Below are 54,342 nucleotides of genomic sequence, written 5' to 3' on the forward strand. Positions count from 1 at the left end.
GACGGCGACCGCCGCCTCCAGCGCCCGCACCATCGGCCCGAGCCGGGCCCGCTCCGGCTGCACGGTCGGCACCCCGTGGGCCTCCAGCGGGGCCGCGGTGACCGGACCGACGCAGACGACGAGGGTCCGGCGCAGGGCGTCGAGCACCTGATCGCGCAGGTCGCGCTCGGCGGCCCGGCGCAGCAGGCCGCCCACCGCGGGCGCGCTGGTGAAGGTCACCGCGTCGAGCCCGCCCGCCAGCAGCCGGTCGGTGAGGTGGTCCACCGGGCCGAGGTCGGCGGGCAGCTCCCAGCGGTACACCGGCACCGTGACGACCTCGGCGCCGGCGGCCGACAGGGCCTCGACGAGGTCGGTCAGCGGGTCGCCGTGCAGCTGCAGGGCGATCCGCAGGCCCGCGACGCCCCGGCCGAGCAGGTGCTCGAGCACCTCGGCCGAGGACTCGGAGTCCGGCGACCAGGCGTCCGCCAGGCCGGCGCCGCGGATCGCGCCGCGCGCCTTCGGCCCGCGCGCCAGGATCTCCCCGCGGCCCAGGGCCGCGACGAGCTCCTCCCGCAGCCCCCACCGCTCCGCCGCGGCCAGCCAGCCGCGGAAGCCGACCCCGGTGGTCGCGACCGTGACGTCCGGCGGCGCCGCGAGCAGCCCGCGGGTCAGCTCGACCACCCGGTCGTCGTCCTCGACCGGGACGATCCGCACGGCCGCACCCTGCAGCACCCGGGCGCCACGGCGCTCCAGGAGCCCCGCGAGCTCCTCGGCCTTGCGCGCGGCCGTCACGCCCACGGTCAGGCCCTGCAGGGGCCCGGCCGCAGCAGGCGTCTCCGTTCCCGTCGCTCCTGGCATCCCCGCATGGTGACCCGGCCGGGGCCCGGGCGCGCCCCCGGGCACCACATCGTCACGCGACGGTCACACCCGCACCCCGCGTGGGACGCGGACGCGCCGGGTAGCACCACGGCATGAGCAGTGACGAGGACCCGCGCCCGGAGCGGGTGCGCACCCTGCACGACACCAAGACCGGGGAGCGGTCGCCCGCCGCCCCGCCCGGCTCCGAGGTCGACGACCAGGCCGGGGGCGTCGAGCCCATGGCCGAGGTACCCGGCGGGCCGCAGGTGGACGTGCCGGCCGCGCAGGGCCACATGCCCGAGGACGCCGACGACGACTGATCCCCCTGTCCGGCGTCGGCGCCGGGACCCGGCCGCGGGTCCCGGCGCCTCGGCGTGACCGGCCCCGCGTGAGAGAGCCCCCGACACCGGGTACGGCCGTGCCATGACCACCCGGCAGACCACGCTCCACGACCCGGCCGGCACCGGGGACGACACCGTCCCGGCCGGCCCCCGGCTCGCCTCCGGCCGCGACACCGTGCGAGCCGCGGGCGCGATCCTGCCGATCATCGCCCAGGGGGTGATCGCGCGCCGGCCCCGCGTCGTCGCGCTGGCGGGCAGGGCCGATCTCGACGGCCGCGGCGTGCGGGTCCTCCAGGACCTCTCGACCCGGTACGGGCACGGCCCGGTGCGGCTGCGGCTGCCCGGGCGGCGCGCCGCGCTGGTGCTCGACGCCGACGACGTCCGGCGGGTGCTCGACGGGACGCCCGACCCGTTCGCCCCGGACACCTGGGAGAAGCGCAGGGCGCTCGGCCAGTTCCAGCCGCACGGCGTGCTCGTCTCGCACGGCGAGGTCCGCGCCGAGCGGCGCCGGTTCAACGAGGCCGTCCTCGACTCCGGCCACCCGCTGCACCGCAACGCCGCCGTGATGGCCCGCGCGGTCGCCCAGGAGGCGGAGCTGCTCGGCGACGAGACGGACCGGACCGGCGAGCTGGACTGGGACGCGTTCGTCCGCGCCTGGTGGCGGGTGGTGCGCCGGGTCGTCCTCGGCGACGGCGCCCGCGACGACCACGACCTCACCGACGAGCTGACCCGGCTGCGCAACGCCGCCAACTGGTCCTTCCTGCTGCCGCGGCGGCGGGCCCGGCGGGAACGGCTCCGCGCCCGGCTGCGGGAGCACCTGGAGCGGGCCGAGCCGGGCAGCCTCGCCGAGATGATCGCCCGCACCCCGGCGGATCCGGCGGTCGATCCCGTCGACCAGGTGCCGCAGTGGCTCTTCGCCTACGACCCCGCGGGCGCGGTCGCGTTGCGCGCCCTGGCCGTGCTCGTCGCCCACCCGGCGGAGCTGGCCCGCGTCCGCGACGAGATCGGCGGGCACGACCTCGCCGTGCCCCAGGACCTGCCCCGGCTCCGCGCCGCCGTACTGGAGTCGGTGCGGCTGTGGCCGACGACGCCGCTGCTGCTGCGCGAGACCACGCAGCCGGTGCGGTGGGGCGGCGACGAGATCGAGGGGCGCACCGCGCTGATCATCCCGACCTGGTTCCTCCACCGCGACGGCCGCGCCCGCGCCGACGCGAACCGCTTCGACCCGCAGCAGTGGCTCGACGGCACCGCCCGGGACGACCCCGCCCTGGTGCCCTTCAGCGCCGGCCCGGGCCTCTGTCCCGGTCGCGAGCTGGTCCTGTTCACCACCTCGCTGTTCCTGGCGCACCTGCTGCACGGCCGCGACCTCGAGCTCGCGGCGCCGGAGATCGACCCGCAGGCGCCGTTGCCGGCCGGCGTGAACCCCTTCGGCGTGCGGCTGCGGGTGGTGCGACCGACCGGGTGACCCCTGGTGTGTACCGCTCCGTGCCGGGGGTAGCCGAGGGTATGAGCAGCTCACTCCACCCTGACCCGCGGACCGGGAGCGCCCGGCCCGACCCGGCCGAGCTGTCCACCGCCGACCTCCTGCGACAGCTGACCGACCAGGTCCGCACGCTCGTGACCGACGAGGTCCAGCTGGCGAAGGCGGAGGTGACGGCGAAGGGCAAGAAGGTCGGCGTCGGGGCCGGGCTGGCCGGGGCGGGCACGATGCTCGCGCTGGCCGGCGGGCTCGCCTTCGTCGCCGCCGCGATCGCCGCACTGGCGCTGGTGCTGCCGGTGTGGGCCTCGGCGCTGATCGTCGGGGCGGTGCTCGTCGCGCTCGGCGGCCTGCTCGCCCTGGTGGCGAAGAAGCAGATCAGCCAGGCCGCGCCGCCGGTGCCGGAGCAGGCGATCGACAGCACGAAGCGGGACGTCGAGACGATCAGGCGAGAGGTCCACCGGTGAGCGAGCCCACCCCCGACGAGCTGCGCGACCGGATCGCCGCCGAGCGCGAGGAGCTCGCCCGGACGGCGTCGGCGCTGGCCGAGCGCGTCGACGTGGGCTCCCGGGCCAAGGCCGCCCGCGAGCAGGCGGTCGAGCGGGTGCGGACGACCGTCGCGCAGGCCCCGGACCGCGGCCGCGCGCTGCTGGGCCGCACGACCGACACCGCGAAGCACGCCGTCGGCACGGTGACCGGGACCCTCGACACGACGCTGCAGGGCAAGAACCGGACTCCGCTGCTCGCGGGCGCCGGGGCCGCCGGTGCCGCCGTCGTGGCGATCCTGCTGGTGGTGCTGCGCAGGCGCCGGGGGTGAGAGACGCAGGAGGCCGAATCCGGGGCGCGACCCCGACGGATCGCGCCCCGTCCCCGTGCGGCCTCAGCGTTCGGCGTCGACCTGCCGGCGCTCGTGCTCCGTGCGGGCGGCGAGCTCGTCGTCGTCGACCGGGCGCGGCGACTTGGCGTGCTCGCGGTGGTCCGGGTGCACCTGCTCCTCGGGGACCATGACGTCGCGCGGCCCGGTCTCGTCCTGTGTGGTGCGGGGAGTACTCATGGGACGGGGATTCCCGTCGGGCCGGATTCCACACCGGACACCTCCGACACGGTGATCGACGCCAGGCCCAGCGCGGCGGCGACCACCTCGTCCGGCGGCACGTCGAGGCACTCCAGCGCGAAGGGGCACCGGAACTGGCGGCACGGGCTGCACGAGACCGGGCGGTCCAGGACGGCGGCGGGCGCCGAGCGCGGCCGGTACTGGTCGACCTCCTCCGTGCCGGCGAACAGCACGGCCACCGGTGTGCCGACGGCGTCGGCGAGATGCATCCCGCCGCTGTTGTTGGTGACCGCCACCGCCGCCCCGGCGAGCAGGCCGGCCAGTCCGGGCACGTCGAGCGCACCCGGCAGCGGGTGCACGCCCGGGAGCCCCTCGGCGACCGCCCGGACCAGCTCCTCCTCCGCCGCCGGCCCGGAGACGACGACCGGGAGCCGCGCCCCCAGCCCCGCCGCGACCTCGCGGAAGCCCCGGTAGCGCCGGGACGGGCAGGAGGCACCGGGCAGCAGCACCGCGTACGGGCCCGCGGGGAGCCCGAGCCCGGCGAGCGCGTCCCGCGCGTGGCACCGGCCCGCCGCGGGCACGGCGGCGTGCAGCGTGCGGGCGGCCGCGGGGACACCGAGCCGGCCCAGCAGGTGCAGGGCCCGGTCGACCTGGTGGAGGCCGTCGTCGGGGGCGGGGACCCAGTGCGTGAGCGCCGTCCCGCCGAACTCCTTCGACAGGCCGGCCCGGATCGGGATCCCCGCCCGCCGGCAGACCTCGGCGGCCGGCCACGGGGACTGCGAGAACGAGGTCAGCAGCACCGCGGCGTCGTGACCCCGCCCGGCGAGCTCGGCGACCAGGTCGGCGTCGGGATCCGGGTCCTGCCCGGTCGCCCCGTCGATCTGCTGCCAGGACACCCGCGCGACCACGACCTCGCTGATCTCGGGCAACAGGGTCGCCGCGGCGGCGCCGCCGGGCGAGGCGAGCAGGTCGATCCGGGCGTGCGGGGCGGCGGCGCGCAGCGCGGCGAGGGCCGGTCCGGTGAGCAGGACGTCGCCCAGGTTGTCCGGGCGCACGACCAGGATCCGGCGCAGGGCCGGCCAGTTCACGGGGGCGCCCGCCAGGGCCGCCGGATGCTCGAACACGATCGTTCTGTTCCCCTCCTGCTCCCCGTCAACCCCGCGCGGTCGACCCCGCACAGTGGACGTCCCCCCGTCCGGGCGCGTTTCCCGGCGTGCTCCTCGGGAACCGTCCACAGGTGATCGTGATGGTGCAGGGCGGGGCCGATCCCGCCCGCGACGGCGTGGCCGACTACACCTCCCACCTGGTCGACGCGCTGCGCCGGACCGGCGAGCAGGTGGAGCCCGTCAGCGTGGCGGGGTCGCCGGCGAGCGTCGTCCGCGCGGCGCGCCGGATCCGCGCGCTCCGTCCCGAGGTGGTGCACGTGCAGTTCGCGCCCTCGGCGTTCGGGTTCTCGCCCTGGCCCGGCGTGCTCCCCGACCTGGTCCGGGCACCCCTGGTCACGACGGTGCACGAGTACGGCTGGTGGGCCGCGCCGTCCTGGGTGCCCGGGAGGGTGTGGCGGGCGGTGGAGCGGCGCGGGGTCGACCGCGAGACCTGGCGGCTCGTCCCCCGCAGCGCCGCCGTCCTCACCACGAACGCGGGCCACGAGCGCACCCTGCGCGAGCGGATGCGGGTCGCCCCGGTCCTCGTGCCGCTGGCGCCCAACGTGCCCGACCTGGGCCCGGCGCCGCGGGACGACACCCGCCGGCGGCTCGGCGTGCCGGCCGACGCCGAGGTCGTCGTTTTCTTCGGGTTCGTGCACCCGGTCAAGGGCGTCCGCTACCTGGCCGAGGCCCTCGCGCAGCTCCGCGCGGAGGGCCGGGACCGGCTGCACCTGCTGGTCGTGGGCGGGTTCACCTCGCTGGCGCTGCCGGAGGACGAGGCCCGCGCCTTCCGGGCGGAGCTGCTCGGGCAGATCGCGGCCGCCGGCGTCGCCGAGCACGTCACGGTGACCGGGCACCTGCCGGAGAAGGAGGTCTCCGCCGCGCTGCACGCCGCCGATCTCGCTGCCTTCCCCCTCACCGCCGGCGCCACCACCAAGAGCGGCGCGCTGCTGTCGGCCTTCGCGCACGGCCTGCCGACGGTCGTCACCCGTGCCGACCCGCCCGACCCGGAGCTGGTCGACGGGGAGACCGTGGTGGTCGCCCCGACGGTCCGCGACGGCGCCTCGCTGGCCGAGGCCCTCCGCCGGCTGCTCGACGACCCGGCCCTGCGGATGCACGTGGCCGCCGGCGGCGCGGAGGTCGGGGCCGCACGGAGCTGGGAGCGGATCGCCTCCCTGCACCGGGAGGTCTACGCGGAGGTGCGCGGACGTGCGTGAGCCCGGCGACATCCTCGTGATCGACCTGCTCGGCGGGCTCGGCGACCTGGTCATGGCCCTGCCCGTGGTGCACGGGCTCGCCGCGCGCTTCCCGGGCGCGGCGCTGCGCGTGCTCACCCACGATCCCGGCGCCACGCTCCTCGACACCGACCCGACGGTCGCCGAGGTGCTGCGCGCGGAGAAGGGCCGGGAGCGCGAGGCCGCGGAAGCGGCAGTGGCCGCGCTGGGCCGCGCCGACCTCGTGGTGAGCACCACCCGGCTGCACGGGATCCCGGACCTCGTCGAGGAGCGGGGCGTCCCGGGCGTGACGAACCTGTGGCGCTCCCCGCCGCCCGACGAGCCCGTCTCCCGCCGCTACGTCCGCATCCTCGCCGAGGAGGGCCTCGTCGCGCCGGAGTACCGGCCGCCGCGGATCCACCTCACCGCCGCCGAGGTGCAGCGCGCCGCGGCCGACCTGCCGGCCGGGACGCCGGTCGTGCTCGTGCCCGGGGCCGGGATGGCGGTGAAGCTGTGGCCGCACTGGGCGCAGCTGGTGGAGCTGCTCGACGGGCTGCCCGTGGTCGCCGTCGGCCCGGGCGCACCGGTGCCGGAGCTGCCGCCCACCGACCTGCGCGGGCTCGCCGCCCGGTTCGCCGCCGTGGCCCGCCGCGGCGGCGTCGTGGTCGGCGGGGACACCGGGCCGGCCCGGGTCGCGGCCGCGGTCGGCGCCCGGACCGTCGGGTTGTTCGGTCCCACCCTCGCCGCCCGCTACGGGCTCGACGAGCCCGCGACCAACCTGCAGGGCCTGCCGGACTGCCCGCACCGGCGCCCGACGGCCATCACCGAGCAGGTGTGCTGGTGGGAGGCGCGGTGCCCGCTGAGCCCGCCGGCCGGGGGCCCCGCCTGCATGGCGGACGTCCCCCCGGCCGCGGTGGCGCCCGCGGTGCGGGCCGCGGTGCGCGAGCCGCTCCCGGTCCTCAGCCCCTGAGCAGGGTGTCGGCGGTCGTCGGACGGTCCGGGATCGTCGTCTCCGACTCCAGGTGCACCGCGCCGGACGGCAGGATCCCGGCGCCGCCGAACTTCGCCATCACCCGCTGCTCGGCCACGACGTCCTCGCCCACGGCCTCCGCCGGCACCTCCCGCCAGAAGTCGAAGCCGCCGACCGCCTCGAGCGCCTCGCGGTCGTAGAGGACGCAGCCGGCCACCCAGGCGACCTTGTAGGCCAACCAGCGCTCGCCGGGCCGCAGGTGGCGGCGGGCGAGGTGGACCGGGTTGGCGGCGTTGTGCAGCCGCCAGCGCTCCCACTCCGGGGTGCCCGGGTGCAGCGTCTCCGGGACCGGCGGGCCGGCCCACCGCTCGAACGGCTCCTGCTCGGCCGGGCGCTCGTCGTCGACGTGGGACAGGCCCTGCATGGCCGCGCCGACCATCCCGCAGCCCAGCACGGTGATCGCCTCGTGCAGCAGCGCGATCGTGCCGGGGGCGAGCCAGACGTCGTCGTCGAGGTAGAGCACGTACCGCGCCGCCGAGCTCGCCAGCAGTGCGGCCCGGTGCTCGATGACGCCGCGGCGCGGCAGGTGCCGCCGCGTGTGGACCCGGTGCCCGCGCAGCTCCAGCACCCGGATCATCGCCTGCGCGGGTTCCGTGTCGTAGGAGGCGGCGTCGTCGGACTGGTCCGAGATCACGAGGTCGAAGGGATGGTCCTGGGCGGCCAGGCCGGCCAGCGTGGTGGCCAGCTCGACCGGGCGGTTGCGGGTGGGCACCAGCACCTCGATCTCCGCGGCGGCCGCGGGCCGCTCCCCGGGTTCGATCCGGCCGGCCCCCGTCGGCGCGCTCACTCCGCCGGGTCCCGCTCGTCGTCGCGCACGGCGCCGTCCATGCTCGTCCACCTCTCGGGTCGGGGGTAGGGGTCGGCGGGCGGCTACCCGGACCGCCCGCCCGCATGCGCCGGTGCCCCCGGTCGGGGTCCGCAGCCGGGATGTGAGCACCGTCGGGGTGTCGGCGGCGCGGAGCCGGGCATCCCTGCGGCATGGCCCCCACCGACGCACCGGACCGCCCGGTCGCCCTGGTCACCGGCGCCAGCCGCGGCCTCGGCTTCCTGATCGCCCGCGAGCTCGCCGACCGCGGCCACGACCTGGTGGTCTGCGCCCGCGACGCCGACGGCCTGCAACCCGCCCGGGCCGACCTCGAGGCCCGCGGCGCGCGGGTGGTCACGGTGGGCGCGGACGTCGGCCGGCCGGAGGCGGCGCACGAGCTCGTCGCGACCGCCGAGCGCGAGTTCGGCCGGCTCGACGTGCTGGTCGCGAACGCCGGGATCATCCAGGTCGGACCCCAGCCGGACCTGCGCGACGAGGACTACGTGCAGGCGATGGACGTCATGTTCTGGGGGTTGGCCCGGCCCGCGCTCGAGGCGTTGCCGCTGCTGGCCCGCACCCGCGGCCGGATCCTCGCGATCACCTCGATCGGCGGGAAGCTGCCCGCCCCGCACCTGCTGCCCTACACCGCGGCCAAGCACGCGGCGGTCGGGTTCGCCGAGGGGCTGCGGGTCGAGGCCGGCCGGCAGGGCGTGTCGGTGACGGTCGCCGTCCCCGGGCTGATGCGGACCGGCTCCTCGCGCAACGCGCTGGTCACCGGCAAGGCGCAGGCCGAGCGGTCCTGGTTCACCCTCGGCGCGTCGCTGCCGCTGGTCTCCACCGACGCCGAGCACGCCGCCCGTCGGCTGGTCCGCGCCACCCTGCGCGGCACACCGGAGATCATCCTGACCCCGCTGGCCCACATCGGGTCGCGGGTGCACGCCCTCGCGCCGTCGACGACGCTGCGGCTGATCACCGCCGTCGAGCGGCTGCTGCCGGGTCCGGCCGGCGCCGCGGGCCCGCCGCGCCCGGCGTACACCGCGCCGCTGCCCCGGTGGCTGCGCCGCCTCACCGGGCTCGACAAGGCCGCGGCCGAGCGGTGGCACGAACACACCGATCCCTCGCCGGACCCGGGCGGCCACCCGGGCGGCGGTGTCGGTCCGGAGCGGACGGGTACTCCCCGACGATGACGCGCGCCACCCGTGCCCTCGTGACCAACGACGACGGCATCGACTCCCCCGGCCTGGCCGTGCTGGCCGAGGCCGCGAGCGCGGCCGGGCTCGACGTCGTGATCGCCGCCCCCGAGCACCAGTTCTCCGGGGCCAGCGCCTCCATCACCGCCGTGCAGGAGGACGGCCGCACGGTGGTCCGCGAGGTGGAAGGCCCCTCCGGCCTGCCCGCGTACGCCGTGCGCGCCGCGCCCGCGCACATCGTGGTGGCCGGCCTGCAGGGCTGGTTCGACCCCGCTCCGGACCTGGTCCTCTCGGGGATCAACCGGGGCGGCAACGTGGGGCGCGCCGTGCTGCACTCCGGCACGGTCGGCGCCGCGCTCACCGCCGGGCTGCACGACCGGCGCGGCCTGGCCGTGTCGCTCGACGTCGCGCTCGGTGCCGAGGAGGAGGAGAACTGGGAGGCCGTGGTGACCTACCTCCCGCGCGTGCTGGAGCTGCTGCTGGACAGCCCGCTCGGGACCACGCTCTCGCTCAACGTGCCCGACCGGCCCGTCGAGCAGCACCGCGAGCTGCGGCTCGCCCCGCTCGACCCGCGCGGTGTGGTGCAGACCCTGGTCGACGACGCCGACGGCCACGGCCTGCTGCTGCGCGAGGTCGAGACCGGTGAGCGGGCGGAGCCGGGCAGCGACCGCGCCCTGCTGGCCGCCGGCCACCCGACCCTGACCGCCCTGCGCGGCCTGACCGAGGACCCCGATCTGCTCGTCCCCGAGCGCCTCGCCCACGCCGCGCGCATGACCGACGAGAGGACCAGCGCATGAACGTCACCGACGCCCGCGAGAAGCTGACCGCCGAGCTGGAGCGGCTCGACCACGAGGCCGAGGAGGAGGCCCGCGACCAGGCGGAGCAGCGCGACTCCGACGAGCTGGCCGGTGGAATGGACTTCGGCGACCGCGGGTCGCGGATCGCCGAGGCGATGGAGAACGACCTGTCCCGGGGCACCCTGCGGATGCAGCGCGCCCAGGTCGTCGCCGCACTGGAGCGGATCGACGCCGGCGAGTACGGCCGCTGTGCGGTGTGCGGCAAGGAGATCGACGACGAGCGGCTGGAGGTGCGGCCCGAGACGGACCGGTGCCGCGACCACGCCGACACCGCGTCCCCGAGCCGGCCGGACGACGTGCGGCGCGTCGACACGTGAGCCCGGGCCCCGAATAGGGGCGCGAGGGGGCGGGTACGGGTCCGGTATGTCGGATTCGCGCCCTCCCGTCGTCGTCTTCGCCCCCTCCCCCATCGTCACGGTGACCATCGAGGACCGTGCCGGCCAGCCCGAGCTGCACGTCCACGCCGGCGGGCAAGGGGTGTGGCAGGCGCGGATGCTGGCCGCCCTGGGCGTACCGGCGCGGCTCTGCGCCGGCCTGGGCGGGGAGACCGGCCGGCTGCTGGAGCGCATGATCGCCGTCGACGGCGTCGAGCTGCGGTTCGTCGAGACCGCCGCGCGCAACGGCGGGTACGTGCACGACCGCCGGCAGCCGGAGGACGAGGGCCGGGTCGAGATCGCCGCCGAGCTCCCGGCGCCGCTGGACCGGCACGAGCTCGACGGGCTCTACGAGCTCACCCTCGCCGAGGGCCTGCGCGCCGGGACGGTGCTGCTGTCCGGGCCGCAGTCCGAGACCGTCGTGCCGGCCCGGCTGTACGGGCGGCTGGCCGGGGACCTGCGCGCCAACGACGTGCGGGTCGTCGCCGACCTGTCCGGCGAGCGGATGGAGGCGGTCGTGGCGGCCGGCGTCGACCTGCTCAAGGTGAGCGACGAGGAGCTCGTGGCGCACGAGCGGGCCGGATCCACCGAGGTCGACGACGTCGTGCCGGCGATGCGGCAGCTGATCAAGGACGGGGCGCGGGCCGTGGTCGTCAGCCGGGCCGGCGACCCGGCCCTCGCCCTCGGCGGCGAGTCCGACGAGATCCTCACGGTCACCCCGCCCCCGGTCCGGGCGAACGACCCGCGCGGGGCGGGCGACTCGCAGACCGCGGGGATGACGGCGCGCCTGGCCGCGGGCGGGTCGTGGGAGGAGGTCCTGCGGACCGGGGCCGCCTGCGGCGCGCTCAACGTCGTGCGGCACGGCCTGGGCACGGGCGGCGAGGAGGCGGTGCAGGTGCTGGCCGAACGGGTGCAGCTCGCCCCGCTGAAGTAGCGCGAGTCGGGACGTCCAGCACCGCGGGTCCCGAGATCGGCCACCACGGGTCGTAGGGCGGTTGGTGCGGTGGGGAGCGGGTAGTCGATCACCGTGTCGGCTCCCGTCCTGCTCGCACTGCGGGCGTTGAACCTCGGCGACCTGCTGACCGTCGTCCCGGCGCTGCGGGCGCTGCGTCGGCACCACCCGGACCACCACCTCGTGCTGGCCACGGCGGGTGTGTTGGAGCCGCTCGCCGCGCTGATCGGCGCCGTCGACGAAGTGCTTCCCACTGCCGCGCCCGACGGGCTGACCTACCCCGCGCCGGTGGACATCGCCGTGAACCTGCACGGCGCCGGCCCGCAGAGCCACCGCGCGCTCGAGGCCCTGACCCCCCGTCGCCGGATCGGGCTCGGCCGCCCCGAGCTGGGCTGGCCGGGGCCGCCGGCCGGGGAGCTCGACCTGCTGCACGAGCGGGTCCGCTGGTGCACCATGCTGGCCTCCCACGGCGTCCCGGCCGATCCGGAGGACCTCCGACTCCCCACGCCCGCGCAGACGCCGCCGGGTCCGCCGGGCCCCGTCGTGGTGCACCCCGGGGCCGCCTTCGGCGCCAAGTGCTGGCCCGCCGGCCGCTTCGCCGCGCTCGCGCGCCGGCTCGCCCCGCTCGGCCCCGTCGTCGTCACGGGTGGGCCGGCCGAGCGCGCCCTCGCCGAGGAGGTGGCCGCGGGAGCCGGTCTCGCGGACGACCGGGTCCTGGCCGGGCGGACCTCGATCGCCGAACTCGCCGCGCTGGTCGCCGGGGCCGCGCTCGTGGTCAGCGGGGACACCGGGATCGCACACCTCGCCGCCGCGTTCGGGCGCCCGTCCGTCGTGCTGTTCGGACCGGTCGGGCCGGAACGCTGGGGTCCGCCCGCGGGCCCGCACCGCGCCCTCACGCACGCGGAGGTGCGCCGCGGCGACCCGTTCGCCGACGACCCCGATCCCGCCCTGCTCGCGATCGGGGTGGACGAGGTCGAGGCGGCGTGCCTGGACGTCACCGACGCCACGGGGTGTGTCGAGCCCACTCCCGCGGGTACGAAGGCCTCATGAACGAGCCGACCCGCGACAGGAACTCCGACGACGTGACCCGGCCCGACATGATCGCCCACGACGAGATCGCCACCGACCCCGCCGCGGACCTCGAGGACGTGCGCGACCGCGGCACCGGCCTGGACGTCGAGGAGATCGACCCGAGCACCGAGGCCGACCCGTACGACGTGCTGGAGCAGCACCGCGAGGTCCCGGTCGACGACGACGAGGCCCCGCGCGGCTGACCTGCCGCCGAGGGCCGCTACGACGCCTGATCGCCGTCCCGGACCGTTCGACGCCCCCTGCGGCCACAGACGGTCCCGGACGGCGATCACCGCGCTGCCGGAACTCCCGACTCAGGAGGCGCGTTCGGCCACCCCGGCCGGCACCTGGGTCCACCGGCCTTCCACGCAGCGGACGGTCGCCGCGCCGCCGGCCCCCACGAACCGCCCGGCCGCCTCGACGGCGCTCTCCACGGCGGTCCGCAGCGCGGCACCGGTGGCGAGGGCCGCGGCGAGCCGGCCCGCGAAGGCGTCGCCGGCCCCGCACGGGTCGCCCCCGGTGACGTCGAGCGCGGGGACCGCGACCCGCTCGGCCGCGGTCACCAGCACCGCGCCCCGGTCACCCCGGGTCACCACCACCGCCCGGCTCTCCCGGCGGCGGCGCAGCTCCGCGGCACAGCCGACGGGGTCGCCGCCCGGCAGCCCGAGCGCCCCCGCGGCCTCCCCCGCGTTCGGGGTCATGATCACCCCCGGCACGGGGTCCGCGCCCTTGGGGTGCGGGTCCCACACCACGGGCGTCCCGGCCGCCACGGCGTCGGCGAGCAGCCGCCGCACCTGCGGGTCGGCGGTGACGCCGCGGCCGTAGTCCGACACCAGCACGGCCCCGGCCCGCGCGACCGCCCGACGGAGCCCGGTCCGCACGGCCGCGCCGAACGCGTCGGCGGGCCGCCCGGTGCCCCGGTCGGTGCGCAGCAGCGGGCCCTCCGCCGAGCGCCACCGGCACTTGACCGGCGTCCCACCGGTCGCGGGCCCGGTGACCAGGGCCAGCGTCGGGTCGAGCATGCCCCGCAGCCGGTCGGCGTCGGCGTCGTCCGCGAGGGCGGTGACGAGGGTCGTCGCGGCCCCGGAGCCGGCCAGCAGCGCCGCCGCGAGCCCGGCCGNCGAGCCCGGCCCCACCCGGCCGCGCCACCTCGCCGGCGACGTCGAGGACGGGCACCGGCGCGTCGGGACAGAGCCGCTCGACGGTCCCGTGCACGTCGACGTCGAGCAGGACGTCCCCGACCACCACGACCCCGCCGCCGGAACCCCCGCCGGGACCGCCGCCGGCACCCGCCCGGCTCACCGGGCCGCTCCCTCGGCGGCCCGCGCCACGATGGCGCTGGTGGAGTGGTCGGCGAGGTAGCCGAGGATCCGGACCTCCCCGCCGAGGCGCTCCACCACCGGCGTCTCCGGCAGCATCTCCGGCGTGTAGTCGCCGCCCTTGCAGTAGACGTCCGGCCGGACCAGGTCGAGCAGCTCGACCGGGCTGTCGGTGTCGAACGAGGTCACCAGGTCCACGGCGGCCAGTGCACCGATCACCCCGGCCCGGTCCTCGAGCGGGTTGACCGGCCGCGTCGGGCCCTTGAGCCGGGTCACGCAGGCGTCGCTGTTGAGGGCCACGACCAGCACGTCCCCGAGCTCCGCGGCCTCCCGCAGGTAGGCCACGTGCCCGCGGTGCAGCACGTCGAAGCACCCGTTGGTGAACACGATCCGGTGCCCGGCCGCCCGGTGCTCGCCGAGCACCGCGAGCAGGTCCCGGTGCGACAGCACGGTCCCCGGGTCGCCCGCGGCCAGCCGGCAGGTCAGCGCCGCGGCCGTGCACACCGCCGTGCCCGGCAGGGTCACGACGACGTCGGCGGCGGTCTGGGCCAGCGACAGCGCCTCCTCGCGGGAGGTCCCGGAGGCGACGGCCGCGGTCCAGGCCGCGGCGAAGACGTCGCCGGCGCCGCACGCTCCGGACGGCGGGGCGTGCTCCCCCGCCGGCCGGCGCGCCGGGGTGCCGTCGGCGGGCAGCCGCACGGAGCCGTCGACGTCGAGGGTCAGCAGGACCTCCCGGGCGCCGGTGGCCGCGCGCAGCGCCTCCGCGTTCTCCAGCCCCCAGGCGAGCCGGCCCCGCTCGGGCAGGTCGACGCCGAGCACGGCGGCGGCCTCCTCGACGCTCGGGGTGACCGCGTCGGGCTCCAGCTCGGCCCACGGCGCGAGGTCGTGCGCGTCGACGACCAGCAGCGGGATCCGGCCGCGGGCGCGGGCGACCCGCCGGCGCACGGCCGGGGACAGCGCGCCGAGCCCGTAGTCGGCGACCAGCACCGCGTCGGGCCCGTCGGCGAGCGCGGCGGTGGTCTGGTCGGCCAGCGCGCGGACGGTGGCGCTGCCCGGGAGGCCCGGGGGCACCACGTCGTAGCGGGCCACCGGCTGGCCCGGCGGGTCCCCGGCGACGATCCGGCGCTTGGCCGCGGTCACGCGGGCCGGGTCGAGCACGCACCGGTCCGTCCGGACACCGGCCTCGGCGAGCGCCGAGCGCAGCGTGCGGCCGTCCGGGTCGTCGCCGACCGTGCAGACGATCTCGACGTCGGCGCCCAGCGCTGCCAGCGCCACCGCGGCGTTGCCGGCCCCGCCCGGGGCGACCTCGACCGACGACGGCTCGACCACCGGCACGGGCCCGTCCCGGGCGACGCGGCGGGCGTTGCCGCGGACCCAGCCGTCGAGCAGTACGTCGCCCAGCACCAGCACCCGGGGCCGCCGGTCCCCGATCCGGGCGGCGGCGGTGACGGGCGCCGGCGGCGCGCAGGCGACCGGGCGGGACTGGGGCCGGACCGCTCCCGGCGACCGGCCCGGCCACGGGCTCACGGCCACGACGGCTCCTCGGACTGGCACACGACCAGCTCGCGGACCTCGCACCCCTCGGGGCGGGTCAGCGCGAACAGGACGGTGGCGGCGACGTTGCGCGGGTCGTTGAGCTTGGCGTCCGGGCCGGGCCGGTACTGCTCGGTGCGCCCGTCGAAGAACGCGGTGTCCATCCCGCCCGGGATCAGCGTGGTCAGCCCGACCTCGCCCTTCAGCTCCGCGGCCAGCGCGCGGCTCATCCCGAGCACGCCGAACTTGGAGGCGCAGTAGGCCGAGGCGTCGGACAGGGCGCGCAGCGCGAGCGTGGAGGCCACGGTGACGATCCGCCCGCGGCGCTCCTTCAGGCTCGGCAGCGCGGCGCGGATGACCGCGGCGGTGCCGAGCAGGTTCACCTTGATCACGCGTTCCCAGTCCTCGGCGGACACGTCGTCGATCCGCCCGCAGGCGTCCGTGCCCGCGCAGGTGACGACGCCGTCGACGCCGCCGGCGCGCTCGACCAGCGACCGGACCGCCTCCTCCGCGGCCCGGGTGTCGGCGAGGTCGGCGATCGCGTGCGCGGCGTCGGCCGCCTCGGTCAGCCCCGGGGTCGGGTCCGTCCGGTCGATCAGCAGCGGGGTGCCGCCGGCGGTGGCGACCGCCTCCGCGACGGCCCGGCCCAGGCCCGACGCGGCGCCGGTGACGAGCACCGTGCCGAGCGGGCGCGAGGTGGGGAGCCGGTCGCGGGGGTCGGAGTCCGGGGTGACGGGTGCCGTGGTGTCGGTGAGGGTCATGCGGGTCTCCTCGAGATCGTCGGGTCGAGGGCGGGTGCCCGGCGGTGGGCCAGGTGGGGTCGGGTCACCAGCTCGGCCGGGGCGCTCGCCGCAACGGGCAGCTGCGCCTCGAGGGCCCGGCAGAGCATGTGCACCGCGGCGAGGTGCGACTCCTGCACCGTCGCGGTGTCACCCGGCAGGCAGACGGCGTCGGTGGCGTGGCCGGCCAGGGGGTTCGGGCCGGGCCCGGTGAGGGCCCAGCACTCCATCTCGAGCTCGCGCGCGGCGTCGGCCGCCGCGAGCAGGTTGGGGCTGCGGCCGCTGGTGGACAGCAGCAGCAGGACGTCGCCGGGGCGGCCGTGCGCGCGGACCTGCCGCGCGAACACCTCCTCGTAGCCGTAGTCGTTGCCGATCGCCGTCATCGACGAGGTGTCGGCGTGCAGGGCGAGGGCGGACAGCGCCTGCCGCTCGCCGTCGAACCGGCCGACCAGCTCGGCGGTGAGGTGCTGGGCCTCCGCGGCGCTGCCGCCGTTGCCGGCGGCGAGCATCCGCCCGCCGGCCGGCAGCAGCCGGGCCAGGGTGGCGCCCCAGCGGACGAAGGCCGGTGCCGCGGCGCGCAGCGCCGGCAGCGCCGCCTCCAACCGGTCGACATGACCGCCCAGCACCTGGTGCGGGGTCGGGGGCTCGCCGGCCATCACCGCACCCCCGTCCTCGCCTCGCGGGAGGCCGTCATCGGGCCCCCCGAGGCGGCGGCACCGCCCTCGCGGCCCGCGATCGCCTCGCGGTAGGCCGCGGCGGTCGACGCCGCGACCTTGGTCCAGGTGTAGCGGGACAGCACCCGGCGCCGGCCCGCGGCGCCGAGGTCCGCGACCGCCTGCGGGTCCGCCAGCAGCGCGCGCAGCGCCGCGCCGAGGGCCTTCGGGTCCCGCGGCGGCACGAGCAGCCCGGTCTCGCCGTCGACCACGGTGTCCTTCATGCCGCCGACCGCCGTGGCGACCACGGGCCGGCCGCAGGACATGGCCTCCAGCGGCACGATGCCGAAGGGCTCGTACCAGGGCGCACAGACCACGGCGTCGGCCGAGCGGATCAGGGCCGGGACGTCGGGGCGGCGGACCGCGCCGAGGAAGCGCACCCGCCCGGCCACCCGCATCCGGCGGGCCAGCTCGCGCAGCCGCGTCAGCTCGGGGTCGGCCAGCAGGTCCACGCCGGCCGGCGGCCCGCCGGCGACGACGAGCTCGGTGTCCGGCACCTCCCGCAGCGCCTCCACGACCTCGTCGACGCCCTTGCGCCGCACCACCCGGCCGAGGGCGAGCACCCGCTTGCGCCGGCCGCGGCGCGGGGTCGGGCCCTCCGGGCTGAACTCCTCCGGGTCCACGCCGCACGGCACCACGGAGATGCGGCGGCGGTTGGCGCCCAGGCGGAGCAGTTCGAACAGCTCGTCCTCACAGGACGCCGTGAGCCGGTCGGCGGTGCGCACCAACGTCTCCTCGGCCGGGATGCGGCCCGCGGGGCTGGTGTCGTCCGCGCCCTGCTCGCGCTTCTTGACGTGCCCGAGCGCGTGGAAGGTCTGCAGCAGCGGCAGGCCGAGCAGCCCGGCCGCACCCCGGGCGGCGAGCCCGGACATCCAGAAGTGGGCGTGCACGACGTCCGGCGGATCGGCACGCCAGGCCCGCTCCAGCTGCTGTGCCAGCAGCGGGACGAACGGCACGAGGTCGTCCTTCGGCACCGGCCGCGACGGGCCCGCGGTGAGGTGGCGGACCCGCGCCCCCGGCCCGAACGCGACGACCTCCGGCAGGTCCGGATCGTCGCGGCGGGTGTACACCGTGACGTCGTGCCCGGCCCGGCCGAGCGCCAGGCTCAGCTCCCTGACGTGCACGTTCTGGCCGCCCGAGTCGGGCCCACCGGGCTCGGCCAGCGGACTGGCGTGTTCGGACACCATGGCCACTCGCATGGGTCAGCTCCTTCCGGTCAGAGCGGGGCTGGGCACCGCGGCGGTGCGAGAGGTGGTGCGGGGGGTCTCGGTGACGCGCGCCAGGACGTCCTCCCAGTCGCGCAGGAAGCGTTCCACGCCGAAGCGCGCGAGCGCGGCCTCCCGCGCGGCCCGGCCCGCGGCCGCGGCCGCGTCCGGGTCGCCGACGAGCTCGGCGAGCCCGCGGCGCAACCGCCGCAGGTCGGCGGACACCACGCCGGCGGCGGGGGGCACGCGCTCCGGCGCCTCGGTGGTGCCGACCACCACGACCGGCATCCCGAGCATCATCGCCTCGATCAGCGAGAGCCCGAGCGAGGTCCAGCGCGCGGTGTGCAGGTAGACCCGGCGGCGGGCCAGCTCGGCGTGCATCCGGTGCTGGGGCAGGTCGCCGCAGCCGCGCACGCCCGGCACCCCGAGCGCGTCGCCGAGGCCGTCCGTGCCCATCCCGAACACGTCGACCGGGACGTCCGCGGCCAGCCGGGCGACGATGTCCGTGCCGGTGATCCGGTTGCGCCGCAGCGGTTCGTTGATGCAGGCGGCGGCCGCCGCCAGCTCCCCGGTGTAGCGGTGCCCGGGGTCGAGGACGCCGTGCTCCACCACGGTGGTCGGGGTGCTCCCGGCGTCCCACATCAGTGCGTTGAAATGCGTGACGTGCACCAGCAGCAGGTCGTCCCGGTCGGCCGTCGGGTGCCGGGTGGTCGCCGCGCCCTCCCGCGGGGCGTTGTGCTCCAGGTAGATCGCCGGCACGTCCCGGCCCGGCACCCGGCCCAGCCACTCGGCGGCCAGCTCGAGCTCCTCCGGCCGCTGCAGCACGACCAGGTCCACGTCGGACTCCGCGAGCTCGGCGGGCGCGCACTCCACAGCGGACGCCGGCCAGTCCCAGGCGGCGGGCCGCCCGCCGCCCCAGGGCCCGCGCTCGGGCAAGGTCGGCAGCAGGTAGCGGTGCGGCCCCTGGACGAAGGCCGTCGTCCAGGACCCGTGCACGTGCCAGATCAGGATGTTCACGCGGGGATCTCCTCCGTGAGAGGTCCGGTGCGGGGGGCGGATCGGGGAGCGAGCGACCGGACGGCCGCGACGACGTCGTCGGGCCGCACGGAGGCCAGGCAGGGGTGACCGGGGACCGGGCACGCCCGCGCCCGGGTGTCGCGGCAGGGGGCGTGCTGGTCGCCGAGCAGGACCTGCGGCACGCGGTAGGGCCGCCAGCGCACGGCGGGGACGACCGGCGCGAACAGCGACACGACCGGGGTGCCGACGGCGGCGGCGAGGTGGGCCGCGGCGGTGTTGCCCACGACGATCGCGGAGGCGCCGCCGATGATCGCCGCCAGCTCCGCCATCGTGGTGCGTCCGCCCAGGTCGAGGGCGTGCCCGCCGGCGACCTGCGCGGTGAGCTCGCGCTCGCCCGGGCCGCCCGTCACCGCCACCCGCCAGCCCTCGTCGGCCAGCAGCCGGACGGCCTCGGCCGCGTGCCCGGCGGGCCAGCGGCGGGCGTCCACGGCGGCGCCGGGGTGCACCACCACGTCCGCGACCCTCGGCCGGGCCGCCGACGGCAACCGGACGTGCAGGCGGCCGTCGTCGTCGGGCGGGAGCGGGTACCCGGCGGCATCGGCGATCGCGAGCATGCGCTCGGGCTCGGGCTGGTCCTCGTCGAGCGTCTCGCCCGGCCGCAGCCGCACGTCGAGCAGGGCGCCGGGATAGTCCACCGAGGCGCCGGTGATCCGCGGGACGCCGGCCATCCGCAGCACCAGGGCCAGCGGCAACGGCGACTGGTGGAAGGAGGTCAGCACCACGGCCTCGACGAACCCGGACAGGTCGCCGACCAGCGCGTCGATCTCCTCGCGGCGCACCGGGGGCGGGTCGCCCAGCACCCACGGGCAGGCCCACACGCGCACCTCGGCGACGCCGGGCAGGAGCCGGGCGGCCTCCTCCCCCGCGGGCCCGACCAGCATCGTCACCCGCGCCGAGCGCGCGATCGCCCGCACCGCGGGGCCGGCGAGGAGCACGTCCCCCGCGCCGTCGAGCCTGGCGACCAGCACCTCCCTCACGCGGCGGCCCCGAACGGGCCGTACATCAGGTGGTCGACGGCCCTGACCAGGTCGGGGGCGACGACGGGCGCCGCGTGGATCTCCTCGACGCGCGTCACCGGCGTCGGGACCAGCACGGCCGTGGCGCCCGCGGCGTGTGCGGCGCCGACGTCCGCACCGATGTCGCCGACCACCGCGACCCGGCAGGCCGGGACGCCCAGCTCGGCGGCCGCCGCCAGCACCATCCCGGGCGCGGGCTTGCGGCAGGCGCAGCCCTCGCCCGGGGCGTGCGGGCACACCTGCCAGGTGGCGAAGGGGCCGAGCCGGCGCTCGACCTCGCGGTTCACCGCGTCGACGTCCGACCGGCGCAGGAGGCCCCGGCCGATGCCGGACTGATTGGACACGACGCCGACGGGGATCCCCGCCGCGCGCAGCATGCCGAGGGCGCGGCGCGCACCGGGCATCGGCCGCACCGCGGACGGGTCGTCGCAGTACGGCACGTCCACCACGAGCGTTCCGTCGCGGTCGAAGAGGACCGCGGCGGGCGGTGTCCAAGCCGGAGTCATGGTGGACGAATCACCGCTGGGGATCAGGGCAAACTCCTCCTCCCTGACTACTACTCTCCGTAGTTGTCGTGACACTCCGCGAGATCCGGTGTTCGCCCGTCCTCCCCGGGTATCCACCTGGGATGTTCGAGAAGATCCGCGCCCTGTTCGGCCGGCCGTCCACCTCCGAGGACGACGTGAGCCCGGACACCCACACCGCGCGCTCCCGGGAGACCGGGGGGCGCCCCACCGAGCGCGGCGACGCCGCCTCGACCACCGGGACGGGGACCTCCGAGGAGTTCGTGGGCCGGTCCGCGGGCCAGGACGAGGGCATGGCCGGCGAGTCCGGCGCCGAGGCCCGGCAGGACGGGTAGGCGCCCCGACCGACCTCGGTTCGGGCGCCGGCCGTCAGCGGCGGCGGGCGCCGAACCAGGCCAGCGCGGCCGCCAGCACGTCCTCGGCGAGCGCGCCCGGCGTGTCGGAGCCGAAGCGGCGCGAGGCCGCCGCGCGGGCGCGCACGCCCAGCACCGCGGCACCGGCCGCCCCCGCCATCCCGACGAGCGCGGGCAGCGCCGGGTCATCGCCGTCCCGGCGGGCCATCGCGGCGGCGCTCGTGGAGCCCAGGGCCAGGCGCGGCACCAGACCCGGGGCGCCCAGCCGGCTGGGCACCGCCGGCTGCTTGTCCACCACGGCCTCCCCCGCGGCGAGCAGGCTCGCGACCGCGCCCGCGGAGCGCCTACCGATCCGCGACGCGAGGCCGGCGTCGCCGGGTCGCGAGGTCAGGGCCATCGCGGTCGTGCCGGCGGTGCTGCGCGCGCCGGAGGCCGCTCCGAGGGCCGCGGCGCGCAACAGCGTCGACGGCCGCGCGGGCGGCCCGGCGGGCACCGCGTCCGGCGAGCCGCGCTCCAGCCGGACGAGGGTGGCGTGGGTCGCGACGCCGTAGGCGAGGTGCGGAAGCACGTCTGCGGCCCAGTCCGCGGCCGACCAGGTCCGGGGGTCGGAGACGCGGGTGAGGGCGAGCGGGCCGTCCGTCGCGAGCATCGCCGCGGCGCCGAGCAGCGGGCCGCCGACCACGCCGGGCAGCCGCAGGCCGGCCGCCCGCAGCCCCCCGGCGACGGCCCCGACGACGACCCCGGTCGCGGTGCCCGCCAAGGGGCCCGACGCGGCCAGCCGGGTGCGGCGCTCCGTCCGACTCCCGGGCACGCCCACCCCGGCCCGGTCCGCGACCGCCGCCACCAGCCGCTCCGGCGCCCGGCTCGGCGTCCGTGGCCGCAGCACCGCGTCCACGCCGCTGACCGCGTCGAGCGCCGTGGTGCCGGCAGCGCCCGCCGTCACCCCGTTCAGGAGTCCCCGGAAGATCGTCACCGGCGGGGAGTACCCCGGACCCTGACGCTGAACCGCTCACCGTTCGCCGGCGCGGCTCGGTCAGCCGGCGTCCGCCCGCCCGGGGTGCGCGGTCCCGGCGGCCCGCCGCGCGTGCGCGGCGAGGGCCACCGCCACCGCCCGCTTGGCGTCGGTGTCGGACAGCAGGCCGAGGTGGCTGCCGCCGATCTCGACGTTCGTGGCGTGCGGGTCGCGGGAGGAGCGCCAGGGCACGACCCGGTCGCGGCGGCTGAAGACGGAGGTGAACGGCACGCCGACGGCGTCGCGCAGGGCCGCGCGGAACTCCGCGCAGCACGGGCCGCGCAGGCAGCCGAGGGTGGCGGCGCCGGGCAGCCCGATCGAGCCGGCGGCGCCGATCAGCGCGACGACGGCGACGACGGGCAGCCCGAGCCGGTAGAGGTCGAAGCCGGAACCGAGCGTGACCAGGCCGCGGACCGGGGCGCCCGCGGCGATCGCGGCGCGGGCGAACTGGCCGCCGCGGCTGTGCGCCACGACGTGCACCCCGTCGCCCCGGTCGGCCCGGGCGACGGTGCGGCGCAAGGCCTCCACGCTGCGCCCGCCGCACCCCATCCCCACGCCGACGGTGTGGAGCACGACCTCGTAGCCGAGCCGCTCGAGCCAGCGCTGCATCGGCCGCAGCCTGGCGTCCGTGGTGCCGAAGCCGCCGACCAGTACGAGGGAACCGCTGCCGCACCAGGCCCGGCGCAGCGGCGGATCCGGCTCGGCGCGGTGCAGGAGCGCGCCGCTGACCAGGCTCAACCGGGTCCCGAGGGCGGCGAGGGGGGCGAGCACCCCGCCCNCGGCGGCTCGACGGCGCTCGCCTCGGGAGTGCTCACCACCTCAGGCCGACTTCCCCGTGTCCTCCTTGCCGGAGAGGTCGCGCAGGAGCTCGTGGCAGCGGGCGGCGCGGCGGGAGTCCTCCTCCATCACCTGCTCGAAGAAGGACGCGACGTCGTCGTAGCCGGCGTTGCGGGCGTCGCGGACGTACTGGCCGTAGTCGTGCCCCGCCTTGAGGGCGTGGTACTGCACGGACACGAGGTCGTACATCACGTCGCTGAAACCGGTCTCCCCGGTCGCCATGGCGTTCACCTCCGGTCGTCGGATCGTGCGGACGGGGGGCGCATACCCGCGCCGGAGAGCGCGAACCTCGGCATCGCGGCCCTCGGACACCCTCTGCCGCAGGCGGAGCCGGGTCCCGGCACGGAGGAACCCTGCGGGTGGTCCACCCGCAGGGTTCCTCGTGCGCCGGGAGCACCACCTCCCGGCACCCAGGGCGCCCACCACGGCTGTCCAGCGCCCGGCTGTCCTGTGCCCCCGGGACGGCGGGTCAAACCCGCGGGCCCGTACCGGACCGGGCCGGCCAGGGCCCGCGGTGCAGCACCCCGCCGCGAGGTCGTGCGCCGCCGACCGATGAGATCGTCGGGGGTCGGCGGTCCACCGTCCGACGACACCGACAGGCGGGGCGGGAGCCCCGCCCGACCAGGAGGCGGGCATGGGACGCATCAAGGTCCACGAGTTCACCACCCTCGACGGCGTGATCGGCGCACCGATGTGGACCATGGACTACGAGTTCACCGACGAGCTGGGCGCCGAGATCGGCGGCTTCATGGCCTCGTGCACGGGCATCCTGCTGGGGCGCACCACGTTCGAGGAGTTCGGGCCGGCGTGGTCCAGCCGCACGGCGGAGGACGACCCGGGGGCGCCGTTCTTCAACGACTCCCCCAAGTACGTCGTGTCCGGCACGCTGCAGACCGCCGACTGGAACAACTCGACGATCATCGGCAAGTACGACCCCGCGACGATCCGCGACCTCAAGGCCCGCACGGACGGCGACCTCTACGTCAGCGGCAGCGGCACCCTGGTGCGCGCCCTGCTCGACGACGGCCTGCTCGACGAGCTGCACCTGTTCGTCTACCCGGTCGCGGTCGGCGAGGGCCCCCGGCTGTTCCCCGAGGGCGGACCGCGGCGGGCCATGGCCCTCGCCGGGAGCCGTGGCCTGGCCAACGGCGTGGTGCACCTGACCTACACCCCGGCCGGCTGACTGCGGGTCACCCCGGCCGCTCCGCCCTCCCCAGCTCGACGAACCGGAGCACGAGGGCCAGCTGCGACCGGTAGTCCACGGTGTGCGGGGCCCGCTCATGCCTGCGCCACAGGGCGTTCAGCTCCGCACGGGTGAGCCCGTCGGCCTTCTCGAGCACCGCCTGCACCTCGGTCTCGTCGACCGGCCGGCCGCGGAGCTCGGCGAAGGCCCGCACGAGCGCGGCACGCTCGGCCTCCGGCGCGTGCGGCGGCCGTGTCCTCTCGAGGCGGCGGGCGTCCACGCGGCCAGGTTAGGTCGGGGGTCCGACGAAAACGGTCGCCCGAGTGCTCCGCCGGCGCTGTGCGGCAACCCCTGCCGCACGGCGCCGGCCCTCACAGGTGGGTGAGCAGGGGTCCGATCACCGGGTCCCACAGCACGACCGCGGACGAGGCGATGACGCCGGAGGCCGTGAACGGGTCCTTGTCGATCAGCTCCTGCACGTGCGCCTTGTCCGGCCCGCGGAACAGGAGCAGTGCCCCCGCCTCCTCCTCCGGCCCGAACGGCCCGGAGAGCAGCAGCGACCCCTGGTCCGCGAGGCCGCGCAGGTAGTCGCGGTGCTCGGAGCGGACGGCGTCGCGGGTGGCGGTGTCGTCGGTGTAGCGGTACGTGACGGCGAAGACGGCCATCCCCGGATCCTGCCGCGTCCCTCCGCCGGGGCCGGCGCCGGCCACCGGTCGGGCCCTCAGGAAGTCGAACCGATGTTCGATGCTCTGGTACCGTGGTCGGCGCGGTGGCCGGGGTAGGGGAAGTACCCCGGCCACCGTGTGACCGGGAGCGCGATCTTGCACGATGTGCATCGCTGGCTGGAGCGCCGCGGCGAGTGCCCCTTCGACCCCGCTCCGGGCCTGGAGCGCCGGCGCGGCCAGGGCGGAGGAGGTGGCCGAGCGGGCCGCGGCGGCGGAGCGCGGCTCGCCGCTGTGCCCGGCGCCGATCGAGGCGCGCCAGGACGGCATGTTCATCCTCATGGACCCCCCGGAGCACACGCGCATCCGGCGACTCCTGACCGGACAGTTCACCGTGCGCCGGATGAAGGCTCTCGAGGAGCGGATCACGGAGATTGCCGTCGAGCACATCGAGGCGATGCGGGCCGCGGGTTTCGAGGCCGACCTCGTCCCCGCCTACGCGCTGCCGCTGCCGTCGCTGGTGATCTGCGAGCTGCTCGGGGTCGAGCGCCTCACGGTCGAGCAGATCGCGTCCGAGGCCGACATCGCCCTGCGCACCTTCTTCAACCACTTCTCGAGCAAGGAGGAGGCGGTCGTCGCGGCGGCGGCCGCCGGGGCCGAGGCCCTCGTGGCGGAGTTCCGGGCCCGCCCGCCGGGCGAGTTGGTGCTGAAGGCGCTGCGCGAGGCGGTCCTCGTCGTCATGGACCGGCACGACGCCGCGGGTCGGGACCCACCTCGTTCGCCCACCTCGGAGCGGGCCTGGACCGCGGCTGACCGGCGGCCGGGTCAGCGGTCGGTCTCCGGTCGTTCGCCCCGCTGCACGATCGGCAGGCGCTCGACCGCGCCGGCGAGGCCGGCGAGCGCCCGGTCGGCGGCGTCCAGCCGCCCGGTGAACCGGCGTGCGGTCAGCTCGTCGAGCCGCTGCAGCTGGTCGCGCGTCCGGTCGAGGACGGTGAGCGGGAGCGCGGAGAGGGCCTGCCCCGGCGGGCGCCGGGAGACCGTCGGGTGCGGCCGGGTCGGGGAGATCCGCCGCACCACCTCCCAGGCGAGCCCGAGCCCGCGCAGCTCCCGCGGTGTCAGCTCGCCCTGCAGGCGTGGCAGGAGCTCGTCCTCCTCGCTGCGCACGTCGTGGTCGAGCACGGCGATCGTGCGCTCCAGCAGCTCGGCGTGCCCCGGGTCGTCGGCCGAGGAGCGGTCCAGCCGCGTCATCAGCTCGTCGACCTCCTGGTGGTCGCTCTCGATCCGCACGGTCAGCGGATCGCCCTCGGGGAGCACGCGGCGCGCCGCGGGGAACAGCACGGCCTCCTCGGCGAAGGCGTGGGTGAACACGAGCCGGGCCATGGCCCGCACCGCGCGGGCGTGCTCGGGGCCGCCGTCGTGCAGCGTCTCGCGGGCCCGCGCCGTGAGCGCGTCGAGCTCCTCGTGGTCCGCGCGCTGGCGCGCCAGGATGCTCAGCCGCCCGCCCAACTGCGCCAGGCTCTGCGTCGCGATGGTCGTCGGCGTCGGCGCCGCCATCCGTCCTCCCCTCACCGCGGCCGGCGGTGACCCACGAAGATCTACGACGGGTCCGCCGGCCGGTTCTCGCCCTGCGGCTCGTCCGGCTTCCGCGAGTAGCGCCGCCAGCGTTCGACGTGCTCCCGCTCCTGCCGCGCGGTGTCGCGCGCGTGCGCCGCCACACCCCGGAGTCGCTCCGCGTCGTCCGGGCGCAGCCGCGCGATCCGCTCGAACACGACCGCCACGGCCTCCTCGGTCTCGATGCGCTGCTCGGCGAGGTCGGCCACCTCCCCCGCGACGCGGGCGCCCTCCGCCCGCAACCGGTCCGTCCGACGTCTGCGCCGCTCGGCGTCGTCCGTGCCGGCCCGGTCGTCGGCCACGTCGGACGGGTCCCTCTCGTGCGAGTCCGCCATACGCCCCTGTGCCCCTCCGGCGGCGCACGAAACCCGGCCATCCCGACGGCTCCCGCCCGCGCCGCCCCGTCGGCTACCGCCCGCCGACCTCGGCGCACCCGACCAGGTCGAACCCCCCGACCAGGTCCAGCAGCCGCCGCACCCCGCCGGGACCCGGCCCCACGACGAGGGAGATCCGGCCGCCGTTCTGCTCGATCTTCTCGCGGACCTGGGCCAGGCAGCGCAGGCCGCACGCGGCGAGGAAGCACACGGCGGTCAGGTCGACGACGACCGGGCCCGCGGCGGGATCGTCGGCGACCTGCGCCAGGACCAGGGCGAGGTCGTCGCAGTTGCGGAGGTCGATCTCGCCCTCGACCGTCACCACGGTGGCCGCCCCTGGCTCGGCGGCCTGCCGCACGACGAGCCCGGGCAGCGCCCGGACGAACACGGCCATCTGGGCCCCCGATCCCCCGGGTCCACGAGCCCGGTCCATGCCTCAGGGCCTTCCCGACCGGCCGAGCGACAAACGTGCGGGCTCCCCCGCGCGCTGCGCCGGGGCGGATCTCGTTGCAGCACACGTCATCGACGCCATTTATACCCACATCGATGTCCTGTCAAGCCGTTGCACGACGGAGTGATGCCGATCACCATCGGAGGTCCCTGCCGTCGGCCTGGCGAGGAGCTGCACGTGATCCCGATCATCGAATTCGTGCTGGGCGTCGCGGTCCTGGTGTACAGCGCCGAGAAGTTGATCGGCTACCTGGTGGGGATCTCCAGCAGATGGGCGATCTCGCTGTTCCTCGTCGCCGTCGTCTTCACCGGGATCGAGTTCGACGACCTCGCGTTCGGGGTCGTGCTGAACGTCGAGGGCCTCCAGCAGGTCGCCCTGGGTACCGTGATCGGGACGACGGTCGCGATGACGGGGATCGTGCTCGCGCTGGCGGCGATCATCGCCCCGTGCCGGGTCGACGTCCCCAAGGACTACCTCGTGCTGTTCGTGGCGGCGCCCGTGGTGATGTTCGCCCTCGCCCTGACCGGGGTGCTGACGCTGCTGACCGGCGTCGTGCTGCTGGTCCTGTTCGTGGCGTTCGTGGGTTGGATCGGCTACCGGGAGTACGCCTCGCGGCGTCCGGTCTTCCGCAACGCGGAGCTCTACGAACAGCTGGAGAAGGTCGGCGCGGGAGGGGGCGGGACGACCACGACGACCTCCGGCGGCGCGGGCGCGCCACCGCCCGACGGCAACCGCGAACCGCACGGGTCCGCCGGCTTCGACCTCCCGGCCGACCTCCGCGTCGACCAGGGCTTCCTCAAGGCCCGCCGGCACTCCCCCTGGAGCAGCCTCGCGCTCGCCGTGCTGGCGTTGATCGGGCTCGTGATCGGCGCCTTCGTCGCGGCCCGGGGCACCGACGGCGTCCTCGACACCTTCGAGATCGGCGGCACCGTCTTCGGCGTCACGATCGCCACGCTGGCGCTGTCCCTCGAGGACATCTTCCTCACCGTGGAGCCCGCCCGCCGGGGCGCGCCGGAGATCGGCGTCGCGAACGTCATCGGCAGCGTCGTCTTCTCGGTGACCGGCAAGCTCGGGATCGTCCTGCTCGTGGGCGGGATGATCACGGTCGATCGCGAGGTGCTGTCCTGGCACCTGCCGGTCCTGCTGGTCATGACGGCGCTCTCGGCGCTCTTCCTGGCGACGGGGCGGCTGCGCCGCTGGCACGGCATCGTGCTGCTCGCCCTGTACGTCGCCTACTTCGTCGTCAGTCTGGTCGTCTTCGGCGAGGTCCCGCTCGACAGCGACTGAACCGCCGGCGCGCCGGGCCCCGCGCCAGCGGACACCCCACGAAGGAGCCTCCGCAGTGTCGACGAAGGACCGTGTCGGGGCGGCGCTCGCGATCGCCGCCGCCGTCGCCGGCCTCGTGCTGGTGTTCACGGGGCCCGGCGCCGGGAACGAGCGTCCGGGCAGCCCGCCACCGACCGGCCAGGTCGCTCCGCGGCCGGGTGGCCAGGTGCAACCCGCACCTGCGCAGGAGCGACCCGCACCGGCACAGGACCAGCAGGACGACGACGGCGACGACGGCAACGACTAGGAGTGGCGTCCTCCGAGCACCTGGCGGGCGGCGGGTCCCCTACTTCTCGGCGGCCGCCTCGCGCATGTCGTCCGCGGCCTCGTGGTCCTCCTGCGCGGCCCGAAGATGGGCCCGGCTGCGGTCGGTGCGCTCGTGCTCCTCGAGCACGTCGGCCACGTGCTCGTGGACGCCCGCGGACTCCTCGTGGCGGTCGGCGGCGCGCCGGTGTGCCTCCGCGGCGTGCTGGTGTGCCTGCTCCGCGTGCGCGTGGGCCTCGGCCGCCGCCTCCCGGGTGGACCCGTGACCTTGCTCCGCCCGCTGCGCGATCTCGGCGCGGCGCTCCTTCAGCTGATCGATGCGCTCATCGATCTCGCCGCGGCGACGACGCAGGGACGTGGTGAGAGCGTCCGGCTCGTCGCTCGTCCCTCCGGGGCCTTCGCTGCGGTCGGTGTCGGCTGCCACGTGAGACAGCGAACGCCGTCGATCACCGCTCCGCAACCGCTGGCGCACGCACTCCGACATCCGGACGGAGCTCCGGGTTGGTTCTCGCAGCGGCGGGGATATCCCTTGGGTCACCTCGCACGTGTCGCGGACGAGGGCGACCGTGAGTGACGGTGGTGACCCGACGCGGGCCAGGCGGCGGACCGGGTGGTCGGGGTCCGCGCGACCGGGGAGGGAGAGTTGATGGCGAGGCGACCGCGATCCCGGTTGGCGATACAGGAGCTCCTCGAGGCGGTGGAGGGGGCAGCCCCCGTCGACGCGGTCGACGCGGTCGCCGACCAGCTCGCCGAGCTGTTCGGAGCGCGCCGGGTCGCGTTCCTCATCGCCGACATGAGCGGGCGCGCGGTCGTCCGGCTTACCCGCAGCCGTGACGGGGGCCGGAGCGGTCACGACGCCGACGACTCCGAGGAGATCCCCCTGGAGGGCACGGTCTACGACCGCGTGCTGCAGTCGCAGGAACCCGTCGTCGAGGAGGAGGGGGAGGACGCCGGGCAGGACTCGGGCGAGGTCCGCGTCATCGTCCCGGTCACGAACCGCGGTGACGCGATCGGGGTCCTCGAGATGACCCTGCCGGACCGCCCCGGCCGGGACGTCCTCACCGAGCTCGCCTCCGCCGGTCGCGTGCTGGCCTACATCGTGATCGCCGGCCGCCGCTTCACCGACCTGTACGCCTGGGGTCAGCGGACCACCCCCTGTCGGTCCCCGCGGAGATCCAGCACCGGCTGCTGCCCGACGCCTACACCTGCGAGGCCAGCCAGTTCACCCTCGCCGGCTGGCTGGAACCCTCGGCCCGGATGGCAGGCGACACCTTCGACTACATCCTCGACCGCCGCACCGTCCAGCTGTCGATCACCGACGCCGTCGGGCACGGCCTGGACGCCGCCATGCTGGCCACCCTGGCGGTGGGCAGCCTGCGCAACAGCCGCCGCGCTGGCCGGTCGCTCTCCGGCCAGGCCGACGACGTCAACGACGACCTGGTCCGGCACAGCGGGACCGGCGAGCTGGTCACGGGCCAGATCGTGCACATCGACCTGGAGGCCGGACGGGCGGGGATCGTCAATGCGGGACATCCGCCGCCGCTGCGGCTGCGGGACGGGAGCGTCGGTGAGGTCGAGCTCGCCGTGGACATCCCGTTCGGGATCGACCCGACCTGGCCGTACCGGGTCCAGGAGCTCGAGCTGCAGCCCGGGGACCGGATCGTGTTCCTCACCGACGGCATGCTCGAACGGGACGCCGCTCGCCTGGAGCTGGCCGACGTGCTGCTCAAGACCCGGAGCGCTCATCCGCGGGAGGTCGTGCAGTTCCTCGGGGCGGCGGTCCTGGAGGCCACGAACAGCGACCTTCGCGACGACGCCACGGTGCTGTGTCTCGACTGGCACGGGGGCCCGCCCCGGCGGCGCCGCAGCAGCGGCGGTGCCGACGAGAGCACGAGCCGAGGGCTCGCCGGGCCGGCGGTGCCGTCCGCACGAACTCAGCGGCGCTGATCGTCGCGTTGCTCCGGGAGCCCCGTCTGATCCCGTCGGCCCGCGAGAAGGCGCCTGCTGTCGGCGATGCGCCCACGGGTCTCGGCCACGACCCGTCCGACGACGTCGGACACCTCCCCGGCGGAGGCCTGGCTGGACTGCAGCTCCCGCCGGATCACTCCGAGATCGTTCCGCAGGCTGACCCTTTCACGGTCGATGGCCGACTCCTCGCGGTCCGCCGCGGACCGATCCCGGTCCGTCGCCGAGTCCCGCCGGTCCTCCGCCGCCGCACGCCGATCGCGCGCGGACCTGCATCGATCATCGGCCGCCGCACCCTGGGCCGCCGCCTCGCGGTGGACCAGGGCGATCACCTCGTCCAACAGCGCCCCCAGCGCGGCCCGGTCCTCCACGCTCCTCGTCACGTCGTCGGGTCGATCGAGTCGATCGAGCCGGTCGAGCCGGTCGAGCCGGTCCAGCCGACCGAGGATCTCCCGGCGGAGCAGCCGGAGGCGCTCGACCAGGCCGTGCAGCCGGACGCTCGTCTCGGCGTCCCGCTCCCGAGCGGCCCGGTCCCGGCCCTCGGCCTCGACGTCCCGCGCGACCGAGGCCTCGTCACGCTGGTCGGCGGCGTCGTCGCGGGCGCCGGCCACGTCGTCCCGCCGATCCGCCACGGCGCACGGATCCCGCAGTTCGTCTGCTCCGTCCACGAGCTCAGCTCCTCCGCTCCGAGACCCCGGAGACCAGGCCCGTCCACGGTAGTCCTCCGGGCCGTCACCGGGGCGCACGTGGGGGAGGTGGCGGCGGGGCGGGAGATTCGGCGGTACCTCGTCGGCGCTGCACCCGGCGGCGCAGATTCGTTACCGTTCGTTGGTGGGTGACAGGAGTGAGGACCTCGCACGGCTCTTCGTGGGCATCGCGCGCCACCTCCACGCCGGGGACGACCCGACCGCGACCCGGGAGCAGATCACCCTCGCGGCCGCGGCGGTCGTCCCGGGCTGCGAGCACGCCGCGATCTCGTTGGTCCGGCGCAACGGGGCGATCACCACGGTGGCGGCGACCGACGACGTGCCGGCCCAGGTCGACGCGTTCCAGTACGAGACCGGCCAGGGCCCCTGCCTGGACGCGGTGGAGCGCGAGCAGCTGTACCGCACCGGCGACCTCGCGAGCGAGACCCGCTGGCCGGACTTCGCCCGCCGGGCCGCGGAGCGCACCGGCGTGCGCAGCATGCTGTCCTTCCGTCTCCTGCTCGACGAGCACGTGTACGGGGCGCTCAACCTGTACTCGCGCCGTCGTGAGGCGTTCGACGACCACGCGGTCGCCGTCGGCGCGATCCTCGCCGGCCACGCCAGGCTCGCCCTGTCCCACAGCCACGAACGGGAGAAGAGCAGGAATCTCGGCGAGGCGCTGGACAGCAACCGCGACATCGGCGTCGCCGTCGGCATCCTCATGGCCTCCCGCGGGCTCACGCGCGAGCAGGCGTTCGACGTGCTCCGCACCACGTCGCAGTGGCTGAACAAGAAGCTCCGCGACGTCGCCGAGGAGGTCACCTACACCGGCCGGCTCCCACCGACCCCGCAACGGTCCAACCCCCGTTGATGCCCCGGTCCGGCGTCGGGGCGGCGGGGAGCGGGAATGCGCTGCTCTGCGCACTGCGCAGCGGCTCACGACCGGCGAAGGAAACGTGGAGGAGAACGGGCGGGGCCGTGCCTGCAGGCCGGATCAGACCTGTGATCTGGGGAGAAGCTCCTCCGACTGGACTCGAACCAGTAACCCTGCGATTTACTTCTGCCAGTTCTCGACGCTTGCCAGGACTGCTCAATACTGGCTCTGAGCTGCATGTATCGTCGACCAGGTCCTCCAGCATTACCCTTGAGTTGCCAGGGTTTCCTGTGACTAAGATGTGACTCGTGGGCCGCCCTGCCATGCCGTTGGGTACGTACTCCTCGATACGCACTTACGATCGAGGGGGAGTGTGGTGGGCGCGAACGCTGTTCAGAGACTGGGACGGCGTGACAAGGCAGGTACAGAGGAACGGGCCGACGGAGAACGCCGCGAAACGCGCACTCACCGAGGCCTTGCGCGACCGCGTCCGCATCGACGGAGGCGCGGAGATCACTCCGGAGTCTCGGGTCGACGCCCTCGCCGAGGCCTGGTGGTCGGAGATCAACGACGGCGCCAAGTCGCCGGGCACGCTCCGGGCGTACCGCGACCGCCTCGATCGCCAGGTGAAGCCCTCCCTCGGCAGCCTCCGCGTCCGTGAGCTCAGCACAGGCGTTGTCGACCGTCACCTCAAGGCCGTGCGCGAGCGGCACGGGGTCGCGGTGACGAAGCTCGTGCGGACGGTGCTGTCAGGGATGTGCGGCCTGGCGTTGAGGCACGACGCGCTCGACCGGAACCCCGTCCGAGACGCCCCACGCCTCTCCGGCACACCGAAGAAGGACCCCGTCGCCCTTATCGCTCCGCAGGCACGTCAACTTCGTGCCCTGCTCACCTACGACGACGTCGCGGTACGCCGCGACATCCCGGACCTCGTCTCGGCGATGTTTGCCACCGGACTGAGGATCGGCGAGGTCTGCGCACTGGGCTGGGACGACGTCGACCTCGAGGCTGGGACCGTTCGGACGGCTGGGATGGTCGTTCGCGAGCGCGGCAAAGGCCTAAAGATCCGGCGTGATCAGTCATCGAAGGTGAAGGGCCGCCGTCTCCGGTTGCCCACGTGGGCAGTCGAGATGCTGCGGCGGCGCAGACCCCAGGACACGACCTCCGAGCCGCTGGTGTTCCCCGCCGCCAAAGGCGGGCTGCGCGACCCGTCCAATACCCAGGCCGACCTCAAAGAGGCGTTGATCGCGAGCGGCTACGAATGGGTCACGAGCCATGTCTTCCGCAAGACGGTGGCTTCGATGATGGACGAAGCCGGTCTTTCGAGTCGCGCCGCGGCGGACCAGCTCGGCCATGCCAAGCCATCAATGACCAGCGACCGGTACTACGGCCGAGCGATCGTTGATACGGGTGCGGCCGATGTGTTGGAGGACCTCGGATAGCCAGCCTCGGTGCCGTGTTCCCGCGTGGCCCGGCCTCCGACCAAAGCCGTCAGCTTCGTCACAGTCCGTGACAACGACAGCCGTCCGTTATGCCAGCGCGCGCCTGCGGCATGATCGGCCCTCATGGCGGACGAAGAGCGCCCCACCGATCAGCAGATCCGTGCAGCGATGTGCGAGGCCGTTCGTGCGCAGATCACCACAGACGGCGACCGTGACGCGAAAAAGTTGGCAGCGCGCCCGATCCTTGAAGAATTCGAGCGAGCGCACGGTGCGGCAGGCCTGCTACGGCTGACCGAGCGACTATTTGTCCAGACGATGGAGCTGCACGCTCGGGCAGCAGCAGCGGGAGCGCCCTGGCCTCCTCGCCGCGAGGGCGGCGCCGCGGCAACCCGGCACGACGGCGGCGTTGAATGAGGTCGAGAAGACACCGTATTGAGCGCCAAAAGGCCGCCCGACGAGGCGCTCGTACCCCGCTCGCAGACGCTCGTCAGCTGAGCGCGTCCGCTTCCGCATGCGAATAGCCGTGTCGTCCTGGTGCCACACGTCAAGTCCCTTGAACGTCCGGACGTCTACGCATGGGCTGTACTCAGCTTCCGACGACTCGGGTGTAAAGCGCGCACTACCTCCCTCTCAGGTCTCCTACCAGCGACAACACTGACGCAAGATCCCCCTCCAACCCCTTTGACCGCACCCCCGAACGGAATTTCGTGTCATGAGTGGTGTCACGGCGCGAGCGCATTTCAGTCGGCGCGGAGTCAGTCATAACCTTCCGACCTCCTCTCAGCGTCGAGGCGATTCTTACGCTCCTACTTCCTGGTGGCCGCGAGGTCGAGGGCGATGTCGACGATCATGTCCTCCTGCCCGCCGACCAGCCCGCGGCGGCCGACCTCGACGAGGATGTCGCGGGTGTCGAGGCCGTACTCGACCGCGGCCCGTTCGGCGTGGTGTAGGAAGCTCGAGTACACCCCGGCGTAGCCCAGCGTCAGCGTCTCGCGGTCCACCCGGACCGGGCGGTCCTGCAACGGGCGGACGAGGTCCTCGGCAGCGTCCTGCAGGGCGAACAGGTCACAGCCGTGCTTCCAGCCGTGCAGGTTCGCCACCGCGATGAACGCCTCGATCGGGCAGTTCCCGGCCCCGGCGCCCTGCCCTGCCAAGGATGCGTCGACCCGGGTCACGCCCTCCTCGACCGCGATCATCGAGTTCGCCACCGACAACGAGAGATTCTCGTGCGCGTGAATGCCGATCTGGGTGGTCGGATCGAGGACGTCGCGATAGGCGCGGACCCGATCGCGGACATCGCCCATAGTCAGGCGGCCCCCGGAATCGGTGACATAGACACACTGCGCCCCGGCGTCTTCCATGATCTTGGCCTGCTCGGCCAGGTCGGCGGCCGGGGCCATGTGCGACATCATGAGGAAGCCGGACACGTCCATGCCCAGCTCGCGGGCCTTGCCGATGTGCTGGATGGCGATGTCGGCCTCGGTCGAGTGCGTGGCCACCCGGACAGAGCGCACGCCGAGGTCGTGGGCCTTCTGCAGCTCGTGCAGGGTGCCGATGCCAGGCAGCAGCAGGGTGGTGAGCACGGCGTTGGTGACGACCTCGGCCGCGGCGCAGATCCACTCCCAGTCGGTGTTGCTGCCCGGGCCGTAGGTCAGGCTCGCCCCGGCCAGGCCGTCACCGTGGGCGACCTCGATCGCGTCCACACCCGCGGCGTCGAGCGCGCCGGCGATCCGGCGCAGGTCGGCGGGATCGAGGCGATGTCGGATGGCGTGCATACCATCCCGCAGGGTGACGTCCTGGATGTACAGGGCGGGCGGGTCGTCGGCTGAGTGGTGGTCGTCATCGGAGGGCCTCCACAGCCTGAGCAGCAGGCTGGGTGCTGCTGGCGCGTGCAGCGAGGAGCTCGGCAGTGCGCAGGGCGGCCGAGGTCATGATGTCGAGGTTCCCGGCGTAGGCGGGCAGGTAATGCGCCGCGCCCTCGACCTCGAGGAACACCGACACCTTCCAGCGCGGGCGCGGGGCTCCGGCGCCGATGAGGGTGTCGAGGGGCTCGTCGTCGGCGACCGGGGTGACCTGGACCTGCTGCTTGAGTCGATAGCCGGGGACGTACCGGGAGACCTGCTCGGCCATCGCGGCCACGCTGGCCTTGATCGCCTCGGGGTCGGCGGCCGGCTCGTCCACGGAGCCGGCCAGGCACAGCACGGTGTCCCGCATGATCATCGGCGGGTCGGCGGGGTTGAGCACGATGATCGCCTTTCCGCGGGCCGCGCCGCCGGCGACGGTGACGAGCCGGTCGGGGCTGCCCTTGACGGTCACGAGGTCCGGAAGGGCGCAGATAGAACCGCCCGTGTCCGGAGACTTGATCGTCTGAGGAGATGGAGTCATGACACGCCGTTCCCGGCCACCGTATCCGCCGGGGTTGCGTGATCGGGTGGCCCGCCTGATCGCCGAAGCCCGCGACGACTGCCGGCGGGGACGACCCCCGACTGAGCCGGACGGCGCGCGGTGCCACGTCCGCGGCCGGTGCTCCGCAGCGCACGGCGGGGACGGTTCGGCACCCGGCCGCGGGAGTCCGGGCGGATGATCCTGGTCCGCCTCCGGGACCGCTCCACCCCCGAGACCGCGGCGGTCGCGGCCGCCCGGCTCCAGGCGGCACACAGCTGAGCCCTCGTGCTGCCGAACCGCGCCGTGGCTGGTGGATGGCGATCCGCTCTCCCGTCGACGACGAAGCACCGCAGCCGCGGGCGGCGCGCCATCACGGGGGACTCAGCCGGGTGTGCCGGGCCCGGAGGTCAGGACTCCGGGCCTCCAGCGGCTCGCGCGAGGCGCGCCGCCAGCTCGGCGAGCCGCTCCCGCAGGTCGACCGGACGCTCCACCACGAAATCATGGTCGAGCGCGATCAGGACCCCCGGGACCCAGTCGAGGCGTTCCGCATGCAAGGTCACCCGAGACTCCTGCCCCACCGGCTCGACGACGGCCAGACCCGCAGGCAGCCGGGCCCGAACCTCCTCCGCCACCCCGCGGACCCGGACCACCACCTCGTGCCCACGCGGGGCGGCGGCGATCCCGTCCAGGACCCGCGCGACCGGATCGAGATGGTCCTCGGCAACTGCGGACGAAACGAATACTCCCGGCAGGGCTCGGACATCGACCATCCGGTCGACGCGGAAGGTCCGGTCCTCCCCGATGCCGGGATCATGGGCTGTGAGGTACCACCGAGCGGAATGCGCCACGAGTCCGTGCGGGTGCACGGTACGGGCACTACGTCGCCCGTCGGCTCCCCTGTAGCGGAACGCTAGCGGTCGCCCGCGCTGCACCGCGTCGGCCACCGCGAGGAGCACCTCACCCTCGGGGGCCGAACCGCGCAACGGGTCGGTGCTGAACGACACCGCATCGAGCAGGGCGTCCAGTCGGGCCCCCAGAGCTGCGGGCAGCACCCGACGGATCTTGGCTCGCGCTGTGTCCCCCGCTGCGGCCGCGGCCGTCGTCAACCCCGTGCGCTCCCCGGCGACCAATCCGAGGAGGACGGCGAGGGCCTCGTCGTCGGTGAGCATGAGCGGAGGCAATCGGTACCCCCGGCCCAACCGGTATCCGCCGTACCGCCCGCGGACGGATTCGACCGGGATCTCCAGGTCCATCAGGTGCCCGATGTAGCGCCGCACGGTGCGCTCGTCGACACCGAGCCGTTCGACCAGCTCGGCACGGCTACGCAGGCCGCCGCTCTGCAGCAGCTCCAGCAGCATGAGTACGCGGGAGGTCGGACCGCTCATCCTGCGAAGATACTGGACCTGTCCTGTCCACTATCGGCGCTAACGTGGCCGTCATGAACTTCGCGTCCATCCGCATCATCACCGCCCAGCTTCCCCGCCTCGTCGCCTTCTACGAGGACGTCACAGGACTACCGGCCGACTGGGCCACCCCGCAGTTCGCCGAGCTGCGCACACCCGCGGGCACCCTGGCACTCGCCGACACCACCACCGTGTCGCTCTTCGGGCCCGGCTCCGCAGAACCCGCGGCGAACCGCAGCGCGATCATCGAGTTCCTGGTCGACGACGTCGATGCCACCTACGCCCGCCTCGCCGACCACCTCGACGACATCGTCACCCCACCCACCACCATGCCGTGGGGGAACCGGGCCCTGCTCTTCCGCGACCCCGACGGCAACCTGGTCAACCTGTTCACCCCCGTCACCGAAGCCGCGCGGGCCCGGCAGCAGGCACCGCTCGGCCGTGATCACGGCCAGGGAGGAGGCGAGGCGAGACACGGTCAGGTCGGGGCGACACAACCGCTCAGCGGTCGTCGGGCCGGGCAGCAGCCGGATCGAGCTGTGTCCGAGGTCGGCGAGGATGGCGCCGGCCGCGCCGTCGTCGGCGGGGCCCCACGTGTGCGCGGCGAGCGCGCCGACGGAGCGGAGATCCGGTCGCCGTAGGTAGACGAGGACGCCGCCCTCCCGAGCGATCCGGGCCGTCGAGTCGGCGAGGCGCCGGGCGCAGTCGCACCCCGAGGACCGGAAGACGTCCCCGACCCGGCACTCCGCATGGACCGCGACGAGGGACCGGCCCGGTGTGCCCTTCCCGACCAGTGCCATGTGCTCGGCGCCGGTCAGCTCGTCGCGGTATCCGACGGCGTCGAGGAGACCGTGGTCGGTCGGCAGCCGCGTGGTTGCCGCCCTGCTGACCCGACCGCGCCCTCCGTCTCCGAAGCGCCACCGGTACTCGGCGATGTCCGCGATGTCGAGCACGGGCACGCCGTCGCGGGCGGCGAGACGCATGGCGTCGTGGCGGTCCGCCATCTCGCTCCCGTCGCCGACGAGTTCCGCGATCACGGCCGCCGGCGGCAGTCCTGCCAGTCGGCACAGGTCGACGCCGGCCTCGGTGTGGCCCGGTCGTTCGACGACGCCGCCAGGCCGGGCACGCAGGGGGAGGATGTGTCCGGGCCGGACGAGGTCGGCCGGTCTGGTCGCGGGATCGGCGAGCAGACGGGCCGTGTGGGCGCGGTCGGCCGCGCTGATCCCGGTGGTGATCCCGGCTGCAGCGTCGACAGACACCGTGTAGGCGGTGCCGCGTGGTCCTGGTTGCGGTCGACCATGGGCGGCAGGCACAGGGCGTCGGCGCGCTCCGCGGTCAGCGGGACGCACAGCAGGCCCGAGGTGTGTCGGACCATCCACGCGGTCCATCGCGGTTCCGCCAGGGCGGCGGCGAGGATGACGTCGTACTCGTTCTCGCGGCCGGCGTCGTCGGCGACCAGGACAGGGCGGCCGGCACGTAGGGCCGTCACAGCCGCACTGATCCGGTCGACGGAGCGCAGCTCGTGTCGGATGCTCTCGGTTGCAGCGAACATCAGGCCGCGGTCCCGGCCAGTGCGGCGAGCGCATGGAACCCGCTGGCGTGGAAGACCAGCGGGGGGACGCCGTCGTGGCTCTGCAGAGCCTGAACGCGCAGCAGCACTAGATCGTGGTCCCCGGCCCTGAGGACGTCGTGCACCGTGCAGTCCAGCCACGCGGCCGCCTCGTGTATCAGAACGGCACCGTCCTCGGTCGCGGTGTAGCCCACGCCGGCGAACCGGTCTCCGGTCTTCGAGGCGATCTGACGGCAGACCCGGTCGTGGGTGGACGCGAGCACCGAGAGACCGAGTCGTGGTCGATCGGCCAACAACGGCCAGGTCGTGGACGTGTGCTGCACACACACCGACACGAGGGGCGGGTCCATCGACACGCCCACGAACGAGCTGGCGACGATGCCGACCGGAGCACCGTCGCGCAGCGCGCAGACGGCGGTCACCCCGCTGGGATAGCTGCCGTAGACCCGGCGCAACGCACTGCTCTCGGCAGGGTCGGGGATGATCACGTGACGCTTCCTTTCACACTGCCCGGCTGCGCGCTGACCTCCCACGTCGGAGGGCTCAGCGGCACCCGAGCTCGATCGTGCCGAGCCGGTCGACCGTGGCGGTGACGACGTCGCCGGGGCCGACCGGGACGGCGGCGGTGAGGCCGCCGGAGAGCACGACCTGGCCTGCGGCGAGGCCCTCGTCCTCGGAGGCGAGGCGGCGCACGAGCCAGGCGACGGCAGCGGCGGGGTGTCCGAGGGAGGCCGCGCCCGACGCGGTGGCCACCACCTGGCCGTTGTGCTCCAGCACCACGCCGACGAGCCGCAGGTCGATGCCCGCGGGCGACACCGGGGTGCCGACGACGAAGCGACTCGCCGAGGTGTTGTCGGCGACGACGTCCGCGGTGGTGAACCGGTAGTGGACGAAACGGGAGTCGAGGACCTCGATGCCAACCGCCATGCCCGAACACGCGGCGAGGACGTCGGCGGCGGTGACATGAGGGCCCGCGAGGTCGCGGCCGAGGGTGAACACGATCTCCGGCTCGCACCGGGGCTGGATGTGGTCTGCGGTGTCGAGCGGCGCGCCGACGTCGAGCGCACCCGCGGCGGGCAGGAAGCCGTGGATCGGGTCGGTCACGCCGACCTGTGCCTGCTTGGCCCGCGAGGTCAGCCCGAGCTTCCAGCCGGCGATCGGGCCCGTGGACTCGCGCAGCTCACGTTGCACGCGGTAGCCGGTGGGGAGATCGAGTCCCGGGAACTCGTCGGTGAGCTTGGTGATGGCGGTGCGGTCCGCCTGAGCCTTCGCGAGGCGGGCGGCCAGTTCGATGACATTCACTGCGGCGACGTTCACGCGACCCTCACGGTGACCGGTCCCAGCCGGTCGAACTCGGCCCGGAACACGTCGCCCGGGTTCATCGGCACGGCGGCGTGGAGCGCGCCGGTCATGATCAGGTGGCCGGGCTCCAACGCCACCCCGTGCTCGCCGAGCGTGTTCGCCAACCAGGCCACGACGGCGACCGGGTCACCCAGGGCCGCGGCACCGGCTCCGGTGTCGACGAGCTCGCCGTTGCGGGTCAGCGTCATGCCGACCAGCCGGGTGTCGAGGTCTCCGAGCGGGACGATGCGGCTCGAGGTGGCCATGGCCCCGTTGGAGGCCAGGTCGGCGACGGTGTCGGCGAGCCGGATCCGCCAGTCGGCGATCCGGGAGTCGATGATCTCCATCCCGGCGACCGCACCGGCGATGGCGGCCCGAGCTCGGGTGACGGTGACCCCGGGTCCCGCGAGCCGCTCGCCCAGGACGAACACGATCTCGGCCTCGATCTTGGGCGAGACGAAGTACCCGAGCGGGACGACGTCGCCGTCACGGTAGACGGTGGAGGCGAGGACGGGACCGTAGTCCGGGGTGTCGATGCCCAGCGCCTTCTGCATGGACGCGGCAGTCAAGCCGACCTTGTGGCCGACGATGCGGTCGCCGTCGGCGAGCAGCAGTGCGGTCAGCTCCTGCTGGATCGCGTAGCCGTCGGTGATGCCCAGCTGGGGTTCGGCGTCGGTGAACGGGGGGATGGGCGTGCGGGTGGCGCGGGCCTCGTAGAGCGCGCGTGCCTTCTCGGCCGGGGTGCTCATGACGACCGCTCCTCGGCCAGGCCGATGGCGACGTCGATGATCATGTCCTCCTGGCCGCCCACGTAGCCCAGCTCGCCGCAGCGCCGCAGGATCTCGTGCGCGGGCACCTTGTACCGCTCGGCGGCACGCTCGGCGTGCAGGAGGAACGAGGAGTACACCCCTGCCCAGCCCTGGACGATGGCGTTGCGGTCCATCTTCGGCCACCGCTGCAGGTAGGGGCGGACGACCTCCTCCGCGGCGTCGAGCAGCAGTCCTGCGTCGAGGCCGGTCGCGACGCCGAGGCGGTCGAAGACCGCGCCCAGCACCTCGGTCGGGGAGTTGCCCGCACCGGCGCCGAGCGCGCAGAGCGAGCCGTCGATGTAGCGGACCCCCGTCTCGTACGCGATCACCGAGTTGGCCACGCCGAGGCTCATGTTCTGGTGGCCGTGGTAGCCGACCCACGCCTCGTCCCCGACCTCGGCGAGCAGCGCCTCGAAGCGGGCGCGGGCGTCGTCCATCAGCAGAGCACCAGCGGAGTCGGTGACGTATGGGGCCTGACAACCGGCGTCGACCATGACCCGGGCCTGCTCCGCAAGATTCTCCGGGCTGGTCTTGTGGGCCATCATCAAGAACCCGACGGTCTCCATGCCCAGCTCGCGGGCCGCGGCGAAGTGCTGGGGCGACACGTCGGCCTCGGTGCAGTGCGTCGCCACGCGGACCATCTCGGCGCCGGCGTCGTGGGCGCGCTTGAGGTCGTCGACGGTACCGATGCCCGGTACCAGCAGCACCGCGATCCGCGCCTGGCGGACCTCCTCCCGAGCCGCGGCGATCAGCCGCATCTCGTCCGTGCCCGAGAACCCGTAGTTGAACGACGACCCGCCGACGCCGTCGCCGTGGCTGACCTCGATCCACTCGACACCGGCGGCGTCGAGCGCCCTGGCGGTGTCGCGCACCTGGGTCTCGGTGAACCGGTGCGCCACGGCGTGGCTGCCGTCGCGCAGGGTGGTGTCGATGACGCGGACGTCATTGCGCAGGGGTGGTCTCATGAGGTCGGCTCCAGCAGGGCTCGGGCCATGAGCTCGCCGATCCGGGCGGCCGCGGCGGTCATGATGTCGAGGTTGCCCGCGTAGGGCGGCAGGTAGTCACCGTTGCCCTTGACCTCGAGGAACACCGCGACGCGGGCGTGGCCGTCCCAGTCGTCGCGGGGTTCGTCGAACTGGGGCTCGGCGCGCAGGGTGTAGCCGGGCACGTACTGCTGCACCTCGGCCACCATCTCGTGCACCGACGCGACGATCGCGTCGCGATCCGCGTCGGCGCCGATCATGCAGAACACGGTGTCCCGCATGATCATCGGCGGCTCGACGGGGTTCAGGATGATGATCGCCTTGCCTCGCTCCGCCCCACCCACCTCGGCGACCGCCTGGCAGGTGGTGTGGGTGAACTCGTCGATGTTGGCCCGGGTGCCCGCGCCCGCCGAGCGTGACGCGATGGACGCCACGATCTCGGCGTAGGGCACGGGCGTGATCCGGGAGACGGCGTGCACGATCGGAATCGTGGCCTGGCCTCCGCAGGTGATCATCGAGACATTGGGCGAGCGGAGGTGGTCGGTGCCGTTCACCGCGGGCGACACCATCGGCCCGATATGCGCGGGCGTGAGGTCCACGGCCTGGATCCCCGCCGCGGCGTAGCGGGGGGCGTTCGCGGCGTGCGCTTTCGCCGAGGTCGCCTCGAACACGATGCGCGGCAACGGGTCCTGGCGGAGCAGCCAGTCCACGCCCTCGGCGCTCGCCGCGATCCCCCGCTCCCGGGCCCGAGCCAGGCCGTCGGACTCCACCACCCCGACCACGTACCGGACGTCCAGTACGGGGCTGTCGGCGAGCTTCGCCAGCAGATCGGTACCGATGTTCCCCGGCCCGACGATCGCGGCCGGCACTCGCGCAGAACTCATGACGCCGCCAGGAAGTCGTGGACCAGGGAGCCGAGCCGCGTCGGAACCTCGTACTGCAGGAGGTGCCCGCAGCCTGCGAACAAGTGCAGGTCGCACTGCCGCAGGTGCTCGGCGAGAAAGAACGAGGCGTCGGCGGAGATCGTCGCGTCGTCCTTGCCGTGCACCGCCAGGACCGGGTGCGAGACGGCGGGGAGCACCGTCTCGTCGTAGGTCGGCATGGGGGCGCCACCGCCCATCGCGGCCTGGAAGGACCGCTGGACGTCGGGTCGGACGGCGGTGGCCAGGCGCTCGGTGACGTACCGCTCGATGCCGGGTACCGGACGGGACAGCTGCGCGTCGACCACGGTGCGCATGCCCGCCTCGTCCGGCTCGCCGTAGAAGTCGATCAGGGTCGTGAGGTTGGCCTTGACCGGGGTTCCCCCGGCGGCCAGCAGCACGACCCGGTCGACGCGTTCGGGGACACGGAGGATCAGCTCCAGTGTGACCCGGGCGCCGTAGGAGTGCCCGACCAGGTGCACTCGGTCCAGGCCGAGCGCGTCGAGCAGTGCGAGCACGCCGTCGACCCGACGGTCGAACCAGGGGCCCGGCCCGGCGGGTACGTCCTGCGGGTGTCCGCTGCGCCCGAACCCGACGAGGTCGGGCACGAGGCAGCGGAACCCGGCGAGCGCGGGCAGGAGCGGCGCGAAGCTCAGGGCACCGGTCGCGCCCGGGCCGGTGCCGTGGAGGAACAGGACCGGTGGGCCCTGGTCGCTGCCGGCCGTCGCCAGGTGGGTGGTGTCCGGGCCGGTGACCAGCTCGTCCGTTCTCACGTCAGTCTCCTCCCGAAGAGGTCGCGGATCCGCTGCCAGGACACCGTCGCGCCGTGCTCGTGGTAGGCGGGGAGGCCCGGGAACATGAAGCCGTGGTCGGCGCCGTCGTAGACCTCGACGGTCGCGTTCGCGCGGGCCAGCTCGTCGCGCAGCGGCTTGTTCACCTCGAGCGAGGCGAGCGTGTCCGCCGCGCCGAACGCCACGAACAGCTTGGCATCCAGCGAACCGACGCTCAGGTGCGGCGAGTCCGGCTCGTCCGTGACGCAGAACGACGGGTGCATGGCCGCGCCCGCCACGAACTCCTCCGGCCGGGAGGCGAGCAGCCGGAAGGTGAGCCGTGCGCCCACGCAGAACCCCATGGCGCCCTTGACGCCGGAGCCCGCCACGGGGTCCTCGGTGACGCCGTCGAGCAGGGCGGCCACGTCGGCGAGCACCTCGTCGTCGGACAGCGAGCCCACTGCGGTCATCAGGCGCTCGAACTCCGGGGAGCCCGGGCCCTGGCCGATCCCGGCCAGGTCGAAGGAGATCTTCGACCCGATCCGGTGGTAGAGGTCGGGCAGGACGGCGTAGTAGCCGGCCTCGGCCACCTTCGCGGCGACGTCGTAGACGTCCTCCCGCAGCCCTGGGCCGTCGTGGAACACGACCACCACAGGGAACGGGCCCTCGCCGTCAGAGTGGCGTACGGCGACGGCCATCGGCCCGTCCGCAGTCTGCACGACCAGTTCCTTCTCGATCATGACGATCCCTCTCCCCGCGTCAGTGCGGTGGTGACCGCGAAACCGACGATCCACTCCGGTACCGGCTGGTAGAACGACGACTCGGTCCTGTAGGGCCCCCCTGTGCGCAACGCGGCGTGGGCCGCGATCCACGTCCGGACCTCATGGATGGAGCTGCCGCCCTGCTCACCGAGCCACTCGACACTGAACGTGTCGAACGGCGCGAGGTCGCCCTTGGCGAACAGCTGCAGGAGCTCGAGGTCCAAATCCGGGTTCAGGTCCATCAGAGGCGACTCGCCGCGTGCAAAGGACTGTCCCGCCTGATAGAGCAGTTCCTCGCGAGCCTGCTGCTCGGCCGGGGTACGCCGCTTGTCCACCAGGTAGGCGGCCGCCTCCGGGGCGGCCTCGCGCAGCCGCGGAATCGGTACGTCGTGCGACAGGCCGCCCGAGCCGACGAACAGGACCCTTCGGTCGAGCCGAGCCGCCCACTGCCCCACCGCCTGCCCGAGCCGCCGAACCCGCCGCAGCGGGCCCAGTGGTTGGGCCACCGAGTTCAGGAACAGCGGGATGACGGGGCGTGCATCGCTCGAGCCGAGCAGGACCTCGAGGGGCTGGGAGATGCCGTGGTCCACGACCATCTTCTCGGACATCGCCACGTCGAGGTCGGCGTTGAGAAGGTGGGCGATCAGGTCGTCCGCGAGGGCCTGGGGCACGTCGAGGGCCCCGGCGCTCGTGCCGTAGTCCCCGATCGCCGTCGCCGCCGTGCCGACGCAGAAGGGCGGCATCAGCTCGTACCGGAAGCCCTGGTAGTGGTCCGGCCCGAAGATCACGACCAGATCCGGGTCGAAGGAATCGGTGAACGCCCGGGCCTCCCGCAGCGCGTCCGCCACCGCGTGTGCCACCGACTCGCCCGGGTCGGCGGTGTGTAGCAGCGGGGAGTGCGACATGCAGCAGAGGGCGAACCGGGACGTCATCGTCAGACGTTCAGCGAGCGCAGCGCGGGCGCCACGTGCTCGCCGAAGAGCTGGTAGGAGCGCATCGTCTGCTCCTTGGTGAGGTTCCCGAACGAGCCCCAGTTGAGGAAGTTCCCGCAGCCGATCGTCTCGATCTGGTCCACGATCTGGTCCCGGACGGTCTGCGGCGTCCCCACACAGATCGCACCCATCGCGACGAGAGCGTCGAAGGAGACGTCGTCCCCGGCGAACGGGCGGAAGAAGGACTGGTAGTGCTCGTATCCCGCGGGCACGTTGTCGAGGTCGTGGAACACCGCAGCTTCCTTGAACGCCGCGAACAGCGCGTTGAACGCCGGCTCGGCGAGGTCGCGCGCCTCCTGCTCGGAGTCCGCGATGAAGACGTTGCGGCACACACCCATGTCGCTCGGCTGCGCCTCACGTCCGGCGTCGGCGGCGGCCTTCTTGTAGCCGTCGAAGATCGTCCGCATCTGCTCGGTCGGGGAGAACACCGAGGTGAACCTGAAGTTGTTCTTCGCCGCCCAGGCAACGGTGTTCGGGCTCAGCGCGGTGACCCAGATCGGCAGCTCAGGACGCAGCGGACGGGGCCAGATACCGACGTTCTCGTAATTGTAGAACTCACCGTGGAACGACCAGGTAGGCTCCTTCCACGCGGCCTGGATCAGGGCGACCGACTCCTCGAACCGCGCGCGGGTCTCCTCCATCTTCACGCCCTCGCGGATGAACTCCGGCTCATCCACACCCCGTCCCAGGCCGACCTCGAGACGACCGCCGGTGAGGTGGTCGAGCATCGCGCCCTCCTCGGCGAGGCGGCGCGGGTTGTGGAAGGCGGTGATGTTGGCCATCACACCGATGTGCATCCGCGTGGTCCGCTGCGCCAGCGTCGCGACCAGAAGGTTCGGCGAGGGACTGATGCTGTAGGGCGTGAAGTGGTGCTCGGAGAAGAAGACCCCGTCGAACCCCTGGTCCTCGGCGGCGACCCACGACTCCAGCTTCCAGTCGTACAGCTCCTTGCACAGCTGCGGGTCGAACTTCGCAGGGTCCGGATCGTACGGGTAGCTGAAGATCTCGAAGAGCCACGACTTGACCACTTGATGCTCCGTCCACTTTGACATCGGTCCGCCCCGCGTCGTCTCCGCGAGCACGAACTGGTTGAGACAGCAGCGACGCTAAGCGCAGCGCGAGGCATCGACAAGCCGTTCCTCGCTCGTGCCCGTCCAGTTCCCGCACGGTCCCCGATCCGTCATTGCGAATCGACGGGACGGCGTCTCGGCGCCCGACAAGCATTCCAGTGAATGGACCTCCGAACCCCCGCCGGGGTGCCGCGATTCGCGGACGGGGTGCCGCGAGAAGCGGATGGACGACACGGTCTCAGGCGGGTTCAGTCGCCAGGACCACAACGTTGTGTAATTGGAGGTGGACGATGCGGTTCGGTGTCCTCTACGACTTCCGCAATCCTGCAAAGCAGCAGTGGCACGTCCCGTGGTCCGAGTTCTACGGGGCCACTTTCGAGCACATGGAGGAGGTCGAGAGACTCGGCTTCCACGCCATCAGCCTGTGCGAGCACCACGGTGACCCAGACGGCTACAACCCCGGCCTGCCCGTCACCTTGGCGACGGCGGCGAGCCGAACGAGCACGATCCGGATCGGGACCAACATTATGCAGGTGCCCTTCTACCATCCGGTGTTGCTCGCCGAGCAGCTCGCCGTGCTCGACGTCGTGTCCGGCGGGCGGCTCGACGTCGGCCTCGGGCAGGTCGGCCCGACCTTCGACATGGAGTTCCCCATGTTCGGCATCAACCCGCGCAACCGGCCGAGCATGCTCGACGAGGGCCTCGACATCATGACCCGGGCCTGGCGCTCTCCCGAGCCGTTCTCCTACCACGGCAAACGTTGGCAGCTCGACGACGTCTGGCTGAACCCCAAACCACTGCAGGATCCGCTGCCGGTGTGGGTCGTCGCGGCCTTCTCCGAGAAGGCCATGGACCGCGTCGCGGGACGCGGTCTTGATGTCGGCGCGCAGGGTGGCTACTTCTTGGGCCTGACCGGCGGTGAGACCTGGAAGCAGTGGCTCACCGCATGGCACGCGGCATGCGAGCGGGCGCAGCGTCCCCACGACTACGCCCAGATCTATACGTTCGGCACCTGCTATGTCACCGACGACCCCGAGAAGGCCTGGGCCGAACACCGCGAGGGCCTCTTCCACGCCTTCCACTACGAGCGGGCGGGCCTCCATCCCTACAGCTCGCTGATGATGGAGACGGTGCCGCAGACCCCGGAGGACATGCCCGGCTGGGAGAACCTGTTCCAGACCCCGGAGCAGGCGATCGCGCAGCTCCGCGCGGACTACGCGGACGGGGCGCCGACTGAACTGCACCTCATGGCGCACCGGCCGGGTATGACGTTCGAGCAGTCCACGCAGTATCTGCGCAACTTTGCGGAGAAGGTCATGCCCGAGGTCGCTCATCTCTGACCATCCGCGTTCGGTCCGAGGGTTGGCGACGCCGGTCGCGGTGTCCGACGGCGCCGCCGATCCTCACCCGTGTCCGCGATAACCGGCGCACCGACGGCGTAGAACGGCTTTCGCTCCCCCGCCCCAGGCTTACGATGACCCGGACTCTGACAACCGACCCTTGAGGTCGGCACGGCGTCGTGACGAGCAGAGGAGGACAGCGGGGTGACCGAGCCGATCCGACCCACGCGCAGCGTGCTTGCCGATGTGAAGCCTCCGGTTGGGAGCCTGGTGCGCACCAGCGACGTCGACGAGGCGAGCGCGGCGATCTCCCACGCCTACGCGCCTAACAAGCTGCAGGTCGCGGGCCGGCCGGGCCGGTTCGACATGCGCTTGTGGATGAACGGTATGCCCGGCTTGGACTTCGGCTACATCGAGCTCGGGACCGACGTCAGGCTCTACGCTCCCCCACCCCGGTACTACGTGGTCGTGCTCGCCGGCGTCGGGCATGTGCGAATCGGCCAACGGCAGGACTCGGTCCTGGCCACCCGCGGCCGCGGTGTGCTGGTGTCGCCCGACGAACCAGTGTTCTTCGAGGACTGGAGCCAGGACTGCCGCCTGGTCACCGCCCGCTTCGAGCCCACCGCACTGGAGAACGTGCTCGCTTCCCTTCTCGGGCGGGCTCCTGTGGAGCCCCTGCGCTTCGCCATCCAGCTTCACCTCAACGGGCCACGAGGGGGCTCATTCCTCCGAACCCTGCAGCTACTGCGCTCCGAGTTAGGTCGACCGGACGGGATGACGACCGACCCGGTCATGGCAGGCGGCCTCGCCGGCCTGGCCATGACAGGCCTTCTTCGAGGACAGGTGCACAACTACTCGGACGCACTGTCGGGACCCGAACGCAGAGAAGCGCCTGCGAGCATCCGCAACGCCATCGAACTGATCGAGGAAAAGGCCGCAGAAATTGTGTCGGTCACCGACCTCGCCGCTGCGGCGGGGCTGAGCGTGCGAGCCCTGGAAGAGGGATTCCGCCGGCATGTCGGTAGGCCCCCCATGGCCTATCTACGCGAGTACCGACTCGCGCAGATCCATGCCGAGCTAGAGGCCTCCGAACCGGATCAGACTACGGCGTCTGCAGTCGCGAGACGATGGGGCTTCAACCACTACGGGCGCTTCACGGCGACTTACAGTGCCCGTTATGGCCTAAGCCCTGCGGAGACCCTGCGTCGCCCACGCAAGGTGTTCATCTAGCGATGAGCCTTTCTCAGTAGCGCGTTGATCATGTGGTGCGGTCGTGTTCCTGGTGGAGAGAACGAGCGCAGCGGCGGTGATCGCGCCGATCCGGCGGGGGCACAGGCTGACCCGGCGTAGTGCTTTGAAGATGGTGTTGAGCAGGGAGTTTCCGCGTTCGGCCAGTGCGCGGGTGGCGGAGTGCAGCATGTTGGCCGTGCGCTGGTCGACGGTGAGTGGGTGGCCGCGGCGGGTTTTGATCGGGCAGGTCAGCCGGTGGGACTCGGCCTCTTAACCGAGATCGGCCAGTGCCGAGTGCTCGTCGTCGGCCCAGGCCTGCAGTTGCGGCGGCATGTCGGGCTGGTGGCAGGCGGCGGCGGTGTCGTGCTCGCGCCCCGGGCGCTCCTGTGAGGCCCAGATTGGCCATCCGTCCGGGGCGGTCAGGACCTGGATGTTGGCGCCGTGGCAGTGGTGTTTGCCCGACTGCCACAGGTCGCAGCCGGGTGTCGGGCCCGGCCGCATCGTGGCCCCGGTCCCCGTGCTGGTGAACGCCGCCGCGGGTGCGGGGATTGGTCGTGACCCTCGGCTGGCCGGTCGTTCGGGTATCTCGAGTGCCCGGGGGAACGGGCGGAGCGCGAGCACCGCCATCCGCCGGCACCTCGAAGTACTCCGTGTTGCAGGGCGAGGTGTCGACTGGGGCGGTCCTCGCCGCCCTCGAGGTAGCCCACTATGGGTAGTACACCCTGAGCGCACCGGCGAGCTCGCGCCGGGCGAGGCCGCGCGAAGCAGGCCCCGGCTCGGGCGTGCGGATCGATCACCGGGGCAAGCGCACCCAGGCCCGAGGAGACACCGTCGGGCCCGGGTGCGATACCTCCGGGAGCCGGCGTCAGCCTCCTCCTGGCGGGTTCTCGATCGGTGCGGTGCTTGTGGTCTCGCGCGCGAGAGTGAAGTCGTACACGGCGCTGTACCAGTCGTCGGCAAGCTGCCGTCCTCCTGGGCCCTCATCGGGGTCGTGACGCGCGAAGGGCACGACCAGGCTCGGCTTAACCCCGAAGACGGCATCACTGGACAGATGTGGGCCGTCGGCGACGAAGAGATGCGTGATCAGGCGCCGGTGGCCCTCCGCGGTGATCATGAAATGCACGTGGGCGGGGCGCATCGGCGAGCGTCCTGCGGCGGTGAGGAGCTCCCCGACCGGCCCGTCGCTCGGGATCCCGTAGGGCGCGGGAACCACCGACCAGAAGCCGTAGCGTCCCTCGTCGTCGGTGAACAGGTGGCCTCGGCCCCGGAGCTCCCCGTGGTCGTACTGGACGTCGTAGAAGCCGTCCTCGTCGGCCTCCCACACCTCGATCCGGGCGCCGGCCACCGGGTTGCCGTCCTGGTCGAGGACCCGGCCGCTGAGATGGCACGGAGGGCCGGCGGTGTCGGCGGCCACGTCGCCGTCGAGGTCGATGCGGGGGCTGCCCTGGACGAAGAAGGGGCCAAACACGGTGTCCTCGGTGATACCGTCGCCGCCGGGCGAGTTGATGCCGACTGTCATCATCGACAGCCCGAGCACGTCCGACAGCAGGATGAATTCCTGGCGGGTCGGCGTGCAGATCTGGCCGGTGCGGGTGAGGAAGTCGATGGCGTGCTGCCATTCCTCCTCGGTAAGCCGCACGTCGCGGGCGAAGGCGTGCAAGTGCCGGACGAGGCTGCTCATCACCTCGAGGAAGCGGGGGTCGGCGCTGCCGGCGAAGCTGCGGACCACCTCCTCGGTGAGCAGGCGCTCGCGCCGGGCCGAGTCGCGGATGTCTTGGCTAGTGGTCATGGTGGTTCCGAACGGGGTCGAAGGCGGCGGTGAGCAGCTCGGCCACGGCGGCGGCCGTGACCGGGCGCGGGTTCGGGATCGGCAGGCTCTCCTGGACCGCGGCGATCGCCTCGGGCAGCTGGCTGGCGGTCAGCCCGACCTGTTGTAATGACTGCGGCGCGCCGGTCGCGGCGTACAGGGCGGCGAGGCCCTCCCGGCTGTCCGAAGCGTGGAGGGCGTGCGCGAGACGGGGGTCGAGACCGTCGAGGGTCTCCTGATTGAACGCGGCGACGTGCGGCAGCAGCGCGGTGTGGGTCTGTGCGTGCGGCAGGCCGAACCGTCCGCCTAGCACGTGACAGATCTTGTGGTGCAGGCCCGAGCCGGTGATGGCGAACGCGGTTCCCGCGAAGTAGGTACCGTGCAGGAGGGTCTCCGCCCGCCGCAGGTCGTCGCCGACCGCACCGGAGGACATCCTCAGGCCGGTGGTGACCCACTCGATCCCCTCTAGGGCGTACATCCGGGCCACGGGAGTGGTCGCCGAGGCCCAGAGCGTCTCGTAGCAGTGCGCGAGGGCGTTGAACGCCGACGCGGTTGCCACCTCCGCCGGCAACGAGGTGAGCAGCTCCGGGTCGTAGACGACGACCTTGGGCCGCACCCGCTCGTCACGTCCGGTGCTCTTGCGCCGGGCCTCCGTGAGGCCCCAGATCGGCGTGAGCTCGGATCCCGCGTACGTGGTCGGGACGCTGATAATGGGTACGTCCCTGGTCAGCGCGACCGCCTTGCCGAGACCGGTCGCCGACCCACCACCTACCGTGATGATCGCTTCGACGTCGTGGTCCCGAGCGGCGGCCCGGGCCGCCTCGGCCTGCTCGATCGGCACGTGCTGACGGACGTCGGTGAGGGTGACGACGATCCGATCGGCGAGGGGCTCGGTGATGCGCTGCAACAGGTCCGGGGCGGCGACGTCGGCCACTAGGAGCGCACGCGTCGCACCCAGACGATCCAGCTCGCCGGAGAGCGCGTCGCGCGCGCTGCCGGCTCCGAAGAGCAGACGGCCGCCGACCGTGTCGTGGGAGTAGTGGAGCCGGGTCTGCACCAGCCGCTCCCTACGCCGGGATGCCGGGCTTCTCGGACCCGTGCAGCCACGCCGCACCCTCCCGGTAGAGGCACTCGACGGCGGCGCCGGTGAGCCCCGGCAGGTCCTGCTTGACATCGAAACCGATCTGGCGCTGAAGGTACGCCAAGTGCCGGTACCCGACCGGGTAGCTCGCGAGCTCGTCAGCGTCGAGCGTGAGATCGGCCGAAGGGTCCAGCACGTCGAGGCGGTCCTGTTCGTAGATCGGCTGGCGCCGCACGATCCGCCAGGACCCGTCCTCGACTGCCAGGAAGTCGTAGAACCGGCCGGTGCATACGACATCGACCTCCACGTCGTGCACCAGGTCCCGCTGGGTAATCGTCATCTTAGTCTGGGCGATCGCCCGCTCGTCCCGGACATCGACCGACGTCCCGCCGAGGAAGTGCAGGATGCGCACTCCCTTGTCGAAGCCCGCGCGCGAGGCGGCGATGAACTCGTCGGCCGTGCCCCGGAACCAGGTCGCGGACATGAACCCCTTGCTGTGCCAGACGGTGGCGAACCGATCCCAGTCGCCAGCATCACGCCACACCGCCCAGTTCTCGACCACCGCGCGGATGGCCTGATAGTCGTCCTGCCGAACCGGCATCTGAAGTCCTCCATGACGTCGAACCTGGTGAGTGCGAGACCAGCGCGGGTGAGCAGCGCCCACCAAACGCGTGGGCTGGAGGGTAGGAACAGGGGCATCCCGGGAGCTAGCGATTGGTGTCACCCAGTGGCATTCGGCGCGTCGCACTGCGCCCTGCCTGCCCCGGCTCCCGGAAGTGCACTCAGTGGCAGCGCTTCGTTGGCGCGGCATCGGTGTTCACCTACTCTGCACGCCGATACGAGAGCCGGCATCCAGGGCACCCGCCGTTCGAGGGATGCACGGACACCGACGAAAGGCACTGCCATGACAATGGGGTTGGACGGGCGCATTGCGCTGATCACCGGTGCAGGACGCGGCCAGGGCCGGAGCCACGCCCTCCGGCTCGCCGAGGCCGGGGCGCGAGTGGTGTGCACCGACATCGGCGAGGACGTCGCGACCATGGAGTACTCGCTCGCCACCCCGAGCGACCTCGAGGAGACCGTCGAGCTCGTCAAGGAAGCCGGCGGGGAAGCCCTCGGCATCCTGGCCGACGTGCGGTCACAGGAAGCGCTCGACCAGGCCGTCGCCCAGACCCTGTCCACCTACGGGCGGCTCGACGTCGTGGTGGCGAACGCCGGCATCTGGGGCCTGAGGAAGCTCTGGGAGATCACCGAGGAGGAGTGGGCCGAGACCCAGGACGTCGTCCTGGCCGGCGTCTGGCGCACAATCAAGGCGGCGGTACCGACGATGATGGAGCAGCGCTCTGGCTCCCTGATCCTCATCTCGTCGGTCAACGGCCTCGAGGGTGGAGCGAACTTCGCCCACTACACCGCCGCGAAGCACGGTGTCATCGGGCTCATGCGGGCCGCGGCGCTCGAGCTCGGTCCGTTCAACGTCCGGGTCAACGCGATCTGCCCCGGGTTCATGGACACCAGGATGAACGAGTGGCAGCGCGCCTACGACATGATGGCCGGCCACGAGGGCGGTACGCCGCAGGACCGGCTGGACAACGCCTACGGTTGGAACATCCTGGCGGGTCGGGGCGTCCTCCCGGTCGACGCGACAAGCCAGGGGGTGCTCTATCTGGCATCGGACATGGCCGAGCACGTCACGGGCATCGAGCTGCCGATCGACGGCGGCCATCGGGTGCTCAACGGGCTCAACATGAGCCCCGTGCGTCCGGACTGACCGCAGCCCCCGACCACATCTCGTTCCTTCATCTCCCCGGCAACGGAGCCGCCTGCCTGCTGCGCACCACCCAGGCACCATCGGTTGCCACTGAGTGACCATCTTGTCTTGCTTGCAACTGGGAGCGTTGGGAGTTTCTCCCGACCCGGTGACGGGCAGCACACCAGGAGAGGAAACCATGCGTACCTCCAGACTTCTCGCCGTCGGCGCGAGCGCCGTGGCACTGCTGCTGGCCAGCGCGTGTGGCGGAGGAGGCAGCGCCTCGGTCGGCGCACAGATCCAGGCGACCAACTCGCTGGACGGTGGCGGCAAACTGCTCGTCGCCTTCATGCCGACCGCCGCGGCAACCTACGTGGCCTCGGACATCAAGGCCGTGAAGGACACCGCCGCCGAGTACCACTACGAGATCACCGTCTTCCAGAACAACTTCGACCAGGCGCAGCAGGACCAGCAGGTCCAGCAGTTCCTGGCGAGCGGCCAGAAGCCAGCGGCGGTCATCTGGTGGCCCAGCAATGTCGAGGCGAGCGTGAACTCGGTGCGTCAGCTCGCGCGGATCGCT

Annotated in this window: 61 protein-coding genes and 5 pseudogenes (2 of these 66 only partly in view); 27 read left to right on the forward strand and 39 right to left on the reverse strand. The window is 73.8% G+C overall.

Annotated elements, in window-relative coordinates; translation table 11 throughout:
* Positions 1-837 carry the 5' portion of a uroporphyrinogen-III synthase gene (locus ACFQH9_RS03740; RefSeq protein ID WP_379564199.1) on the reverse strand. The gene continues 9 nt to the left of window position 1, outside the view, so only the first 837 of its 846 coding nucleotides appear in the window; it begins with the start codon at positions 835-837; the stop codon falls past the left edge of the window.
* Between the two features lie 113 nt (positions 838-950).
* On the opposite strand from ACFQH9_RS03740, the gene ACFQH9_RS03745 reads away from it, so the two are divergent.
* The 4 genes from ACFQH9_RS03745 to ACFQH9_RS03760 all read left to right on the forward strand — a co-directional run bounded on the left by ACFQH9_RS03745 (position 951) and on the right by ACFQH9_RS03760 (position 3,472).
* Positions 951-1,157 (forward strand): hypothetical protein, encoded by a 207-nt coding sequence (locus ACFQH9_RS03745; RefSeq protein WP_379564201.1) that lies wholly within the window; start codon positions 951-953, stop codon positions 1,155-1,157.
* 103 nt (positions 1,158-1,260) lie between these two features.
* On the forward strand, positions 1,261-2,643 hold the full coding sequence (locus tag ACFQH9_RS03750; protein WP_379564203.1) for a cytochrome P450: 1,383 nt from the start codon (positions 1,261-1,263) through the stop codon (positions 2,641-2,643).
* 41 nt (positions 2,644-2,684) lie between these two features.
* Positions 2,685-3,122, forward strand: a complete 438-nt coding sequence (locus ACFQH9_RS03755; protein WP_379564205.1) for a phage holin family protein — start codon at positions 2,685-2,687, stop codon at positions 3,120-3,122.
* On the forward strand, positions 3,119-3,472 hold the full coding sequence (locus ACFQH9_RS03760) for a DUF3618 domain-containing protein (protein ID WP_379564208.1): 354 nt from the start codon (positions 3,119-3,121) through the stop codon (positions 3,470-3,472). Before ACFQH9_RS03755 ends, ACFQH9_RS03760 begins: the two co-directional genes overlap by 4 nt.
* Positions 3,473-3,535: 63 nt before the next feature.
* On the opposite strand, the gene ACFQH9_RS03765 is transcribed toward ACFQH9_RS03760, so the two are convergent.
* Together ACFQH9_RS03765 and ACFQH9_RS03770 are read right to left on the reverse strand one after the other, a co-directional pair.
* Positions 3,536-3,709: a hypothetical protein gene (locus ACFQH9_RS03765; RefSeq protein WP_379564210.1), complete on the reverse strand. Its 174-nt coding sequence runs from the start codon at positions 3,707-3,709 to the stop codon at positions 3,536-3,538.
* Positions 3,706-4,833, reverse strand: a complete 1,128-nt coding sequence (locus ACFQH9_RS03770; protein WP_379564212.1) for a glycosyltransferase family 9 protein — start codon at positions 4,831-4,833, stop codon at positions 3,706-3,708. The genes ACFQH9_RS03765 and ACFQH9_RS03770 overlap by 4 nt, the downstream gene beginning before the upstream one ends.
* A gap of 122 nt (positions 4,834-4,955) precedes the next feature.
* On the opposite strand from ACFQH9_RS03770, the gene ACFQH9_RS03775 reads away from it, so the two are divergent.
* A complete protein-coding gene (locus ACFQH9_RS03775) occupies positions 4,956-6,071 on the forward strand; it encodes a glycosyltransferase (RefSeq protein WP_379564542.1) in 1,116 nt (371 codons plus the stop codon).
* Positions 6,064-7,038, forward strand: coding sequence for a glycosyltransferase family 9 protein (locus tag ACFQH9_RS03780; RefSeq protein WP_379564214.1), 975 nt, complete (start codon positions 6,064-6,066; stop codon positions 7,036-7,038). Before ACFQH9_RS03775 ends, ACFQH9_RS03780 begins: the two co-directional genes overlap by 8 nt.
* On the opposite strand, the gene ACFQH9_RS03785 is transcribed toward ACFQH9_RS03780, so the two are convergent.
* On the reverse strand, positions 7,028-7,885 hold the full coding sequence (locus tag ACFQH9_RS03785) for a glycosyltransferase family A protein (protein ID WP_379564216.1): 858 nt from the start codon (positions 7,883-7,885) through the stop codon (positions 7,028-7,030). The genes ACFQH9_RS03780 and ACFQH9_RS03785 overlap by 11 nt on opposite strands.
* Positions 7,886-8,076: 191 nt before the next feature.
* Here ACFQH9_RS03785 and ACFQH9_RS03790 point away from each other — a divergent pair, with 191 nt between their 5' ends.
* The 6 genes from ACFQH9_RS03790 (at position 8,077) to ACFQH9_RS03815 (ending at position 12,550) form a co-directional block, all read left to right on the forward strand.
* Entirely contained in the window at positions 8,077-9,090 is a 1,014-nt protein-coding gene (locus tag ACFQH9_RS03790) for an SDR family NAD(P)-dependent oxidoreductase (protein WP_379564218.1), read from the forward strand.
* A complete protein-coding gene (gene surE, locus ACFQH9_RS03795; RefSeq protein ID WP_379564220.1) occupies positions 9,087-9,890 on the forward strand; it encodes a 5'/3'-nucleotidase SurE in 804 nt (267 codons plus the stop codon). The genes ACFQH9_RS03790 and surE overlap by 4 nt, the downstream gene beginning before the upstream one ends.
* Positions 9,887-10,267, forward strand: a complete 381-nt coding sequence (locus tag ACFQH9_RS03800; RefSeq protein WP_379564222.1) for a TraR/DksA family transcriptional regulator — start codon at positions 9,887-9,889, stop codon at positions 10,265-10,267. Before surE ends, ACFQH9_RS03800 begins: the two co-directional genes overlap by 4 nt.
* A 100-nt stretch (positions 10,268-10,367) precedes the next feature.
* The gene (locus ACFQH9_RS03805; protein WP_379564224.1) at positions 10,368-11,258 is read left to right on the forward strand and encodes a 1-phosphofructokinase family hexose kinase; all 891 of its coding nucleotides are present in this window, start codon (positions 10,368-10,370) and stop codon (positions 11,256-11,258) included.
* Between the two features lie 93 nt (positions 11,259-11,351).
* Positions 11,352-12,326: a glycosyltransferase family 9 protein gene (locus tag ACFQH9_RS03810; protein ID WP_379564226.1), complete on the forward strand. Its 975-nt coding sequence runs from the start codon at positions 11,352-11,354 to the stop codon at positions 12,324-12,326.
* Positions 12,323-12,550 (forward strand): hypothetical protein, encoded by a 228-nt coding sequence (locus ACFQH9_RS03815; protein ID WP_379564228.1) that lies wholly within the window; start codon positions 12,323-12,325, stop codon positions 12,548-12,550. The genes ACFQH9_RS03810 and ACFQH9_RS03815 overlap by 4 nt, the downstream gene beginning before the upstream one ends.
* A 111-nt stretch (positions 12,551-12,661) precedes the next feature.
* Here ACFQH9_RS03815 and ACFQH9_RS03820 read toward each other — a convergent pair whose 3' ends face one another.
* The 8 genes and pseudogenes from ACFQH9_RS03820 to ACFQH9_RS03855 form a co-directional block, all read right to left on the reverse strand.
* Positions 12,662-13,369, reverse strand: a complete 708-nt coding sequence (locus ACFQH9_RS03820; protein ID WP_465269515.1) for a PfkB family carbohydrate kinase — start codon at positions 13,367-13,369, stop codon at positions 12,662-12,664.
* Positions 13,370-13,645: 276 nt separating this feature from the next.
* Positions 13,646-15,199, reverse strand: coding sequence for a PfkB family carbohydrate kinase (locus ACFQH9_RS03825; protein WP_379564232.1), 1,554 nt, complete (start codon positions 15,197-15,199; stop codon positions 13,646-13,648).
* Positions 15,190-15,960, reverse strand: a complete 771-nt coding sequence (locus ACFQH9_RS03830; RefSeq protein ID WP_379564234.1) for an SDR family oxidoreductase — start codon at positions 15,958-15,960, stop codon at positions 15,190-15,192. Before ACFQH9_RS03830 ends, ACFQH9_RS03825 begins: the two co-directional genes overlap by 10 nt.
* 86 nt (positions 15,961-16,046) lie before the next feature.
* Positions 16,047-16,634, reverse strand: a pseudogene (locus ACFQH9_RS03835) (D-sedoheptulose-7-phosphate isomerase); the annotation flags it as partial.
* Complete coding sequence (locus ACFQH9_RS03840; protein WP_379564236.1) at positions 16,634-17,890, reverse strand: glycosyltransferase; 1,257 nt, start codon at positions 17,888-17,890, stop codon at positions 16,634-16,636. The pseudogene ACFQH9_RS03835 and the gene ACFQH9_RS03840, both read right to left, overlap by 1 nt.
* A gap of 3 nt (positions 17,891-17,893) precedes the next feature.
* Entirely contained in the window at positions 17,894-18,913 is a 1,020-nt protein-coding gene (locus ACFQH9_RS03845; RefSeq protein ID WP_379564238.1) for a glycosyltransferase, read from the reverse strand.
* A complete protein-coding gene (locus ACFQH9_RS03850) occupies positions 18,910-19,950 on the reverse strand; it encodes a glycosyltransferase family 9 protein (protein ID WP_379564240.1) in 1,041 nt (346 codons plus the stop codon). The genes ACFQH9_RS03845 and ACFQH9_RS03850 overlap by 4 nt, the downstream gene beginning before the upstream one ends.
* The gene (locus ACFQH9_RS03855) at positions 19,947-20,495 is read right to left on the reverse strand and encodes a D-glycero-alpha-D-manno-heptose-1,7-bisphosphate 7-phosphatase (protein ID WP_379564242.1); all 549 of its coding nucleotides are present in this window, start codon (positions 20,493-20,495) and stop codon (positions 19,947-19,949) included. The genes ACFQH9_RS03850 and ACFQH9_RS03855 overlap by 4 nt, the downstream gene beginning before the upstream one ends.
* Positions 20,496-20,617: 122 nt before the next feature.
* Here ACFQH9_RS03855 and ACFQH9_RS03860 point away from each other — a divergent pair, with 122 nt between their 5' ends.
* Entirely contained in the window at positions 20,618-20,848 is a 231-nt protein-coding gene (locus ACFQH9_RS03860; protein WP_379564244.1) for a hypothetical protein, read from the forward strand.
* A gap of 34 nt (positions 20,849-20,882) precedes the next feature.
* Here the strand turns inward: ACFQH9_RS03860 and ACFQH9_RS03865 are convergent, their stop codons facing one another.
* From ACFQH9_RS03865 to ACFQH9_RS03875, 3 genes are all read right to left on the reverse strand, one after another.
* Positions 20,883-21,839, reverse strand: a complete 957-nt coding sequence (locus ACFQH9_RS03865; protein ID WP_379564246.1) for a hypothetical protein — start codon at positions 21,837-21,839, stop codon at positions 20,883-20,885.
* A 60-nt stretch (positions 21,840-21,899) separates the two neighbouring features.
* A complete protein-coding gene (locus ACFQH9_RS03870; RefSeq protein ID WP_379564248.1) occupies positions 21,900-22,649 on the reverse strand; it encodes an esterase/lipase family protein in 750 nt (249 codons plus the stop codon).
* Between the two features lie 48 nt (positions 22,650-22,697).
* Positions 22,698-22,937, reverse strand: a complete 240-nt coding sequence (locus ACFQH9_RS03875) for an acyl carrier protein (RefSeq protein ID WP_379564250.1) — start codon at positions 22,935-22,937, stop codon at positions 22,698-22,700.
* Between the two features lie 412 nt (positions 22,938-23,349).
* Here ACFQH9_RS03875 and ACFQH9_RS03880 point away from each other — a divergent pair, with 412 nt between their 5' ends.
* Positions 23,350-23,898 (forward strand): dihydrofolate reductase family protein, encoded by a 549-nt coding sequence (locus ACFQH9_RS03880; protein ID WP_379564252.1) that lies wholly within the window; start codon positions 23,350-23,352, stop codon positions 23,896-23,898.
* Between the two features lie 7 nt (positions 23,899-23,905).
* On the opposite strand, the gene ACFQH9_RS03885 is transcribed toward ACFQH9_RS03880, so the two are convergent.
* A complete protein-coding gene (locus ACFQH9_RS03885) occupies positions 23,906-24,178 on the reverse strand; it encodes a hypothetical protein (protein WP_379564254.1) in 273 nt (90 codons plus the stop codon).
* Positions 24,179-24,269: 91 nt separating this feature from the next.
* Positions 24,270-24,563: a YciI family protein gene (locus ACFQH9_RS03890; protein WP_379564256.1), complete on the reverse strand. Its 294-nt coding sequence runs from the start codon at positions 24,561-24,563 to the stop codon at positions 24,270-24,272.
* A 454-nt stretch (positions 24,564-25,017) separates the two neighbouring features.
* Between ACFQH9_RS03890 and ACFQH9_RS03895 the strand changes: the two are divergent.
* A pseudogene (locus ACFQH9_RS03895) lies at positions 25,018-25,146 on the forward strand (hypothetical protein); the annotation flags it as partial.
* A gap of 239 nt (positions 25,147-25,385) precedes the next feature.
* Here ACFQH9_RS03895 and ACFQH9_RS03900 read toward each other — a convergent pair.
* The 3 genes from ACFQH9_RS03900 to ACFQH9_RS03910 form a co-directional block, all read right to left on the reverse strand.
* Entirely contained in the window at positions 25,386-26,114 is a 729-nt protein-coding gene (locus ACFQH9_RS03900; protein WP_379564258.1) for a hemerythrin domain-containing protein, read from the reverse strand.
* 41 nt (positions 26,115-26,155) lie between these two features.
* The gene (locus tag ACFQH9_RS03905; protein ID WP_379564260.1) at positions 26,156-26,473 is read right to left on the reverse strand and encodes a hypothetical protein; all 318 of its coding nucleotides are present in this window, start codon (positions 26,471-26,473) and stop codon (positions 26,156-26,158) included.
* 106 nt (positions 26,474-26,579) lie between these two features.
* The gene (locus tag ACFQH9_RS03910; protein WP_379564263.1) at positions 26,580-26,939 is read right to left on the reverse strand and encodes an STAS domain-containing protein; all 360 of its coding nucleotides are present in this window, start codon (positions 26,937-26,939) and stop codon (positions 26,580-26,582) included.
* Between the two features lie 234 nt (positions 26,940-27,173).
* Here ACFQH9_RS03910 and ACFQH9_RS03915 point away from each other — a divergent pair, with 234 nt between their 5' ends.
* Entirely contained in the window at positions 27,174-28,283 is a 1,110-nt protein-coding gene (locus tag ACFQH9_RS03915; protein WP_379564265.1) for a sodium:calcium antiporter, read from the forward strand.
* Between the two features lie 55 nt (positions 28,284-28,338).
* Positions 28,339-28,569, forward strand: coding sequence for a hypothetical protein (locus tag ACFQH9_RS03920; RefSeq protein ID WP_379564267.1), 231 nt, complete (start codon positions 28,339-28,341; stop codon positions 28,567-28,569).
* 39 nt (positions 28,570-28,608) lie between these two features.
* Here ACFQH9_RS03920 and ACFQH9_RS03925 read toward each other — a convergent pair whose 3' ends face one another.
* Entirely contained in the window at positions 28,609-29,010 is a 402-nt protein-coding gene (locus ACFQH9_RS03925) for a hypothetical protein (RefSeq protein WP_379564269.1), read from the reverse strand.
* A gap of 222 nt (positions 29,011-29,232) precedes the next feature.
* Here ACFQH9_RS03925 and ACFQH9_RS03930 point away from each other — a divergent pair.
* Together ACFQH9_RS03930 and ACFQH9_RS03935 are read left to right on the forward strand one after the other, a co-directional pair.
* Positions 29,233-29,568 (forward strand): annotated as a pseudogene (locus ACFQH9_RS03930) (hypothetical protein); the annotation flags it as partial.
* Positions 29,569-29,843: 275 nt separating this feature from the next.
* A complete protein-coding gene (locus tag ACFQH9_RS03935; protein WP_379564271.1) occupies positions 29,844-30,533 on the forward strand; it encodes a PP2C family protein-serine/threonine phosphatase in 690 nt (229 codons plus the stop codon).
* Here the strand turns inward: ACFQH9_RS03935 and ACFQH9_RS03940 are convergent.
* Positions 30,521-31,219, reverse strand: coding sequence for a hypothetical protein (locus ACFQH9_RS03940; RefSeq protein WP_379564273.1), 699 nt, complete (start codon positions 31,217-31,219; stop codon positions 30,521-30,523). The two genes, ACFQH9_RS03935 and ACFQH9_RS03940, sit on opposite strands and share 13 nt — an antisense overlap.
* Before the next feature lie 163 nt (positions 31,220-31,382).
* On the opposite strand from ACFQH9_RS03940, the gene ACFQH9_RS03945 reads away from it, so the two are divergent.
* From ACFQH9_RS03945 to ACFQH9_RS03955, 3 genes are all read left to right on the forward strand, one after another.
* On the forward strand, positions 31,383-32,108 hold the full coding sequence (locus ACFQH9_RS03945; protein ID WP_379564275.1) for a GAF and ANTAR domain-containing protein: 726 nt from the start codon (positions 31,383-31,385) through the stop codon (positions 32,106-32,108).
* A gap of 413 nt (positions 32,109-32,521) precedes the next feature.
* Positions 32,522-33,553, forward strand: coding sequence for a site-specific integrase (locus ACFQH9_RS03950; RefSeq protein ID WP_379564277.1), 1,032 nt, complete (start codon positions 32,522-32,524; stop codon positions 33,551-33,553).
* 123 nt (positions 33,554-33,676) lie between these two features.
* Positions 33,677-33,967, forward strand: coding sequence for a hypothetical protein (locus ACFQH9_RS03955; protein WP_379564279.1), 291 nt, complete (start codon positions 33,677-33,679; stop codon positions 33,965-33,967).
* A gap of 392 nt (positions 33,968-34,359) precedes the next feature.
* On the opposite strand, the gene dmpG (ACFQH9_RS03960) is transcribed toward ACFQH9_RS03955, so the two are convergent.
* The 3 genes from dmpG (ACFQH9_RS03960) to ACFQH9_RS03970 all read right to left on the reverse strand — a co-directional run bounded on the left by dmpG (ACFQH9_RS03960) (position 34,360) and on the right by ACFQH9_RS03970 (position 37,323).
* Entirely contained in the window at positions 34,360-35,424 is a 1,065-nt protein-coding gene (gene dmpG, locus ACFQH9_RS03960) for a 4-hydroxy-2-oxovalerate aldolase (RefSeq protein WP_465269516.1), read from the reverse strand.
* On the reverse strand, positions 35,393-35,869 hold the full coding sequence (locus ACFQH9_RS03965; protein WP_465269514.1) for a hypothetical protein: 477 nt from the start codon (positions 35,867-35,869) through the stop codon (positions 35,393-35,395). The genes dmpG (ACFQH9_RS03960) and ACFQH9_RS03965 overlap by 32 nt, the downstream gene beginning before the upstream one ends.
* Positions 35,870-36,345: 476 nt before the next feature.
* Positions 36,346-37,323 (reverse strand): helix-turn-helix transcriptional regulator, encoded by a 978-nt coding sequence (locus ACFQH9_RS03970; protein WP_379564281.1) that lies wholly within the window; start codon positions 37,321-37,323, stop codon positions 36,346-36,348.
* A 53-nt stretch (positions 37,324-37,376) separates the two neighbouring features.
* Between ACFQH9_RS03970 and ACFQH9_RS03975 the strand changes: the two genes are divergently transcribed.
* Positions 37,377-37,982 (forward strand): VOC family protein, encoded by a 606-nt coding sequence (locus ACFQH9_RS03975; RefSeq protein ID WP_379564283.1) that lies wholly within the window; start codon positions 37,377-37,379, stop codon positions 37,980-37,982.
* Here the strand turns inward: ACFQH9_RS03975 and ribB are convergent.
* The 10 genes and pseudogenes from ribB to ACFQH9_RS04025 all read right to left on the reverse strand — a co-directional run.
* A pseudogene (ribB, locus tag ACFQH9_RS03980) lies at positions 37,875-38,893 on the reverse strand (3,4-dihydroxy-2-butanone-4-phosphate synthase); the annotation flags it as partial. The gene ACFQH9_RS03975 and the pseudogene ribB sit on opposite strands and share 108 nt — an antisense overlap.
* Entirely contained in the window at positions 38,893-39,399 is a 507-nt protein-coding gene (locus tag ACFQH9_RS03985; RefSeq protein ID WP_379564285.1) for a flavin reductase family protein, read from the reverse strand. The gene ACFQH9_RS03985 and the pseudogene ribB, both read right to left, overlap by 1 nt.
* A 55-nt stretch (positions 39,400-39,454) precedes the next feature.
* Complete coding sequence (locus ACFQH9_RS03990) at positions 39,455-40,213, reverse strand: 2-keto-4-pentenoate hydratase (protein ID WP_379564287.1); 759 nt, start codon at positions 40,211-40,213, stop codon at positions 39,455-39,457.
* Between the two features lie 11 nt (positions 40,214-40,224).
* Entirely contained in the window at positions 40,225-41,001 is a 777-nt protein-coding gene (locus ACFQH9_RS03995) for a 2-keto-4-pentenoate hydratase (protein ID WP_379564289.1), read from the reverse strand.
* Entirely contained in the window at positions 40,998-42,026 is a 1,029-nt protein-coding gene (gene dmpG / locus ACFQH9_RS04000; RefSeq protein ID WP_379564291.1) for a 4-hydroxy-2-oxovalerate aldolase, read from the reverse strand. The genes ACFQH9_RS03995 and dmpG (ACFQH9_RS04000) overlap by 4 nt, the downstream gene beginning before the upstream one ends.
* Complete coding sequence (locus ACFQH9_RS04005; RefSeq protein ID WP_379564293.1) at positions 42,023-42,928, reverse strand: acetaldehyde dehydrogenase (acetylating); 906 nt, start codon at positions 42,926-42,928, stop codon at positions 42,023-42,025. The genes dmpG (ACFQH9_RS04000) and ACFQH9_RS04005 overlap by 4 nt, the downstream gene beginning before the upstream one ends.
* A complete protein-coding gene (locus tag ACFQH9_RS04010) occupies positions 42,925-43,737 on the reverse strand; it encodes an alpha/beta fold hydrolase (RefSeq protein ID WP_379564295.1) in 813 nt (270 codons plus the stop codon). The genes ACFQH9_RS04005 and ACFQH9_RS04010 overlap by 4 nt, the downstream gene beginning before the upstream one ends.
* A complete protein-coding gene (locus ACFQH9_RS04015) occupies positions 43,734-44,474 on the reverse strand; it encodes a dienelactone hydrolase family protein (protein WP_379564297.1) in 741 nt (246 codons plus the stop codon). Before ACFQH9_RS04015 ends, ACFQH9_RS04010 begins: the two co-directional genes overlap by 4 nt.
* Complete coding sequence (locus ACFQH9_RS04020; protein WP_379564299.1) at positions 44,471-45,427, reverse strand: 3-carboxyethylcatechol 2,3-dioxygenase; 957 nt, start codon at positions 45,425-45,427, stop codon at positions 44,471-44,473. The genes ACFQH9_RS04015 and ACFQH9_RS04020 overlap by 4 nt, the downstream gene beginning before the upstream one ends.
* Before the next feature lie 2 nt (positions 45,428-45,429).
* Positions 45,430-46,515 (reverse strand): LLM class flavin-dependent oxidoreductase, encoded by a 1,086-nt coding sequence (locus ACFQH9_RS04025; RefSeq protein ID WP_379564301.1) that lies wholly within the window; start codon positions 46,513-46,515, stop codon positions 45,430-45,432.
* A gap of 332 nt (positions 46,516-46,847) precedes the next feature.
* Between ACFQH9_RS04025 and ACFQH9_RS04030 the strand changes: the two genes are divergently transcribed.
* Positions 46,848-47,897, forward strand: a complete 1,050-nt coding sequence (locus ACFQH9_RS04030; RefSeq protein WP_379564303.1) for an LLM class flavin-dependent oxidoreductase — start codon at positions 46,848-46,850, stop codon at positions 47,895-47,897.
* A gap of 204 nt (positions 47,898-48,101) precedes the next feature.
* Complete coding sequence (locus ACFQH9_RS04035; RefSeq protein WP_379564305.1) at positions 48,102-49,127, forward strand: AraC family transcriptional regulator; 1,026 nt, start codon at positions 48,102-48,104, stop codon at positions 49,125-49,127.
* Positions 49,128-49,155: 28 nt separating this feature from the next.
* Here ACFQH9_RS04035 and ACFQH9_RS32180 read toward each other — a convergent pair.
* The 4 genes and pseudogenes from ACFQH9_RS32180 to ACFQH9_RS04055 all read right to left on the reverse strand — a co-directional run.
* Positions 49,156-49,622 (reverse strand): annotated as a pseudogene (locus ACFQH9_RS32180) (transposase family protein); the annotation flags it as partial.
* Positions 49,623-49,992: 370 nt separating this feature from the next.
* Positions 49,993-50,856, reverse strand: a complete 864-nt coding sequence (locus tag ACFQH9_RS04045) for a dioxygenase family protein (protein ID WP_379564307.1) — start codon at positions 50,854-50,856, stop codon at positions 49,993-49,995.
* Between the two features lie 49 nt (positions 50,857-50,905).
* Positions 50,906-51,991, reverse strand: coding sequence for a maleylacetate reductase (locus ACFQH9_RS04050; protein WP_379564309.1), 1,086 nt, complete (start codon positions 51,989-51,991; stop codon positions 50,906-50,908).
* A gap of 10 nt (positions 51,992-52,001) precedes the next feature.
* Entirely contained in the window at positions 52,002-52,616 is a 615-nt protein-coding gene (locus ACFQH9_RS04055) for a nuclear transport factor 2 family protein (RefSeq protein WP_379564311.1), read from the reverse strand.
* 303 nt (positions 52,617-52,919) lie between these two features.
* Between ACFQH9_RS04055 and ACFQH9_RS04060 the strand changes: the two genes are divergently transcribed.
* Together ACFQH9_RS04060 and ACFQH9_RS04065 are read left to right on the forward strand one after the other, a co-directional pair.
* The gene (locus ACFQH9_RS04060) at positions 52,920-53,783 is read left to right on the forward strand and encodes a mycofactocin-coupled SDR family oxidoreductase (RefSeq protein WP_379564313.1); all 864 of its coding nucleotides are present in this window, start codon (positions 52,920-52,922) and stop codon (positions 53,781-53,783) included.
* A 178-nt stretch (positions 53,784-53,961) separates the two neighbouring features.
* A protein-coding gene (locus ACFQH9_RS04065) for a sugar ABC transporter substrate-binding protein (protein ID WP_379564315.1) crosses the window boundary here: on the forward strand, positions 53,962-54,342 show its start. 741 nt of this gene lie beyond the right edge of the window; only the first 381 of its 1,122 coding nucleotides appear in the window; it begins with the start codon at positions 53,962-53,964; its stop codon lies beyond the right edge, outside the window.

This window comes from Pseudonocardia lutea (assembly GCF_042658055.1).
GTDB classification, from domain to species: domain Bacteria; phylum Actinomycetota; class Actinomycetes; order Mycobacteriales; family Pseudonocardiaceae; genus Pseudonocardia; species Pseudonocardia lutea.

Excerpts from the sequence above, each read along its gene's own strand:
- ACFQH9_RS03955 (WP_379564279.1), top strand. The coding sequence starts at position 33,677 with ATGGCGGACGAAGAGCGCCCCACCGATCAGCAGATCCGTGCAGCGATG.
- ACFQH9_RS04060 (WP_379564313.1), top strand. The coding sequence starts at position 52,920 with ATGACAATGGGGTTGGACGGGCGCATTGCGCTGATCACCGGTGCAGGA.
- surE (WP_379564220.1), top strand. The coding sequence starts at position 9,087 with ATGACGCGCGCCACCCGTGCCCTCGTGACCAACGACGACGGCATCGAC.
- ACFQH9_RS03745 (WP_379564201.1), top strand. The coding sequence starts at position 951 with ATGAGCAGTGACGAGGACCCGCGCCCGGAGCGGGTGCGCACCCTGCAC.
- ACFQH9_RS03975 (WP_379564283.1), top strand. The coding sequence starts at position 37,377 with ATGAACTTCGCGTCCATCCGCATCATCACCGCCCAGCTTCCCCGCCTC.
- ACFQH9_RS04005 (WP_379564293.1), bottom strand. The coding sequence starts at position 42,928 with ATGAGTTCTGCGCGAGTGCCGGCCGCGATCGTCGGGCCGGGGAACATC.
- ACFQH9_RS03790 (WP_379564218.1), top strand. The coding sequence starts at position 8,077 with ATGGCCCCCACCGACGCACCGGACCGCCCGGTCGCCCTGGTCACCGGC.
- ACFQH9_RS03880 (WP_379564252.1), top strand. The coding sequence starts at position 23,350 with ATGGGACGCATCAAGGTCCACGAGTTCACCACCCTCGACGGCGTGATC.
- ACFQH9_RS03830 (WP_379564234.1), bottom strand. The coding sequence starts at position 15,960 with ATGACCCTCACCGACACCACGGCACCCGTCACCCCGGACTCCGACCCC.
- ACFQH9_RS03995 (WP_379564289.1), bottom strand. The coding sequence starts at position 41,001 with ATGAGCACCCCGGCCGAGAAGGCACGCGCGCTCTACGAGGCCCGCGCC.
- dmpG (WP_379564291.1), bottom strand. The coding sequence starts at position 42,026 with ATGAGACCACCCCTGCGCAATGACGTCCGCGTCATCGACACCACCCTG.
- ACFQH9_RS03910 (WP_379564263.1), bottom strand. The coding sequence starts at position 26,939 with ATGGCCGTGTTCGTCCGGGCGCTGCCCGGGCTCGTCGTGCGGCAGGCC.
- ACFQH9_RS03820 (WP_465269515.1), bottom strand. The coding sequence starts at position 13,369 with ATGCTCGACCCGACGCTGGCCCTGGTCACCGGGCCCGCGACCGGTGGG.
- ACFQH9_RS03970 (WP_379564281.1), bottom strand. The coding sequence starts at position 37,323 with ATGAGCGGTCCGACCTCCCGCGTACTCATGCTGCTGGAGCTGCTGCAG.
- ACFQH9_RS03765 (WP_379564210.1), bottom strand. The coding sequence starts at position 3,709 with ATGAGTACTCCCCGCACCACACAGGACGAGACCGGGCCGCGCGACGTC.
- ACFQH9_RS03815 (WP_379564228.1), top strand. The coding sequence starts at position 12,323 with ATGAACGAGCCGACCCGCGACAGGAACTCCGACGACGTGACCCGGCCC.
- ACFQH9_RS04015 (WP_379564297.1), bottom strand. The coding sequence starts at position 44,474 with ATGATCGAGAAGGAACTGGTCGTGCAGACTGCGGACGGGCCGATGGCC.
- ACFQH9_RS04055 (WP_379564311.1), bottom strand. The coding sequence starts at position 52,616 with ATGCCGGTTCGGCAGGACGACTATCAGGCCATCCGCGCGGTGGTCGAG.
- ACFQH9_RS03890 (WP_379564256.1), bottom strand. The coding sequence starts at position 24,563 with ATGGCCGTCTTCGCCGTCACGTACCGCTACACCGACGACACCGCCACC.
- ACFQH9_RS03775 (WP_379564542.1), top strand. The coding sequence starts at position 4,956 with ATGGTGCAGGGCGGGGCCGATCCCGCCCGCGACGGCGTGGCCGACTAC.
- ACFQH9_RS03840 (WP_379564236.1), bottom strand. The coding sequence starts at position 17,890 with ATGCGAGTGGCCATGGTGTCCGAACACGCCAGTCCGCTGGCCGAGCCC.
- ACFQH9_RS03855 (WP_379564242.1), bottom strand. The coding sequence starts at position 20,495 with ATGACTCCGGCTTGGACACCGCCCGCCGCGGTCCTCTTCGACCGCGAC.
- ACFQH9_RS03875 (WP_379564250.1), bottom strand. The coding sequence starts at position 22,937 with ATGGCGACCGGGGAGACCGGTTTCAGCGACGTGATGTACGACCTCGTG.
- ACFQH9_RS03935 (WP_379564271.1), top strand. The coding sequence starts at position 29,844 with ATGGCAGGCGACACCTTCGACTACATCCTCGACCGCCGCACCGTCCAG.
- ACFQH9_RS03860 (WP_379564244.1), top strand. The coding sequence starts at position 20,618 with ATGTTCGAGAAGATCCGCGCCCTGTTCGGCCGGCCGTCCACCTCCGAG.
- ACFQH9_RS03900 (WP_379564258.1), bottom strand. The coding sequence starts at position 26,114 with ATGGCGGCGCCGACGCCGACGACCATCGCGACGCAGAGCCTGGCGCAG.
- ACFQH9_RS03750 (WP_379564203.1), top strand. The coding sequence starts at position 1,261 with ATGACCACCCGGCAGACCACGCTCCACGACCCGGCCGGCACCGGGGAC.
- ACFQH9_RS03755 (WP_379564205.1), top strand. The coding sequence starts at position 2,685 with ATGAGCAGCTCACTCCACCCTGACCCGCGGACCGGGAGCGCCCGGCCC.
- ACFQH9_RS04030 (WP_379564303.1), top strand. The coding sequence starts at position 46,848 with ATGCGGTTCGGTGTCCTCTACGACTTCCGCAATCCTGCAAAGCAGCAG.
- ACFQH9_RS04020 (WP_379564299.1), bottom strand. The coding sequence starts at position 45,427 with ATGACGTCCCGGTTCGCCCTCTGCTGCATGTCGCACTCCCCGCTGCTA.
- ACFQH9_RS03800 (WP_379564222.1), top strand. The coding sequence starts at position 9,887 with ATGAACGTCACCGACGCCCGCGAGAAGCTGACCGCCGAGCTGGAGCGG.